A 57176-nucleotide genomic window follows, 5' to 3' on the forward strand; every position below is an offset into this window, starting at 1 on the left:
GACCCGCAGCAGGCACTGCAGCGGGTACCTGCGTTGTCCGGTGCCTTGCTGATGATGTCGCGCGCACTGTTCGACCGTATCGGTGGCTGGGACGCTGGTTACCGCCTGCATGCCGAAGACCTGGACCTGTGCCGTCGTGCCCGCGAGGCCGGCGCAGTGGTGGCGATCGCCAACGATCTGCAGGTCACCCACGTGCGCGGCGTATCCAGCCGCTCACGTCCGTTCTTCGTCGAGTGGCACAAGCACAAGGGCCTGTGGCGCTATTTCCAGAAGTTCGAGGCAAGACAGCGTTCGCTGCCGGTACGCGTGGCGGTGTGGGGCGCGATCTGGGCGCACGCGCTGATGCTGGTGCCGCGCCTGCTGCGCAGGTCGTTGTAGAGCCGAGCCCACGCTCGGCTCAGGCAACAATCCAGCCGAACGTGGGCTCGGCTCTACAGAAGGCCGGCGCGCCCACGGTTCACTCCGTCGGGCGCATAATCCGCCCCATGCCTATCATCCAGTCCCTGCTCGACACCGACCTGTACAAGTTCACCATGATGCAGGCGGTGCTCCACCAGCATCCCGGCGCCCAGGTGCAGTACCGGTTCAAGTGCCGCACGCCCGGCATCGAACTGGCCCGCTACATCGACCAGATCGACGAAGAGATCGACCACCTGTGCAGCCTGCGCTTCAGTGACGTGGAGCTGGACTACATGCGTGGCCTGCGCTTCGTGAAGCCCGACTTTGCCGACTTCCTTGGCCTGTTCCACCTCGACCGCAAGTACATCCAACTGCGCGCGTCGAAGACCGTGCCCGGCGAGATCGAGCTGGATATCACCGGCCCGTGGCTGCACACCATCCTGTTTGAAGTGCCGCTGCTGGCGATCATCAACGAGGTCTGGTTCCGCAACACCACCACCGCCGACTTCGCCGAAGGCGAGCGCCGCCTGCAGGCCAAGGCCGCGCTGCTGCGTGATACCCCCGGCTTCGAGCAGTGCCGTATCGCCGACTACGGCAGCCGCCGCCGCTACTCGCGTGACTGGCATGCCCGCCTGCTGCCATTGCTGCGCGATGCACTCGGGCCGCAGCTGGTTGGCACCAGCAACGTGCACTTCGCGCGCCTGTATGGCATGACTCCGCACGGCACCATGGCCCATGAGTACCTGCAGGCGTTCCAGGCGCTGGGCCCGCGCCTGCGTGATTCGCAGGTGGCGGCACTGGAGTCATGGGCACGCGAATATCGCGGCGACCTCGGCATCGCGCTGTCCGATGTGGTCGGCCTGGACGCGTTCCTGCGCGACTTCGACATGTACTTCTGCAAGTTGTTCGACGGCGTGCGCCACGACTCTGGCGATCCGTTCGACTGGGGTGACCGCATGCTGGCGCATTTCCAGCAGCGCCGTGTCGATCCACGCAGCAAGGTGCTGGTGTTCAGCGATGGCCTCGACATCGTCAAGGTGATGCGCCTGTACGACTACTTCCGTGGTCGCTGCCAGGTCGCCTTCGGCGTCGGCACCCACCTGACCAATGATCTGGGACCAACGCCGCTCAACATCGTCATCAAGATGGTCCGCTGCAACGGCCAGCCGGTGGCCAAGCTCAGCGATTCGCCGGGCAAGAGCATGTGCGACGACCCTGGTTACCTGGCTTACCTGCGCCAGGTCTTCGAGCTGCCGCAGCCGGAGTAATGCCGGCCTGCGGGTCTTACAGGTAGTCGACCACCACCAGGTAGGCGCCCTGCAGCGGCTGCTGCTTCGAGGCCTGCACGCTGTAGCGCTCGGAGAAGGCGATATCACCGGCGCGCATCGCGCTGGCCGACACCGACAGCTTCTGGCCCTGGCGCTTGCCATCGCGCAGCGTTGCGGCCTGGCCATCGGCCAGCGCCGTCACGGCCACCGTCGAGCCCTTGGCCGATGGCGGGCAGGCCGCCAGGCTCAACTCGCCCTGGGACAGGTTCGTCGTGCAGCCCGGCTCAGCGATGCGACCGCTGAAACGGATGCTGCCGCTGCTGGCCTGGGCCAGTGCACTGACGGACATCAGGGCCACACACAGCAGGATGGAGTTCCTCATGACACGTTCTCTGGTTCGGTGTGTCCTAGTTAGCGACAGGTTCGATCCGTCTTTAATAGGACGTTTCCGAATCTGCTAGGGCCATCACCAAGAAAGAGTGATGCGCATCAAATAAGGCGATTTCCCGCTGAAAAAGCCTGTTCTCGCGTTGGCGCCGCAGGTAGCCAAATGCGTCAGCGGGTGGCGCTCACCGCCGATCATGGCGCCCGTCAAATCCCTCATGCCCCCGATTCCGGCGTTCCGCCTACCACGTCACATTTCGAGCGTCAATAAATCGTCGTTCAGAAAAATAATGAGACTTTCATCACAGTTGTGCCTATACTTGCGTCACGGATTCAGGGGAAGGTATGTCCGAGTCCGGCCACAGGTGAGACGCAAGGATGGGTCTTGATAGCCCGGCAGTGCTCCTTGCTTCCTCCTCTACTTCTCATCTCTTCAGTAGGGTTAGGTAAAAGCGAATGCACAAGATCAATATCATCGCCGCTCTGATGCTGGCCGCCGCTCCGCTGGCCGCCAACGCCGCCGACGGCACCATCACCTTCAACGGCAAGGTGACCGACAAGACCTGCACCATCTCGACCCCGGGCGGCAAGGACTTCGCCGTCAACCTGCCGACCGTGTCCAAGAACACCCTGGCCAATGCCGGTGCCGTTGCGGGTCGTACCCCGTTCGCGATCAACCTGACCAAGTGCAGCGCCGGCAACGTCGCGACCTACTTCGAGCCGGGTTCGACCGTTGACTTCAACACCGGCCGCCTGCTGAACCAGGCTTCGGCCAACGCTGCCACCAACGTGCAGCTGCAGCTGCTGGGTTCCAACAACCAGGTCCTGCCGATCAAGGCAGCCGGCGCTGGCCTGGCCCAGACCAACTCGCAGTGGGTCACCGTCGGCACCGACGGTTCGGCCGACCTGAGCTACTACGCTGAGTACTACGCCACTGCCGCCGCCACCCCGGGCGACGTCACCAGCAGCGTCAAGTACACGATCATCTACAACTGATCGTAGCCGTACCCGCATTGGCCGGCGTACGCGCCGGCCAATGCTCCGCGGCCTCTGGCCACACACCTCGAGCGTAGTACTTCCGATGAAAGCAATCTTTCCCCGGGCGCTGCTGCTGGCAGCGTTCACGCTGCCCTTCTGCCAGAACGCACTGGCCGGCGTGGTGGTCAACGGCACGCGAGTGATCTATCCGGCGCAGGCGCGCGAAGTCACCGTGCAGGTCGACAACGTGGGCGAATCGCCGGCGCTGGTGCAGGCCTGGATCGACAGCGGCGACGCCAACCAGACCGCCGATACCAGCGATGCACCGTTCGTGCTGACGCCGCCGATCGCGCGCGTCGAGCCGGGCCGCAGCCAGGCGCTGCGCCTGATCTTCTCCGGCGCGCAGCTGCCGACCGACCGCGAGTCGGTGTTCTGGCTCAACGTGCTGGATGTGCCGCCGTCGCCGGACAACGCCGACAACAGTGGCGAACAGAATTACCTGCAGGTCGCGTTTCGTTCGCGCCTGAAGCTTTTCTACCGGCCGCAGGGCCTGAAGGGCGTCGCCAACGACGCACCGGCAGCACTGCGCTGGACCCGCAATGGCGACCGCCTGCGGGTGGAAAACCCGAGCCCCTTCCACGTCACGCTGGCTGAAGTGCATGCCGTGACCGGCAGCAGTGAAAAGGCCGTCGAGGACAAGGGCGCGATGGTCGCGCCGAAGCAGAGCCTGGAGTTCGCCGCACCGGCGGGCACCGACCAGGTCCGCTTCATCACCATCAACGACTACGGCGGCCGGGTGGAACACACCATCCGCCTCGGCAGCACCGGGGGCTGAACGCGCCGCGCCGGCCCATGGCCTGCGCATCCCGCCACCGCCGCCGTGCGGCGAATTGAAGGAATGTCAGTGTGATCGGAAACAGATTGACATTGTCGATCCATCAGGCGCTTTGCCTGTTGGTTGCTGGCGTGGCCTGCCCAGGATGGGCGCTGGCTGCCCCGGCCAATCTCGGCGAACAGGCGCTGATGGCGCAGAGTGGTGCGGCCAATGCGCGTGCACCGGAATCGGCCCAGTTCAACTCCAGCTTCCTGTCCGGCCAGGCCAAGCAGGTCGACCTGGCGGCCTTCAGCAACGGCAACCCGATGGTGGCCGGCACCTACCGCGTCGACGTCTACGTCAACGGTGCCTGGCAGGGCCGTCGCGACCTGCAGTTCAAGGCCGATGCGCAGGGTCGCGTCGACGCCTGCCTGCCGCTGCCGATGCTGGAAGAAATGGGCGTGGACAGCGAGGCCGTGCTGCTGCAGCAGGACCCGTCGGTGCCGGCCGACAAGACCAGCTGCGTGCCGGTGCAGCAGCGCATGAGCAACGCCTACGGCATCTATGACAGCGGCAACCTGCGCTACGACCTCAGCATTCCGCAGGTGTTCCTGCGCCGCGAGGCGCGCGGCTACGTCAACCCGGCGCTGTGGGACCGCGGCATCAATGCCGGCTTCGTCGGCTACAGCTTCAATGCGATCAACAGCGACAGCCGCGTCGAAGGTGGCCAGCGCAACCGCAGTGCCTACCTCGGCCTCAATGCCGGCCTGAACCTGGGCGGCTGGCAGTTCCGCCACGACTCGAACCTGACCTGGTCCGAGGGGGACGGCCGCCATTGGCAGAGCATCGCCACCTACGCACAGCGCGGCATCCCGCAGGTGCGCGGCATGCTCACCATCGGTGAGGCCTACACCACCGGTGAACTGTTCGATTCGATCGGGTACCGCGGTGCCAGCCTGGCCAGCGACGACCGCATGCTGCCCGACTCGCTGCGCGGCTACGCGCCGGTCGTGCGTGGTATTGCTGAAACCAACGCGCGCATCGAAGTGCGCCAGAATGAGCAGTTGATCTACTCCTCGACGGTGTCGCCGGGCAGCTTCGTCATCGACGATCTGTACCCGACCGGCTATGGCGGCGACCTGGACGTGAGCGTGATCGAGGCCGATGGCCGCCGCCGCGAATTCAAGGTGCCGTTCGGTTCGGTGCCGCAGATGCTGCGCGAAGGCGTGTCGCGTTACGCGCTGACCGCCGGCCAGGTGCGCAACAAGCTGCTGGCCGATGAGCCGTGGCTTGTGCAGGGCACCTATCAGCGCGGTATCGGCAACCAGCTGACCCTGTACGGCGGCACGGCGCTGAGCGATGGTTACCTGTCGCTGCTGTACGGCGTCGGCCTGTCCACGCCGGTCGGCGCGTTCGCCGCCGACGTCACCCATGCACGTACGACGTTCGACCACTACGGCAACCACACCGGTGCCAGCGTGCGCTTGAGCTACAGCAACATGATCGGCGAGACCGGGACCAACCTGACCCTGGCCGCCTACCGGTATTCGACTGAAGGCTTCTACAGCCTGCAGGACGCGCTGTATGGCCGTGATTCGGACAAGCGCGGCATCGACCCGACCACCCGCGGTCGTCAGCGCAGCCAGTTCCAGGTAACGCTGAACCAGCCGCTGGGCCGTCGCGGCGGTGCGCTGTACGTGACCGGTTCGGTGCGTGACTTCTACGATCGTCCGGGCACTTCCAAGCAGTACCAGGTGGGCTACAACAACGCCTGGCGCTCGGTGAACTACGGCTTCTCGGCACTGCGCACCGAAGAAGGCGTGCTCGGCCGTTCCGATACCCAGTACCTGCTGTCGATGAGCGTGCCGCTGGGCCGTGGCAGCCACCCGGTGTCGTTCAGCGCCGATGTCGGCGTGCGCGAGCGCGGTGGCTACGACAACAGCCGTGTCGGCATTACCGGTTCGACCGGCATCGACAACAACTTCAGCTACGGCGTGGCCCTTTCCGACTCCCGCGAAGGTGGTACCACCGCGGTCGGCAGCGCCGAATACCGCAGCCGCTACAGCGCGTTGAACGCCACCTACAGCCACTCGCGCGATTTCCGCCAGGCCTCGGTCGGCGCCAACGGCAGCGTGGTCGTGCATCCGGGCGGCTTCACCTTCACCCCGCAGCGTGGCGACACCATGGTGCTGGTCGAAGCACCGGGCGCGCGCGATGCGATCGTCAGCAATGCCCCGGGCCTGCGCGTCGATGGCCGCGGTTACGCTGTGGTCCCGTACGTGTCGCCGTACCGCCTCAACACCGTTACCCTCGATCCGCAGGGCATGGCCCACGACGTCGAGCTGGAAAGCACCAGCCAGTCGATCGCGCCGTTCGCCGGTGCCATCAGCTACCTGCGCTTCGATACCCGCAAGGGCAACGCGCTGCTGATCCAGGTGCGCAACACCGATGGCCGCACCATGCCGTTCGGTGCACAGGTCAAGGACGAGCAGGGCCAGCCAGTGGGCATGGTCAGCCAGGGTGGCCGCCTGTACGTGCGCAGCGAGAAGAACCAGGGCCAGTTGCAGGTCGAGTGGGGCGCAGGTGCCGACCAGCGCTGCACCATTGATTACCAGGTACCGGCGGGCGCCGATGCGTCCAAGACCGGCTTCATCCCGCTGGAGGCAGCATGCCGATGATTTCTTCCCGTGGCCGCAAGGCATTGGCCGCGTTGGCCCTGCTGGGGGGCGTGCTGCTGGCGCAGCAGGCCAGTGCGGCCTGCCGCATCCAGGTCAACGGTTTCGTTGCGCAGGACGTGCAGATGGACATGGGTCAGATCGTGATCCTGCCCAGTACACCGGTGGGTGGCGTGATCAAAGAGATCAGTGTGCCGATCAACCAGCAGAACAACGTTGCCCGCTGCGACTACTGGTATAGCGGCTACTCGACAGGCGAGTACGTCAACGCGCCGCAGAAGCGACCGGTGGCCGGCTTTGCCAACGTCTATGAGACCGGCGTGGCCGGCGTGGGCATCCGCCTGTTCCGCGACTCCGGCGCGATCCAGGCCTATTACCCACATACCATCAATTTCGCGGCCAACTCCACCATCTCGCTGATCGGCGGCCAGTTCCGCATCCAGCTGATCAAGACCGCCGCACAGACCGGTTCGGGCGTGATCGCACCGAACGGTCGCTTCACCACCTACTACTTCGATGGTGATGGCCCCAGCCGCCCGGTGCTGACCTCCACCTTCAGGGGCTCGGGCACCACCGTGGTCAGCCCGACCTGCGAAGTGCAGGCCGGCAGCCGCAACATCGCCGTTGATTTCGGCAGCGTGCCCAACACCACCTTCACCGGCGTTGGTTCGCGTGCGGTCGATCGTGATTTCGAGATCCGCCTGAACTGCCAGGGCAGCAATGTCGCTGCCTACCAGAGCAAGATCGGCATCCGCCTGGACGCCGACCAGGACAGCTCGAACATGCCCGGCGTGCTGAAGCTGAGCGCGGCCACCAACAGCGCCACCCGCATCGGCATCCAGATGGTCCAGCGCGATGGCAGCACAGAGCGCGAAGTGCGCTTCGGCCAGACCGTCAACGTCGGTACCACCACCACCGGTACCAGCACCATGACCTTGCCGCTGCGTGCCCGCTATGTGCAGACCCAGGCCGGTACCGTCGGTGCGGGTGTCGCAAACGGCCAGGCGACCTTCACCATCCAGTACGAGTAAGGCGCCCGCAGGCCGCCGCCACCGCTGCGTTCCACCGCAACGTCACCTGTTCCGCAGGTGGCGTTGACTGCGTCTTGATCTTCCAACGATGAAGATCGGTGCCACGACGCACGTACAACCACATGAATGTGATGTATGTCGCGAATTTGGAGTTTCCTCATGAGGTGACCGTCTCCTGCCCGCGGGTGTTGGACGGGAACGCCGAAAGGATCCAGACGTGGCTACAGCTGCCTGCATCCCCCCGCGCCAGCCTTCGGGAGCGCTGCGGTGAAGGTCCTGTCCGTGTTCGGCACACGGCCGGAAGCGATCAAGATGGGGCCGCTGGTGCGGGCCTTGGCAGAATCTGCCGATATCGAGTCGGTGGTCTGCATCACGGGCCAGCACCGGGCGATGCTCGACCAGGTGATGTCGTTGTTCGAGATCACCGCCGACCATGACCTCGATGTCATGGTGCCCAACCAGACCCTCAACGGACTGTGCGCCAGGCTGTTCGAGCGGCTTGACGCGCTCTACACCCAGGTTCGCCCGGACCGCGTGCTGGTGCATGGCGATACCACCACGGCGATGACCGCCGCGCTTGCCGCGTTCCATCACCGCATCCCGATCGGCCACGTCGAGGCCGGCTTGCGCACCGGTGACATCAACCGGCCATGGCCGGAGGAAATGAACCGGCGGGTGATCGACGTGGTCGGCCACCAGCTGTATGCGCCCACCGCCAGCTCGCGCGCCAACCTGGCCCGCGAGCATCTGGGCGGGCAGATCCTGGTCACCGGCAACACCGTCATCGATGCCCTGCAGCAGACCGTACAGCGGTTGGATGCCGACCCGGCCCTGCGCGCGCAGGCCGACGTGCCCTTCCACATGCTCGACCCGCGGCGGCGCCTGCTGCTGGTCACCGGCCACCGCCGCGAGAGCTTCGGCCAGGGCTTCGAGGATATCTGCCGCGCACTGGCCGAGCTGGCGCGGCGGCCGGACCTGCAGGTGCTGTACCCGGTGCACCTCAATCCGAACGTGCAGGGTCCGGTCAACGCCCACCTCGGCCATCTCGACAACGTGCACCTGGTGCCGCCGCAGGACTACCTGCGTTTCGTGCGCCTGATGCAGCGCGCCGACGTGATCCTCACCGATTCCGGTGGCGTGCAGGAAGAAGCGCCGGCGCTGGCCAAACCCGTTCTGGTGATGCGCGATGTCACCGAGCGTCCGGAGGCGGTCGAGGCGGGTGTGGTGACGCTGGTCGGCACCACCCCTTCGCGCATTGTCGAGGCGGTCAACGCAGCGTTGGCACAGCCACCGCAGCCGACCCACTTCGATCCCGATGCCAGTCCCTATGGCGATGGTCGCGCCAGCGCGCGCATCGTCGCCGCCCTGCGTGGCACGCCCCTTCCCGAATTCTCGCCCGGTCTCCGCAGCGGCGGGGCCATCCACCCTCATCCCCATGAAGTGATGCCATGACCCAGACCGGCCGCTCTCCTTTGTTTGCTTCCGCTGCCGCGTTCATCCTTTCGGGTGTGGTCGCCAGTGCCCATGCCGCAGACAGCGTTGCCGGCCAGTTCGCCGAATGGAGCGGCGACAGTACGGTGAACCGGCAGATGAGCCTGCGCGAACTCGGCTTCCGCCAGCCATTGGTGTTGAGCGGGCAGGAAAGCCAGCGCGAGATTTACCTGCCGGTGCCGGCCGGCGTCGCCACCCGTGATGCGCAGCTGCAGCTGGACGGGCGCTACGTGCGCGGGCATGCCGGGCGCACCTCGGGGTTGTGGTCGGTCGACGGAGACCCGATCGCCGCGCGTTCGATCACCGACGCGCAGGGCGACGCCAGCCAGCTGCTGGCCATCGATGGCGAACCCCGCCAGAACGGTTTCGTGCGGGTCGGCGTCGGCTGGTGGTCGATCGTGTCCGACTACCAGTGCGCCGATCAGAGCGCACCGGCCAACGTGCTGCGGCTGTCGCCGGATTCGCGTTTCAGCTATCGCTTCGACGGCCGCGCCGTGGACACCGTGGCCAAGGCCTGGGGCGCGCTGCCGCCACGGGTGCGCCTGCTGGTGGATGGCAAGGCTCTGCAGGCGCCTGTCTATGATGCCGCCTGGCGCATCGGTACCGCGTTGCAGGCCGGTGGCAAACAGGTGCAGGTGGTCGCACTGCCGAAGGTTGGTGACAGCGTCGACCTGACTGGCATCAGCATCCCGGCCAGCCTGCAGGGCGTGCCGGCCTATGCCGCGCTGGCGTCGGGCGAACGTGCGTATGTGCTGAAGGATCTGGCCGAAGTGGGGGCGCTGCTGTCGCTGCGTGACAGCGGGCCGTTGGCCGCCGATGTGATGATCGGCAGCAACGCGCTGCGGGCTGGAGTACGCGCGGCGCTGGACGCACTCGCTGCACAGGTCGGCGGCGCTGGCGCTGATGCCGGCACGGCGTTCGCCGCGTGGCGCCGTACCGGCATGGACGGCCTGGAAAAGCCCGCGGCCAACGCCTCGGTCAGCGTGGTCGCCATTGCCGGCCGTCCGACGCTGGTGGTCGACCCGGCGGCGGCGGGCAAGGTCGCCGGATTGTTTGCGGAACACTGGCGCAGCTATGCGCTGGGCCGCAGCCTGCAGGTCACCGCGGCCGGCACGCCGAAGCTCGATGGCGACCAGGTGCTGCTGAGCCGGCTCGGCAACATCGCCGGCACGATGGACGTGGTCACCCGCGCCGATCGCAGTGCCAGCTTCGACCTCGGCGCGCTGTCGGCCGATGGCCGTCTGCCCGAGGAAGTGGTGATCGATGTCTCGGCGGCGCCGAACGCAGCCGGACAGGGCGCGGTAGCCACGATCTACTTCAATGACTACCTGCTGGGCGGCAAGGTGCTGTCGGCCAATGGCCAGCCGCAGCGGCTGGTGGCCAAGGTGCCGGCCTATGCGCTGTCGGCGCGCAACGAGATCCGCGTCAGCTTCCTGCGCCAGCCGGCACGCCCCTATTGCCACGATCCGGCCACCGCTTATCCAGTCTCGATCCTGCCCAGCAGCCACCTGACCCTGGCCAAGCGTTCGCTCGGCAGTGATTTCGTCGGTGCCAGCAGCCAGCTGTCACGCGGCAACCAGGTGTTCGTGCCCGCCACGTGGCTGCAGGATGCACCGGCATCGCTGGCCAAGGTCATCGCTGTGGCCAGTGCAGTGGGTGCGTCGCCGGAGGCATCGGAACTGAAGGTGGTCGATGCCGGTGCGGCGGTCAGCCCGGGTGAGCCATGGCTGGCCTTCGGCGTGGCACCGGCCGGTGTCGATGTGGCCGGCCTGAAGGACGGGCGCCTGCTGATCGGCAGGAAGCCGCAGCCGCTGCTGGATGTCAGCGGCCTGGACCGCGCCGCGGTGGTGCAGGTCGGCACCTCCGGCGGCCAGCTCGGCGTGCTGTACAGCGACCTTGGCGCACAGGCACCGCCGTTCGGCGCACCGTTCCGGCTGCTGCGCGGTGATCTCGCCGTGCTCGACGGCAGTGATGCCGTGCGCGAATTCGACCGCCAGGATCCCTATGGCACGCGTGTCGCGCAGGACGGCAATCCGCAATCGAAGTGGGAACGGCACATGGTCTGGTTGCTGCTGCTGGTCGGCGTAATCGTGTTCGCGCTGCTGGCCGCCCGCGTCACCCAGGTGCGCCGCCGCAAGTCCGCCAACACAGGGCACTGATCCACCGTGGACGGTCTGTTCTGGAACATCCAGCTGGCAAACTACTACGCCGCCCTGGAAACCACGGCGGCGGCGGTGGCCGTGCTGATCCTGATCTCCAGCCTCGATGACCTGTTCATCGATGTCTGGTACTGGGTGCGCGAGAGCTGGCGCGCGCTCACCATCAAGCGTCGCGAAGCGTATAAACCGCTGACCCAGGAAGACCTGCTGCAGCGGCCGCAACAGCCGCTGGCGATCATGGTGCCGGCGTGGATGGAGTACGACGTCATCGCGCAGATGGTGGAGAACATGATCAACGTACTCGACTACCGCGAGTACGTGGTGTTCGTCGGCACCTATCCCAACGACCAGCAGACCATCGATGAAGTCGAGCGCATGCGCCGCCGCTACAAGCGCCTGCGCCGCGTGGAAGTGCCGCATGACGGGCCGACCAGCAAGGCCGACTGCCTGAACTGGCTGATCCTGGCCATCTTCGATTACGAGAAGCGCCACGACATCGAGTTCGCCGGCGTGATCCTGCACGACAGCGAAGACGTGCTGCACCCGATGGAACTACGCTTCTACAACTACCTGCTGCCGCGCAAGGACATGATCCAGCTGCCGGTGACCTCGCTGGATCGCGAATGGTATGAGCTGGTGGCGGGCGTCTACATGGACGAATTCGCCGAATGGCACGCCAAGGATCTGGTGGTGCGCGAGAGCGTGTCCGGCATGGTGCCCTCCGCGGGCGTCGGTACTTGCTTCTCGCGGCGCGCGCTGCTGGCATTGAGTGCGCAGACCGGCAACCAGCCCTTCAACACCGACAGCCTCACCGAGGACTACGACGTCGGTGCACGACTGGCGGCGATGGGCATGCAGTCGATCTTCGCGCGCTTCCCGGTGCAGTTCCGCGTTCGCCGTCCCTCGTGGTTCGGCTGGGGTCCGGTGCGCGAACGCACCCAGCAGATGGCCCTGTGCGTGCGCGAATACTTCCCCGACAACTTCCGCGCTTCCTACCGGCAGAAGGCACGCTGGGTGCTGGGCATCGGCCTGCAGAGCTGGGAGTCGCTGGGCTGGCGCGGCTCGCTGGCCACCAAGTACCTGCTGGCGCGCGACCGAAAGGGCATCATCACTTCGTTCGTCAGCATCATCGCCTACGTCATCTTCCTGCAGCTGCTGCTGTTCTGGCTGCTGAAGATGACCGGGGTATGGACGATGCAGTTTCCCAGTGTGTTCCAGGCCGGTACCTGGCAGATGAACGTGGCGCTGCTGACCACGGCTGCATTGGTGACCCGCGTCGTGCAGCGTTTCTACTTCGTCAACCGGCTGTATGGCTGGGAGCATGCGCTGATGTCGATCCCGCGCATGGTGGTCGGCAACATGATCAATTTCATGGCCACCGCCCGCGCCTGGAAGGTGTTCCTGGCCTACCTGCTGTTCGGCAAGCGCATGGTCTGGGACAAGACCATGCACGATTTCCCGGATGCGGCGCAGCTGGTGCAGACCCGCAAGCAGCTGGGTGAACTGCTGGGCACCTGGCAGGCCGTTGAACCCGAACGCCTGCAGCTGGCGCTGGACCAGCAGCATGCCGGTCGGCAGCAGCCGCTCGGCCGCATCCTGCTTACCCAGGGTTGGTTGGATGATGAGACGCTGGCCGAGGCGATCGCCTTCCAGGGTGACCTGCAGCGCGCGGTGATCGATGTGGACTACCTGCGGGCCTGTCAGTTCCCGGTCAGTGCCGATGCCTGCGTGCAGTGGCGCATGCTGCCGCTGCCTCCACGCCAGGAGCGAACCCTGCGGCTGGCAGTAGCCAGCCCATTACCCGAAGAAGCGTTGGCACTGCTGAAGCAGGAAACCCGCAGTGATCACGTCGAGCAGAGCATTGCCCGCGAAAGCGAAATCAACGCTGGCCTGCGCCTGATCGGCGGCGACCGGCAATGGCACCTGAACAACGTGCCGCTGCTGGGCGACCTGCTGGTGGAGATGCGCCTGATCGACCACGCGCGCTTTGAGATTGCACTGGACGCGTACAAGCCGCAGCGCGACGGCCGCATCGGCGACTACCTGGTGAAGCAGGGCATCACCAGCGAAGAGGCCGTGGCCCAGGCCATGCAGGAACAACGCCGGCGCGCGGCCACGCTGCAGTCGCCGCCTCCCGGAGCCTTGCCGGCATGAAGACCACGCTGCTCTCCACCGTCATTGCCGTGGCATTGGCCACGGCCACCACGCCGGTGCTGGCACAGGCCGATGCGCCGCTGCCATTGTCCGGTGCGGCCTACCGCATCGCCGAGCAGGCCTTTGCCGCCTATGAACGTGGCGATTACCCCACGGCCTACCGGCAGTCCAGTGAAGCGATCCGGCTGCGCCCGGACGTGGTGCGGCTGCGCCTGCTGCAGATCTATGCGCTGCAGAAGCTCGGTCGTGGCGCAGAAGCGCAGCAGCAAGCGCGCCGTGCGCTGGACGTGGGGTTGAAGGATCCTGCCTTGCCTGCGCTGGCGGCGGCTACCGCTGCACGTAGCGCGTCCACGGACGGCAAGGGCGTGCGCACCGCATCCCCATCGCGTCCAGTCGGCAGCGCCGCAGACCTCGCCAAGCAGCGGGCCTACTCGCTGGCCACCGAGGCCTACGCGGCCTATGACGCCAAGCAGATGGGCGTGGCGGCCAGCAAGGCCGAACAGGCGTTCCGCCAGCAGCCGGGGCAGGGGGCGTGGGCGCTGTTGTGGGTAGCCGCACTGGAGGCCCAGCAGCAACCCGAGCAGGCCGACGCCGCGATCAGCACCGCGCTGCGGCTGGGCGCGCCCAACATCGAGGAGCTGCGCGAAAGGCGTGCGGCGCTGGACCGCCAGCGCGCGCTGCTGCAGGCTCAGCAGGCCTACCGATCGCTGTCCGCACGTAACGATGCCGCCGCCATTGCACAGGCGCGCGCGGCAGTGGAACTGGCGCCGGATATGGCTTCCTACCGGCTGCTGTTGATCACCGCGCAGCTGCAGGGTGAGCAGCTGTCCGAGGCTGAACGTAGCGCGGACCTGGCACTGCAGACCGACGCCAAGGACCTCAATGCGCAGGTGATGCGGGGCTATCTGCGCCAGCGCCAGGGCAATTCGGTGCTCGCCAATGAGGACTTCGACACCGCACTCGCCATCCCCGGGCAATCAACCCAGCAGCAGCGCAACGTGCGCCTGCTGGCGGTGGATGCGGCGCTGGCTGCAGGCGATCGGGAGCGTGCGGCTGCACTGCTGGCACCGCTGCAGGCAGCAGGTCCCGCAGGTGAAGGCGATGCACGGACACAGCAGCTGCTGCAGCAGGGCATCGAGCAACGCGCCAAGGCGATCCGCACCAGCCGCGAGCCTCCCCGAATGAGTGCGCAGAGCTACCCGGCTCCGTTCCAGCACTGCCAGGTGAGTGACACCGGCAACGCGTGCGAGCTGATGCCGGCCGACCTGCAGGGTGATGGCGGTGCCGCGCAGCGTGCCTACGCGGCTTACGCACGCCGGGACTACGCTGACGCCATCGTTGAGGCGCGGCAGGCCGTGGAACTCGCGCCGGAGGACGGGAACCTGCAGGGCTTGCTGACCACTACCCTGGCAGCGGGCAACCGCGTCCAGCAGGTCGAAGCACGGCAGCGCCTGGATGCGGCGCTGGCACAGCATTCTGATGACGCGGGTTCGCTGATGCAGCGTGGCTATCTCAACCAGAAGGCGGGTGACCCGGCACAGGCGCTGGCAGACTTCCGCGCCGCAGAGGCCACCGGCAAGGCGCCAAAGACCGTGGTGCTCGACCAGGCCTACGCCAGTGCCGCCAACGGCGACCATCCACAGGCGGTGACGCTGCTGCGCAGTGCCATTGATCGCGCCGATGCCGGCGAGCTGCCGTTGGATGAGCTTCAGCGCTACAACGTGCGCAATGCCATCGCCAACTATTCGCGCGAGTGGGGCGTGATTGCCTCGGCCGGTTTCCGAGGCGCACGCCAAGCCGCAACCAATGTCGGCGGTGCGGCGATCAGCACACCGGGCGATTCGGTGTTCAGTACGCTGGAGGCGTTCTGGCGGCCCCCGGCCTTCAACGACCGGCACGGCACGCTGGAGCTCTACGCGCGGCTGCTCAACACGCTGTATGACGAAGGCGGCACCTACGAATCGATCCGCGCGGTGGATCCGTGTACCGGCGAATCAACGCCGGATGCACGCGCACGCGCCGAGCGCCTCAGTCATTCGCGTTCGACCACCGGCTGGCCGTCCACCATCGCGTCCTTCGGCATGCGCTATGCGTTCGGCCAGACTGGCCTGAGTGCCGGCATCGAGCGCCGCCAGTTCCTCGGCAGTGCCACCCGCCAGGGCGATGCCTATCCGCAATCGGCGGCCGTGCAATGCCGCCTGCAGCTGGCGCTGAACCCACCACTGGAAGCCAGCACGCTGGCGCGCTATCGGTTGGCCAGTGGTTCCGGTGGATGGATGTCTTACCTCACCTACGGCTACTACCACGGCACTGATCTGCGCACCGATGTGAACCAGTGGTGGATGGTCAGCGGCTACGCGCAGGGCGGCTATACCTGGGACGACAACGGTGCCACCTTCACCCTCGACGCGCTTGATGCCAACGGCTCGCCGGTGCGGCGCCTTGGCGAGGCCAATGGCCGCCTGCATCGCGAACAGTGGTTCGCTGCCGGTGAACTGCGCGCCGGGCGAAGCTTCCGCTTCGGTGCAGGGCAGACCCACTGGGTGGTCACGCCGTACGTGGTGGTGGGAGCGGACTGGCTGGATCAGCGCTCGCGTGTGCGCGACATCCGCTACTCGCCGTTCCCGGCGCAGTCGTTCGCGCTCAACGACACGCAGCGCAGTTGGTCACTTGGCGCGGGCCCGGGCGTGGGTGTGCGTTACTGGTTCCGCGAGGACCACTACAACGCTCCACGTTCCTACCTGGACCTGACCGTGCAGTACCGCATCGCCATCGGCGGTGGCGATACGCAACGCGCCAAGGGCCTGTTCGCCACCGCCATCCTCTACTACTGAGGCAGGCCCCAGCGTCGCCGCAACGCTGCGGCCTGCGGCGTATCCTGGGTCAGCCACGGCTCCAGCGCATAGACCAGCACGTGTTGCGCGCCGCCGTCGCGTGCCCACGCGAGCTGGCGCTGGATGCGCGCGGCGTCGGCGGTTTCGCCCTTGAACGCGCTGCCGTCGGCAGGGCCGCCGGGCAGTTCGCGGAACAACTCAACGATCGCATCGAAACCGATGCCGTGTGCATGGAAATGATCGAGCAGCGGTTGCAGCTGCTGCACGTTGCCGGCACCGGCCACCCCCACGCCGTCCTGCACCATGGGCCGCACCGCCGCTTGGGCCAGCACGGCCTGCCACAACGTGACCAGGTTGCCGTCGGTCTGCAGGCGGCTGAAGTAGCAGGACATCGCGCAGTCGCCGCCGCGTGCGCTGGCGGCCTGCACCAGCCCGTGCAGCCACTGCGCCAGCCATTGCTGGCGGGCCGGATCGGCCCAGTGGTACTGCTCCAGTTCGTAGGGCAGGTACCAGCCCCCGAAGGCCGGCTGCTGTGCCCAGGGCGCCTGTGCCAACCAGCTGCGTGCGTGCGCCAGGCTCTCGGCCAGGAAGGCCTGCAGCGTTGCGTCGTCTGCGCCGATGGCCTGCCACCAGCGTTGCTGGAAGGGCAGGCCGACGCGGATGCGGATGTCGTTCTCGCTGGCAGCGGTGAACAGCTGCTGCAGGCTGCCGTCGGGCAATGACCAGTCGCCGTCGCTGCCACCGACGATGCCGGTCCACTGCAGCACCAGCTGCCGGCAGCCCAGCGTACGTGCAAGCTTCAGGGAACGCTGCCAGTCGGCCAGGCCCCACTGCAGGTGGCTGCGCCAAGGCTGCAGGAAGGTGCCATCGATCTGCACCGGCAGCGAGCAGCCGGGCAGGGTGGTCAGCGCAGCGGCCAGCGGTGCCAGCACTGCCGTACGCAGCAGCCGGCGGCGCAACGGCGAGGACGGATCAGCAGGAAGGACGGGCGGCGGCATGCCCGCATCATCCCAAAGCACCGTGCGCGGCAGGTGAACCACCGTCCGGTAGTGCCGGCCGCTGGCCGGCATCGCCTACCGCTTATTCCAGCGCGTAGCGCAGGGTAAACAGCACCGCCACCAGCCACACCGCCGGATGCACTTCGCGCCAGCGCCCGGTACCGGCCTTCAGCGCGGCATAGGCGATGAAGCCGAACGCCAGGCCATTGGCGATCGAATAGGTGAACGGCATCGCCAGCGCACACAGCGCGGCCGGCACCGATTCGGTCAGGTCGCTCCAGTCCACTTCCACCAGCTCACGCAGCATCAGGCCAGCCACGAACAGTAGTGCTGGTGCGGTGGCATAGCTGGGCACCATCGCCGCAAGCGGCGAGAACAGCAGCGCAGCCAGGAACAGCGCCGACACCACCAGCGCGGTAAGGCCGGTGCGACCGCCCACCTGCACGCCCGAAGCGCTTTCGGCAAAGGCCGTGGTGCTGCTGGTGCCGAGCATCGAACCGGCCACGATTGCGGTGCTGTCGGCCAGCAGCGCACGCCCGAAACGCTTCTGCGCGCCCGGCAGCTTCAGCAGGCCGGCGCGACCGACCACGCCGTACAGCGTGCCGGTGGCATCGAACACTTCCACCAGCACGAACACCAGCACCACCTGCAGCAGCACAGCGATCGGTGCGCCGCCGTCATGGTGCAGCAGGCCCGGCAGGTCCAGCTGCAGGAAGGTGGGGGCCAGGCTCGGCGGCAGCGAGACCAGGCCCTGGTACTGCACATCGCCCAATGCCCAGCCAGCGCCGGTCACCGCCAGGATGCCGATCAGGATCGCACCGCGGATGCGGCGCGCTTCCAGCACCGCGATCAGCAGAAAGCCGGCCAGCGCCAGCAGCGGCGGTGCCGTGTTCAACGGGCCCAGTGCCACCAGCGTGTCTTCATTGCCGACGATCACGCCGGACTTCTGCAGCGCGATGATCGCCAGGAACAGGCCGATGCCGGCCACGATGGCTGAGCGCAGCGATGATGGAATGCCCGACACCAGCCACGCACGCACGCCGGTCAGTGACAGGACCAGGAACACCAGGCCGGAGATGAACACCGCACCCAGTGCCTGCTGCCAGGGCAGGCCGGCGGCACCGACCACGGTGAAGGCGAAGAACGCGTTCAGGCCCATGCCTGGTGCCATGCCTACCGGGAAATTGGCGGCCAGCGCCATCACCGCCGAACCCAGCGCGGCGGCCAGGCAGGTGGCGACGAACACCGCGCCGGCGTCCATGCCGGTGGTGCCGAGGATCTCGGGATTGACGAAGACGATGTAGGACATCGTCAGGAAGGTGGTGACACCGGCCAGCAGCTCGGTGCGCACGGTGGTGCCGTGTTGCTGCAGCTGGAACAGGCGTTCGAGCAGTGACATGGGGAATCTCGCGACAATAAGGTGTCACGACCAACGGTCGTGACCTACCCGAATGCAGAACGTGGGTACCGACCGTTGGTCGGTACGCCTCCAGTCACCATCAACGGTGGTGACCTACCGAAATGAGAAAGGCCGCGCGAGCGCGGCCTTTCCAGTTGCCTTACTTCAGCGCCTTGAAGCGCAGGCGCTTCGGCGCGGCGTCGTCGCCCATGCGGCGGCGCTTGTCTTCTTCGTACTCGCGGTAGTTGCCCTGGAAGAACTCCACGTGCGAGTCGCCTTCGAACGCCAGGATGTGGGTCGCGATGCGATCCAGGAACCAGCGGTCATGCGAAATGACGAAGGTGTTGCCCGGGAATTCCAGCAGCGCATCTTCCAGCGCACGCAGGGTTTCGATATCCAGGTCGTTGGACGGTTCGTCGAGCAGCAGCACGTTGCCACCCTGCAGCAGGGTCTTGGCCATGTGCAGGCGGCCACGCTCACCACCGGACAGCGAACCGACCATCTTCTGCTGGTCCTGGCCCTTGAAGTTGAAGCGGCCGATGTAGGCGCGCGACTGGATCTCGATGCCGTTGATGTTGAGGATGTCCAGGCCGCCAGCGATTTCCTGGAAGACGTTGTGGTTGCCTTCCAGCGCGTCGCGGCTCTGGTCCACGTAGGACAGCTTCACGGTCGGGCCGACCACGATCTCGCCGGTGTCCGGCTTTTCCTGGCCGGTGATCATCTTGAACAGGGTCGACTTACCGGCACCGTTGGGGCCGATGATGCCGACGATAGCGCCGGCCGGCACCAGGAAGCTCAGGTTGTCGAACAGCAGGCGGTCGCCGAACTTCTTCGAGACGTTCTTGAACTCCATCACCGCCTGGCCCAGGCGCTCGCCCGGCGGGATGAAGATTTCATTGGTCTCGTTGCGCTTTTGGTAATCGACCGACTGCAGCTCTTCCAGGCGGGCCAGACGGGCCTTGCCCTTGGTACGGCCGCCCTTGGCGTTCTGGCGCGACCACTCCAGCTCCTTCTGGATCGCCTTCTGGCGGGCCTTTTCCTGATTGTCTTCCTGCTTCAGGCGCTCATCCTTCTGGGTCAGCCAGTCGGTGTAGTTGCCCTTCCACGGAATGCCGCGGCCGCGGTCCAGTTCCAGGATCCACTCGGCGGCGTTGTCCAGGAAGTAGCGATCATGGGTAACGGCCACGACGGTGCCGGTGTAGCGCGCCAGGAACTGTTCCAGCCATTCCACCGACTCGGCGTCGAGGTGGTTGGTCGGTTCGTCCAGCAGCAGCATGTCCGGCTTCTGCAGCAGCAGGCGGCACAGCGCCACACGGCGCTTCTCACCACCGGACAGCTTGCCGACGATGGCATCCCACGGCGGCAGGCGCAGCGCATCGGCGGCCACGTCCAGCTGGTTTTCCAGGGTGTGCGCATCGCCCGCGGCGAGGATCGCCTCCAGGCGCTCCTGTTCCTTGGCCAGGGCGTCGAAGTCGGCGCCTTCTTCGGCATAGGCCGCGTACACCGCTTCCAGCGCAGCCTGCGCCTGCAGCACTTCGCCCACGCCTTCCTCGACCGCTTCACGCACGGTCTTGGTCGGGTCCAGCTCCGGTTCCTGCGCCAGGTAGCCGACCTTGATGCCAGCCTGCGGGCGGGCTTCGCCCTCGAAATCGGTGTCCACGCCGGCCATGATCTTCAGCACGGTGGACTTGCCGGCGCCGTTCAGGCCCAGCAGGCCGATCTTCGCGCCCGGGAAGAACGACAGCGAGATGTCCTTGATGATCTGCCGCTTGGGCGGGACCACCTTGGACACGCGGTTCATGGTGTAGATGTATTGCGAGGACATGAGGTCTCCGTAGGCGCGGCCCTGCGCCCGATCCGTCACGGGGAGCTTCCCGTTGCGGCAGCGGGCACAGACTGAAAAGGAATACCGCCAATTATAGCCGGAACCGGTTCCGCGCCGCGCCCGGGAAGGGCTGCCGGGCTGGCTGCGGCCTGAATACTCCGTCACAGTCCCGCGGCAGGAAGCGTTTCCAGCTGGAAACGGTTCAGATCGGGTGCGCAATATGGGCTCACCACCCAACCAAGCAGAGGTCTGACATGCGCATCAATCGAGTAATGGCCGGAGCCGTGGCCTCTGTGCTGGCGCTCGGCGCGGTGGCCCCGGCCTTCGCCGACAACGATCACCGCCGCGACCATGACCGCCGCGAGTGGCGCGAGGATCGCCGCGAATGGCGCCAGGATCGCCGTGAGTGGGAACGTGATCGCCGCGAGGCCCGGCGCGACTATCGCCAGGACCGCCGTGAATGGCACCGCGACCATGACCGTTACTACCGCCCAGCACCGCCGCGCGTGGTCTATCGCCCAGCCTATGGCCCGGGCTATGGCTGGAAGGTCGGCCACCGCTACCGCGACTATTACCGCGGCCCGATCTACGTGGTGAACGACTATCCGCGCTATCACCTGCGCCGCCCGCCGTACGGGCACCAATGGATCCGCGATGACCGCGGCAACATGTTGCTGGTGGCCATCGCAACCGGCGTGATCGCCCAGTACGTGCTCAGCAACCGCTGAAGATCGCGGCAGGGGTCGGATCCCTTTCCACCGGAAAGGCCTCTGACCCCACTGACGAAACCATACGGGGCCGGATTCCTTCGGGGATGCCGGCCCCGTCCTTTTCGGCCCCAGCAGGCCGGTGCGGGGCTACAATCAAGGGCTGAGTCGTACCCCTTTCCCTGCCTGCTGGAGTACCCGATGTTCCCGCGTGACGTCCGCATCGAATCCTACGATCCCGAACTGGCCAAGGCCATCGCCGCTGAGACCCAGCGCCAGGAAGACCACGTCGAGCTGATCGCCAGCGAGAACTACACCAGCCCGGCGGTGATGGAAGCCCAGGGCAGCCAGCTGACCAACAAGTACGCCGAAGGCTACCCGGGCAAGCGCTACTACGGTGGCTGCGAATACGTGGACATCGCCGAGCAGCTGGCGATCGACCGCCTCAAGCAGCTGTTCAATGCCGACTACGCCAACGTGCAGCCCCACAGTGGTTCGCAGGCCAACCAGGCCGTTTACTTCGCCCTGCTGCAGCCGGGTGACACCATTCTTGGCATGAGCCTGGCCCACGGCGGCCACCTCACCCACGGTGCCAAGGTGAACGCCTCGGGCAAGCTGTTCAACGCCGTGCAGTACGGCGTGAACGACCAGGGCCTGATCGATTACGACGAAGTCGAGCGCCTGGCCCTGGAGCACAAGCCGAAGATGGTCGTGGCCGGCTTCTCGGCCTACTCGCAGGTGATCGACTGGGCGCGCTTCCGTGCCATCGCCGACAAGGTCGGTGCCTACCTGTTCGTCGACATGGCCCACGTTGCAGGCCTGGTCGCCGCAGGCGTCTACCCGAGCCCGCTGGAACACGCCCATGTGGTCACCTCGACCACCCACAAGACCCTGCGCGGCCCGCGCGGCGGCATCATCGTCGCCAAGGGCGCCGACGAAGACCTGGTCAAGAAGCTGCAGTCGATCGTGTTCCCGGGCATCCAGGGCGGTCCGCTGATGCACGTCATCGCCGGCAAGGCCGTGGCCTTCAAGGAAGCGCTGGAGCCGGGCTTCAAGGCCTACCAGCAGCAGGTAGTGAAGAACGCGCAGGCGATGGCCAACACGCTCATCGCACGCGGCTACAAGATCGTCTCCGGTGGCACCCAGAACCACCTGATGCTGGTCGACATGATCGGCAAGGACGTGTCCGGCAAGGATGCGGAAGCTGCGCTGGGCAAGGCCCATATCACCGTCAACAAGAACTCGGTGCCGAACGACCCGCGTTCGCCGTTCGTCACTTCGGGTCTGCGCCTGGGCACCCCGGCGGTGACCACCCGTGGTTACGTCGAACAGGACTGCGTGGACCTGGCCAACTGGATCGCCGACGTGCTCGACGCGCCGAGTGATGACGCCGTCATCGCCCGCGTGCGCGACGCCGTCAGCGCGCAGTGCCGCAAGTACCCGGTCTACGGCTGATCGAAGCAGGGGTTAGAGCCCTTTCCTGACGGAAAGGGATCCGACCCCGAAACCCGGATCGAAGCAGGGGTCGGATCCCTTCCCGCAGGGAAGGGCTCTGACCCCAGCACTGGAGTAACCGCGCATGGATGAGCGCCACCTCAAGTACCTCTACACCGCGCTGGCGGTGCTGTTTGGCCTGCCCAGCCTGGCGATGGGCGGCGCGGCGGCGACGATGCTGCTGCTGATGGGGCTGGGCCAGTTCGGCCATGGCACGCTGGCCTCGGTGACGGTGATGCCGCTGTGGGGCCTGGCCGGCATTGCCGGCTGCCTGGCCTGGTTGTGGCTCAGCGCGGGTTTTCTGCTGCAGGGGCGTGCCGGGCTGCACGTGCACCGCCTCTGGTGGTGGATGCTGCTGGCGGGCGGTCTCGCCGCCTTGCCTCCGCTGGGGCTGGCGCTGTGGTGGGGCATCGCCGTGCACGGCGAAGGCATCGGCTTGTTGCTGTTGGGCCCGTCGATGCTGGTGCCGGCTGCGATGCTGGTGTGGATCAAACGCCGCGCATGACGCGGCCCAGGGAAGGAAATCGAACGCATGGATGAGCGTCTGCACAAACGCTGGATGGCGATCGCCGGCCTGCTGGTAGGCCTGCCCACCGTGGCGGCAGGCGGCACAGGTGCCGTGCTGGGGTTGATGGTCGTATGGGACGGCAAGTACCTGACGGGCGACGAGCACAGGCTGTTGCTGCTGTGGTCATTGGCCGGAATCCTGGGCGTGTTGTCCTGGTTGTGGCTGAGCGGTCTCTTCCTGTGGCGCGGGGTTACCGGCCTGCGTCACTCCCCGGTTGTCGCCTGGGTAGGGCTGGCGCTGGGGGCTCTGGCTGCATTGGGCGTGGTTGCCGCCACGCTGTACTTCACCTTCAAGCACGGGGAGATCTCGACCCTGGCCTTCCTTGGCTTTGGCCCACCGCTGCTGGTGATGGCGGGGCACCTGGTGTGGTTGCGCTGGGCTCGCGCCGCCTCGGTGCAGCCCGCACCCGGTTGAGTGGGTAGTCCAGACCTCGCTGGACGATTGGATTGGCTGAAATGCAGGTGCTTCCGCGCAGCCAGCATTTGCTGCTGCGGCCCTTCTCAGGTACCTTTGCGACGCTGCCATGACCGTGGCAATAGGTACTCCCTGAGCCAGGCGTTCAATGCACTGCCCCTTCTGCCAACATGCCGATACCCGGGTCATCGACTCGCGCGTCTCCGAAGACGGCGCGACGATCCGTCGTCGGCGTGAATGCGAAGCTTGCGGCGAGCGCTTCAGCACCATGGAAACGGTCGAACTGAAGCTGCCCGCCATCGTCAAGAGCGATGGCACCCGCGAGGCGTTCGACCAGCGCAAGGTGCGTGCAGGCTTCGACCGCGCGCTGCAGAAGCGTGCCGTGGCCGAAGACAAGATCGAAGCGGCGGTACGCGCCGTGGTCCATCAGCTGCGCATCAGCGGTGAGCGCGAAGTGCCCTCGATCAAGGTCGGCGAGTTCGTGATGAACGAACTGCGCAAGCTCGACCATGTCGGCTATGTGCGCTTCGCTTCGGTCTATCGCAGCTTCGAGGACGTGGCCGATTTCCGCGAGGAGATCGAGAAGCTTGAACGCGACCTGCCTTCCAGTACCGAACAGCTGCAGCTGCTGGGCGATGTGATTGCCCTGACCAAGAAGAAGAAGGGCTGACCGCCCCGGTAGATGCCAACCTTGGTTGGCGCCGTACGCTTCATCCACGCATGGCGTGGATCAACACCGGCGGCGTTACCATGGCCGCATGACCACCCTGTTCTCCGTCCTCGACCACCTGCACATGGCCAACGCACTGCGTCTGGCCGAGCGTGCCGCCTACACCACCCGCCCCAACCCGATGGTGGGCTGCGTCATTGCCCACGGCGAACGTGTGGTCGGGCAGGGCTGGCACCAGCGTGCTGGCGGCCCGCATGCCGAAGTGTTCGCATTGCGCGAAGCCGGCAGCGAAGCACGTGGAGCTACTGCCTACGTCACCCTGGAACCGTGCGCGCATTACGGCCGCACGCCGCCGTGCGCGTTGGCGCTGATCGAAGCTGGTGTGTCGCGCGTGGTCGCGGCGATGCGCGATCCATTCCCGAAGGTCGATGGCGGGGGCTTTGACCTGCTGCGCAACGCCGGCATCGACGTTGCCGAGGGCTTGATGGCGGCGCAGGCGCGCGAACTCAACAAGGGCTTCCTGTCCCGCGTGGAGCGCGGCCGTCCGTGGCTGCGGGTGAAACTGGCCGCCAGCCTCGATGGCCGTACCGCGATGGCCGACGGCAGCTCGAAGTGGATCACCGGCCCCGCCGCTCGCGAGGACGTGCAACACTGGCGCGCGCGCGCGGGCGCGATCCTGACCGGTGCCGACACCGTGATCGCCGACGACCCGATGCTGACCGTTCGCCTGGCCGACACCGAAGTGTTGCCGCCACTGCGCGTGGTCCTCGATTCACGCCTGCGCTCGCTGGAATGCAGCCGTGTGCGCGAAGGTGGAGGTCCGACGCTGTACCTGCACGATGCGATGGTCAGCCCGCCTGACGCAGCCGACGCGGCCTTCGCCAGCGTAGCCATGCGCCACGGCCGACTTGATCTGGGTGCGGTGCTGGCTCTGCTGGCCGAACGCGGTATCAACGAGGTGCATACCGAAGCCGGTGCAACCCTGGCCGGCGCGCTGGTGCGTGGTGGCTGGGTGGACGAACTGCTGCTTTACCAAGCGCCCACACTGCTGGGCGACAGCGGCCGCCCGCTGCTGGCTGACCTCGGCATCGGCGCGATGGACCAGCAGCGCCGACTGCGCGTGATCGACCAGCGCCAGGTGGGCGACGACCTGCGCCTGCTGCTGCGGGCATGAAAAGGGGCTCAACGATCCTCGCCGGGCGGGTGCTCGTTCCACTCGAAGAAGGGCAGGAACGCATCAGCCAGCTCGCCCATCAGCGGGGCCGGGTTCTGTACGCGCCAAGCACCGCTGCCATGATCGCGCTCGAATGACACGGTGATGATCCTTTCGCGGTCTGGTGCCGATGCGATCATCTGCGTATACACCGTCGCCAGTTCGCTCGCCATCTGTGGGGGATGTGGTCCGTTGAATGGCACCGGGTGCTGCCGATAGACGGGCAGCAGGCCCGTCAGGTCCGGCAGGTGGCAACGGTAGTCAACATCGGCGACGTCTGCCTGCGGATGATGCACGCTGCCGACACTGCAACGCACCGATGTCTGGCGCCTGCGCAGGGCCGCGGCGGCCTGCGGCCAATCGGCCATTTCAGGCGCTTGCTCGAGATGGCTTACGCTCGCCAGCGCCGCCGCGATCGCCGGGCCCTTGGCTGTACCCAGATAGCGGCCCAGCTCGGCCTGGGCCGCGGTATCGCCGTGCACGATCACCTGTGCGTACAGCTCGAACACGTGTCCGGACGTCGGCACAGGCGGCGCCGCCTGTGCCGCAACCGGGGCCAGCAATGCAGCCAGCCCCAGTCGCTTCAGCGCAGCGAACTCACGCGCACGCATCGGTCCACATCATCTCGGCCATCGGACGCAGCGCCTTGCACTCCTGCGTCATCTCATCGGCCGACTTCACCTGCGCCTTGGCCTTCAGTTCCTCGGCCATCGCATCCACGCCGCTGATCTGGTCCGGCGCGATCTTCGCCACGCAGGCGCGGTGCTGCTGCAGCAACAGGTCGCAGCCAGGTACGCCGGTTACCTTCGGCGCGTTGGCCGCCTGCGCGTCCTGCATCCAGTCCTCGAACGGGGCCAGCGCACCGGCGACGGTGCCCACCAGGTCATCGAAGTTGCCGCTGTACCAGTAGCCGTTGTCCTTGGCCGGGTACAGGGTGAAGGTGCCGCTGACCGGCACGCGCGCGCCACTCTGCAGTGCCTGTGTGTAGGCGTCGGTGAACTGCTTGCGCGAGGCCGGGGTGGCATCGGCGGCCAGGCTGGCGGCGAACAGCGGGCGGACCTTGCCCAGGTCGGGCACCTGGCAGCTGAAGGTGATCCGCGCCAGCTTCTGGTCGTCCACGTATTCGTTGTCTTCGATCACACTCTTGGTCGCGCGGCACTTCGAATCGCGCAGGGCCTTGGCATACAGCGCTTCGGTGGCGGCGGCGTCGGCCTTGGCGCCGGCGCTTGCGAGCACCGTCTGCCAGGGTTCGGCCAACGCCTTGGCCAGCGCACCCGGGGACGGTGTCACTGCGTCCTGGCCCTCGAACGCCGGCTTCAGTGCGTCGTTGAGCGCACGCGTGGCGGCAGCGTCGTCCTCCAGCAGGGTGCGTGCATACAGGTCGAACGCCTGTTCGGGCGACAGCGTGGCCGGGGCGGCCGTGGCGACCAGCGGGGCGCACAGCAGCACGCTGGCCAGAAGGGTACGGGTGGGGGTCTTCATGACGGTGTTTTCCTGTTCCAGAGGCGCGCAAGACTAGCGCATCTGCCCACGCTTTCGATGGCGAGAAGCAGCCAGGTGACGGTGCGCAGCGGACAAAAAAACGGGCCCCTTGCGGGGCCCGTTCGATCGCACGACGAGGAGCGATCGTTGGATCAGAAGCTGGCGCGGACGCCGGCGGAGTACTGGGTAACGTCGCGGTAGCCGGAGATCTCACCCACCAGACCCCAGGTCTTGGTGAAGTTGATCTGGCCACCGAGCGTGCCGACCCAGGTGCCCTTGTAGTTGTTGCCGCCGTCCATGTAGCCGGCCTTGGCCCAGGCTTCGGTCATGCGCGACGGCTTGCCGCGGATGCCCATGGTGGCGCGGGCCAGGTTGGTGTGGTCCTTGTAGCGGTCGCTGTAGCCGTCGTAACGATCGGTCAGTTCAGCGTTCTGACGCACCCAGGCGATGTCGGCGGTGAAGTCGACGCGGTCGGTCCACGGCATGTGGTAGCCGATGCCCAGCTCCGGCTGATTCAGTTCAACCTTCAGCGAGCCATCGCTGTAGTGGTAGGTCTTGCTGGTGCGCGACCAGCCACCGAACACGTAGACCTGCTCGGCCACGGCGACCGAGCCACGCAGGTAGCCACCGTCGACCTTCGGGTCGTCCAGTGCGTTGTCGTCAACCTTGACCTGCGTCCAGCCGCCTTCGACGTAGGTGTAGCTCAGGGCGTCGGCGGAGGCCGAGAACGGAGCGGCGGCCAGCAGAGCGGCCACGATCAGGATCTTGCGCATGGGAATTCCTGTGAATTTCAGTCCATTGGCGGGTCTGCCCAGCGGGCGGCCCGTGGCGACCTCATGTCGTCCGGTGCGCATGTTAATGAAATTTTTACAGATTGCGAGCGACGGCCGTCACAGGCTGGGGCGGGCCGGGGTTGGGGGTCGGATCTGTTTCCCATCGGGAAACGGCTCTGACCCCAGTCCTGCTGCGCCACCGGTCCCTGGGCTCAGAGCCCTTTCCTGCGGAAAGGGATCCGACCCCGTCATCCACCCCGTTCAGCAGGGGCTGGTACACTACGCCGGCCGGTTCGCCGGTACACAAACGTCTTCAGGGCGGGGTGCAATTCCCCACCGGCGGTAGGTGCGCAAGCACGAGCCCGCGAGCGCCCCGGCCTTACCGTCGGGGGTCAGCAGATCCGGTCCAATGCCGGAGCCGACGGTATAGTCCGGATGAAAGAAGACGGTGCCACAGGGCCTTTGCGGCCCTGCGCCCGCCTGTTTGCCTTGCGGCGTTTTTCGCTCACTTTTCGCGGAGAACGTTACTTGTTTACTGGAATCATCGAAGGCGTCGGCCGTCTGGCCGCACGCGAATCCATCGGCGGCGATGTCCGCTTTACTTTCAATGTCGGGAATCTGCCGTTCGACAACGTGCAGATGGGCGAGAGCATCGCCATCAACGGCGTCTGCCTCACCGTCATCGCATTCGACGCCGGCAGCTTCCAGGCCGATGCGTCCACCGAGACCCTGGGCCTGACCACGCTGGGTCAACTGGCCGAAGGTGCGGTCATCAACCTCGAACGTGCCATGCGCCCGACCGACCGCCTCGGCGGCCATCTGGTCAGCGGCCACGTCGACGGCCTCGGCCAGGTCCTGTCCATCCATGAAGATGCGCGTGCCCAGCGCTGGCGTTTCGCCGCGCCGGCCGCCCTGCGCCGCTACATCGCCAAGAAGGGCTCGATCTGCGTGGACGGCGTCAGCCTCACCGTCAACGAAGTGGACGACGAGGGATTTGAAGTGGCGCTGATCCCGCACACCGTGGCCAATACTGCGTTCTCCGCCACCGGCGTGGGCAGCGCGATCAACCTGGAAATCGATCTGGTCGCTCGTTATGTCGAGCGGTTGTTGGGTGAAGGAGCCCGCGCATGAACTTCGCCCCTATTCCCGACATCCTGGAAGACATCCGCCTCGGCCGCATGGTCGTCATCGTCGATGACGAAGACCGTGAGAACGAAGGCGACCTCATCATGGCCGCCGAGCTGGTCAAGGCCAGCGACATCAACTTCATGGTCACCCATGGCCGCGGCCTGGTGTGCCTGCCGCTCACCCGCACCCGCGCCGCCGACCTCGGCCTGGCGCCGATGGTGCAGGCCAATACCGCGCAGTTCCAGACCAACTTCACCGTCAGCATCGAAGCGGCCGAGGGCGTGACCACCGGTATCTCGGCACACGACCGCGCGCACACCATCCGCACTGCGGTGAAGCCCAATGCCAAGCCGTCGGACCTGCACCAGCCGGGCCACATCTTCCCGCTGATCGCCCAGCCCGGTGGCGTGCTGACCCGCGCCGGCCACACCGAAGCCGGCGTCGACCTGGCCATGCTGGCCGGGCTGGAACCGGCCGGCGTGCTGGTGGAGATCCTCAACCCGGACGGCAGCATGGCGCGCCGCCCGGAGCTGGAAGTGTTCGCCCGCGAGCACGGCCTGAAGATGGGCTCCATCGCCGACCTGATCGCCTACCGCTTGGCCACCGAAAAAACCGTCGAGCGCGTGGACGAGCGCGACATCGACACCGAGTTCGGCCCGTTCAAGCTGGTCACCTACCGCGACCGCATCGCCCACGACCTGCATTTCGCCCTGGTCCGCGGCACCCCGGATGCGGACACGCCCACCCTGGTGCGCGTGCAGGTGGAAAACCCGCTGGCCGACCTGCTGCACTGGCGCCGTGATGACTTCGGCGTGGCTGCCACCGATGCCCTGCGCGCGATCGCCGCGGAAGGCAGCGGCGTGATGGTGGTGCTGTCGGCCCCGCGCGACGGCGAAGCGCTATTGGCTCGCCTGCGCCAGCAGCCGGCGCCGGTGGTGCCGGGCAAGGACAAGGATGTGGGCCAGTGGCGCCGCAATGGTGCCGGTGCGCAGATCCTGTCCGACCTGGGCCTGGGCAAGCTGCGCGTGCTGGGCACGCCGCGCCGCCAGATCGGCCTGGCCGGGTACGGCCTGGAAGTGGTGGAGACGGTCACCCCTTGACCGCTTCGTCGGCCGCCCCATGACCGGTAGTGCCGATACCGTGCCACCGGTGGGTGCCGACCGTTGGTCGGCACGCGCCCGGGCCCCCGCCAGCCACGGCCGGGGCCCATCCACGGTAGAATTACCCCTTAATCGAATCCCAAGCCGCATATGAGCCACTTCGAAGGCGATCTTCGCACTCCCGAATCGGCGCGCTTCGCCATCCTGGCCAGCCGCTGGAACGCCCGCATCACCGACACGCTGGTTGCTGGCGCGCGCCAGAGCCTGGCCGGCAACGGCATTGCCGAAGCCAACATCGACGTGATTCGCGTGCCGGGTGCCTGGGAACTGCCGCTGGTGGCCGCACGCCTGGCCGCCGCACATGAACACGCCGCCATCCTCACCCTCGGCTGCGTGATCCGGGGCGACACCCGCCACTACGAACACGTGGCCGACCGCTGCGCCGAGGGCCTGATGCGCGTGCAGCTGGACTTCGGCGTGCCGGTGCTGAACGGTGTGCTGGCGGTGGAACGCGTTGAAGACGCCGAGGCCCGCGCAGGCGGCAGCCACGGCAACAAGGGCGAAGAAGTCGCAATCGCTGCATTGGAAATGGTCAACCTGCTGGAGCAACTGCCATGAACAAGAACACCCAGGGCAAGCCCTCCGGTAAACCCGTCCGCCGCGATGGCGTCGATCCGGTGCTGCGCTCGCGCGCGCGCCGTCGTGCTGTGCAGGCCATCTACGCCTGGCAGATCTCTGGCGGCAACGCACAGTCGCTGATCGCCCAGTTCGCCCACGAGCAGGCCCGCGAAATCGCCGATCTGGCGTATTTCGAAGCGCTGGTGCATGGCGTGCTGGACAATCGCAAGGACATCGACGAAGCCCTCGGCCCGTACCTGGACCGTGGCATCGACGAAGTGGACGCAATTGAACGCGCCGTGCTGCGCCTGGCTGGTTACGAACTGCGTTACCGCCTGGACGTGCCGTACCGCGTGGTGATCAACGAAGCCATCGAATCGGCCAAGCGCTTTGGTTCCGAACATGGCCACACCTACGTCAACGGCGTGCTGGATCGTGCCGCCGTGGAATGGCGCAAGGTCGAATCGGGTCACTGACCCACCTGTGGTAATGCCGGCCGCTGGCCGGCAACTGCAGGGATCCTGAGGTTGCCGGCCAGCGGCCGGCACTACCGCCCACCGCGCACGGCGCGGCACGTACAAACGCGGGAGCGCCCCATGTCCCTGGCCGAATTCGCCCTCATCGACCGCATCCGCGCCCGCACCGTTGAGCGCGACGACATCGTGCTCGGCATCGGCGATGACGCCGCGCTGCTGCAGCCGCGCCCGAACGAACAGCTGGTGGTCACCGCCGACACGCTCAACAGCGGCGTGCATTTCCCGGCCGAGACCCCGGCGTTCGACATCGGCTGGAAGACGCTGGCCGTCAACCTGTCCGACCTAGCGGCGATGGGCGCGCGCCCGGCTTGGTGCACGCTGGCGCTGTCGCTGCCCGAGGCCAGCGAAGACTGGATCGATGCCTTCGCCGATGGCTTTTTCGCCCTGGCCGACCAGCATGACATCGCCCTGATTGGCGGTGACACCACGCGTGGCCCGCTGTCGCTGTCGGTCACCGCGATGGGCCAGGTATCCCGCGGCCAGGCCCTGCGTCGTGATCGCGCACAGATTGGCGATGACATCTGGGTCAGCGGCACTCTCGGCGATGCTGCCGGTGCACTGCGCCTGTGGCAGCAGGGCGCATTGAACGTCACTGCCGCCACCTTGCTGGCCGACTACGAAACCCTGCGCCTGCGCCTGCTGCGTCCCACCCCGCGCGTTACCCTGGGCCTGCGCCTGCGTGCATTCGCGCATGCCGCCGTGGACATCTCCGATGGCCTGCTGGCCGACCTGGGCCACATCGCTGCACGCAGCGGTGTACGCGCCGAAGTCGATGCCGATGCATTGCCGATGTCGTCGGCACTGCGCGAACTGCTCGGCCGCGATGGCGCCCGTGACTGCGCGCTGCACGGCGGCGACGACTACGAACTGTGCTTCACCGCCGCCGCCGACCAGCGCGACGCGCTGCACTACGTGGCCGAATCGCTGGACGTGCCGATCACCCGCATCGGCCGCATCATGGAAGGGCAGGGCGTGCACACTGAAGGCCACGACGGCCCGAGCGGATACGAGCATTTCGCCTGACACACGAGAACGCCGGGCATGGCCCGGCGCTACCGTGTTGCTCTGGTAGGTGCCAACCTTGGTTGGCACGGATGTGTCGGGCCTTCGTGCCGACACTGCGTCGACCAAGGTCGACGCCTACCAAAACGCCGGGTTGTCCTGGTGGGTGCCAACCTTGGTTGGCACGGATGTAACCGCTCTGCGCGCCGCCTCTTTGGCGTAACCCTTAAACGTGCGGAACGGGCGTGCCACTTCTTGGCCGAATCGCTGGACGTGCCGATCACCCGCATCGGCCGCATCATGGAAGGGCAGGGCGTGCACACTGAAGGCCACGACGGCTCGAGCGGATACGAGCACTTCGCCTGAGTGCGGCAGGGATTGGTGTCCTGCCGGTACGCGGCTGCGGGCAGGGGGCCTTGGTGGCCGGCCATGCTGGCAGCACGGGCGATGAGCATTTAGGAATCCTCCGAATTCGCCGCTGCGCGCTTCGGCTTACAACTATTTTCATAGCCGGGCGTTTGACGCGACGGCACACTTCACGCTCCTGAAAACGAGCGGTCCCATGTCACGTGTCGTCCATGTCCTGCTGCTGTGTGCGCTGGCTTTTCCCAGCCACGCCAGCGCACCGCAGATCAATGTCGGCGTCCTCTTCGACTACCTGCAGCCTGGCAGCAGCAACCTGCTCAAACGCATCCGCAATACCGGCGCCGGTACCGCCTACGTCCGGGTGGAAGTGGCAGAGATCGTTTTCGATGCCGATGACAAGCCCGTCGAAGTTCCGGTGGATGCGCCATCGCTGGTGCGCAACGCGCCTGGGGCGCATGGGGTCATTGCCAGTCCCAGCCGCCTGATCATCGCAGGCAACGGCCAGCAGGCCACACGTCTGGTGTATCGGGGCCTGCGCGACGAGGAACGCTACTACCGCCTGCGCTTCGTGCCGGTGGCGCCCAGTGCCGAGGAATTCTCGCTCAGCGAGGAACAGGCACAGCAGGCCGCAGAGCTTTCCTCGGCCATCCGCGTGTTCACCGGCTTCGGCACCGTGCTGTTCATCGCGCCACAACACCCGCGCTATGACACCCGCATCGAGTCCGGCCAGATCCACAACCACGGCAACGCCACCATTGTTCTGGAAAACCTGCGCCAGTGCGAGCGGGCCAAGGTCGACGCCTGTACGCCCGGAATCATCGTGCACGTACGCCCCGGCCGCTCTCACCTGCTGGTGTCTGACGATACGCATTTCATCCGTTACGACCTGAAGGAGGGCGAACGCCAGCGCAGCATCGACAGCCGCCGCTGACCGTCCTTCCCCCACCAACGCCATTGTCCCGCCCGGGCCCGCCAGGAGTCCGATGGGACAGCTTTGCCCTTGTCCTGGCTTTTGTACCCACTCACCCTGGAGTATCTGAATGTCCTTCTTGAAACACGCGATGGCGGCTGCGGCAGTCCTGCTCATCACCCCGGCCGTCAGCTTTGCGGCTACCGAAACCAAATCGATCACCGTCAATGTGTCGGCTGACGTGCCCAACGTCGCCGGCCTGCAGGTGTCCACGCCGGACGGCTGGGAAGGCCTGCCGCAGAATCTGCCGTGGGATACCGCACGCCAGGTGCTCGGCGAACTGACCGGTCGCGTGATCAACGTGAAGTCGTCGGCTGCCATCACCGCCTATCTGTCCGCCCCGGCGCAGATGGCCTCGGCCGCGGACGTCGTGGATCTGGCGGTGAAACTGGACAACGTGGTCGTGCCGGCAACGGCCGCCGCCAAGATCACCGTTGCCAACGCAGCCCAGGCCGCATCCGGCAAGTCTCTGGCCTTCGCCATCGCGCCTACCGCACCGAGCGGCGGCTACAAGCAGGGTACTTACGGCGGTCAGTTCCACATGATCTTCGAAAGCGACATCTGACGCCTGCCGAGCTCTGTGCCTTCCTGCCCCACCGCGCGTGCGGCAGGAGGGCCAATGTCATCTATGCGCCTTTCACACCTACCTCCGCAACCGGTTCCGCTGCGGCTGGCGGTTGCCATTGCCGCCCTGCTTGCTGCTGCCTCGGCGCAGGCAAACGCAGGCGCGCCAGACGCACAGGTCAGCCTGCTGGAGCAGCGCGACCGCATGCCTGCGGAGTTCCGCGAGCATCTGTTCGGCAATCCGCTGACCGTTCGCGTGGAACTGGACGGGCAGTACCTGGGCGACGCCGAAGTACTGCTGCATGAAGACAACCGCGTACAGCTGATCGGCTTCGTCGAAAGCATCGACAGCCCGTGGCCGCAGAGCGAGCGCACGCGCTGGGCCGAGCAGCTGGCCGAACCGCTGCCGCTTGGCATATGCGCGCCGCAGTGCCGTGGCCTGGCCGCGCTGCACTACAGTCTGGCCAATTCACTGCTGAGCCTGTTGACGCCGGCAACTGCCAGTGCGGAACAACGCAACATTGCCCTGCCGGCGTCCGGCAGCCACGGCTTGATCGTACGTAACAGCCTGGCCGTGCATGGCGGCCAGGACCAGCCGGCCAGCGCACGCTACAGCGCTGAACTGAGTGGCAGCATCGGTCTGTGGAGCACGGTTGGCAGCTACCAGTATTACGCCCAACCCGGCAGCACGGAGCACTATCTCAGTGCGCTGTATGCACAACGCGAGCTCGGCGATCATTTCGTCCGCGCGGGCTATTTCCTGCCCACGTTCGAGGGCATCATCCGCCAGCCACGCGCGCCGGGTACGCAGAATGACACCGCACTGGGAGTGATGTTCGGTTCGTCGGATGTACTGCTGGCCGATACGCGCAGCGCCAGCGTCTATCCGGTCTATGTCACCGCCAACCGCGAGGGTGTGGTGGAGATTCTGCGCGACGGCAACCTGCTGGCCACACAGGCCGTGAAGCCGGGCGTGCAGGAGATCGACACGCGTCGCCTGCCAGGCGGCATCTACGATGTGGTACTGCGGGTCATTGAAGACGGCCAGGAGGCCTCGCGCGAAACCGCCTCGATCCACAAACCCAGCCGTTGGCGTGATCCCACTCGACGCTGGCGCTACAGCGCGTTCGCCGGCCAGCAGCGCAGCCTGCTCGACAGCGATCGTTCAATGCAGGAGGGCGAGATCGCCGCCGGTGCGGTGGTCAACTACCTGTTGCACCCGCGCGCCGTGGCCGGTGCCACCGTGCAGCAGATCGGCACGCGCCGCGCCACCGGCCTGTCGATGGACTGGCAGGCCAGTGATCGCTTCAGCGCCTACACCAATTTCTACACCTCCAGCGATGCCGGGCGCGGCGTGGATCTGCAGGGACTGTATCGCTACCGTGCCGGTTCGGTGGTCGCCAACCATGCGCGCAGCTGGGCAGAGCAGCGTCATCGGCTGCCCGCCAGCGAGGGTGCGCCGCCACGTTGGGAAACCCGGGGAGGCTGGCAGGACACCACGGCCGTATCGATCACCCATCGCTTCAGTCACCGCGATAATGCCAGCCTGCGTGTGGCCCGCAGTTCCGGCTTCACCCGTGGCACCGGCATCGACGTTTCCTACGGTCGCCGCGAGACCCTGTTCGGCAGGCATGACGTCAACTGGCGTGTCTCGGCCTACGACCGTCCGGGCAGCCGCTTCACCCACTATCGCCGCCAGCGCGGCATCGATCTGACCGTCAGTGTGTCACTCGGCAGCGAGCGCCGCAGCTACAGCGGCAGCCTGGGCAGCCGGACCGGCGAAGCCGGCCAGCGCGACGGCTACGTCACCGCGGTCGCCACCCAGCGTGTGGATGGGAAGATTCTGCGCAGCGTCAATGGCATGGTCACAGCTGAACGCAGCGGTATCGGCGCCGGCGCGGGCGCCTATCTGCAGAGCCCACTGCTGGAAGGCGATGTGCAGCTGTATCGCGGTGCCGGTTCCGGCCACGTTGGCGGCAGCGCCAACCTGGACAGCACCGTGGTGATCGGGGGAGGACATGCTGCCGTGCTGGGCCAGGGGCGCAGCGGCAGCGTGGACACCGGCATCATCGTCGACGTGCGCAGTGACTTCCCCGATGTCACGTTGCGTGCCGACGACAGTCGTGGCGGTGGCGTGCAACTGCGCCCGGGACGCAACTTCGTTCCGGTCACCGCCTATCGTGCGGGACAGGTGCAGTTCGACTTCCACGGCCGGCACGCACCTGCGGCGGCGCTGCAGCCGTCGACCATCAGCTACCACCTCAACAAGGGCGGCGTGGTGCACACCACGGTGGATGTACTGCGCACCTTCACCGTGATGGGTCAGGTACTGGATGCCGATGGCAACGGCATGCGCGGTGTGCAGGTGATCAACCACGCCGGCCGCAGCGTCAGCCAGGAAGAAGGCTTCTTCACCCTTGAACTCAGCGCGCGCGCGCCGGTGGTGGAGCTGCGCTACCCGAACCGGATCAGCTGTGTGCTGACCATGGAGGAGGGCCGTCACCCCCGCGAAGGCGATGTACTGATGGTGGGTGGCATCGGTTGCCCGCCGTCGGTGGTCGCGCACTAGCCCATTGTTCCGACGAACCAGGCAGGTCTAAAGCATGACTATTGGCATCCGGCTGTTCCCGTTGCTGGCCGTAATGGCGGCGTTGCCTGCCACCGCACAGGTGGTGGACGTCAATGTCACCGGTGAATTCAGGCCCAACGCCCTGGATCCGGGCGATACCGCATTCCGCAACACGACACCCCGGGGCACCTTCTGCAACTGGAGGCCGGCCGAATGCGATAGAAACGGAGCCTATATCTTCGATCTCGGCAACCGCGAGTACTGGCGCAAGGAAGGGCCGAGCGACGACACATCAAGGCGTGATACCACCTACATCCGCTTCCCGCCGCCGCGTACGATCACCCTGCAGGAGGTGTCGAGCGGACGCACCTTCGAGGCGACCATCAGCTTTGCGGCGCTGTCCATGCGCATCAACTTCGGTGGTGGCGCCGATCCCTGGTACTACGGCGTCAGTGGAGGTTGCACGACCATCCGCGGCGCCGGTGGGCGTGGATGGTCGCTGGGCGGTTGGGCGGCGCGGACGCCAGCCAGCCCCACCGAGTGCTACAGCACCAACACGCGGTATGCCCGCACCTACTCCTACACGAACGTGGGGCTCGGCATCCACGTCACCCTGCCCAATGCAATGACGCTGCAGGACGGCCGTTACGTGGCCCAGGAAACCTGGACCACCGGCGGCGCCGGGGCCGACATCGATCTGGGCGACAACATCACCGGTGTCGAGGCCGTGCGCATGAACTTCGTGTTCGATGTGATCCACGACTTCCAGGTGCGCTTCGCCACCGAGGCGCCGCGCGTACAGTTGGCGCCCGAAGGGGGCTGGTCGCCCTGGATCGATCATGGCACTGCTCCGGCGAGGCTGCGCCAGGAGCTGCCGTTTCATCTGACCACGTCGATGGACTTCAGCATGAAGCTGCGCTGCCAGCACCACGTCGGCGACCAGTGCGGCATTCATGATCCGCAGGCGGACAAGCAGGTGCCGGTGGAGGTGGACGTCACCCTTCCGGGCATGAACAACCTGCGCGATGGTCGTCCGGCGCAGAACACCGTACTGCTGGCCGATGACGGTCAGGCACCGCGCTTCACGCCCGATGGCTACCTGATGCAGCGCCGTTCGACCCTGCGCTTCACCGCCGGGCGTGACGCGGTGCTGGAGATGGTGAAGACACCGGGCTCGCGCTGGGAAGGAGACATGACCGTGCTGTTCGACGCCAATCCCTGAGCCTGGGACAGGGATTGGCGTGGTCGAGGTGCCGCGGAAGCTGGCTACGCTACCCGAAACTGCACATCCACATACTCGGCCAGCCCACGGCAGGCCAGCAGCAAGCCTTCGCGCACGTCATCGCCCACCTGCTGGTCGGCATCGCCGTCCACGCGTACGCGCTCGATGGCGTGCAGCAGTTCCAGCAGCAAGGTCAGCCCGGCATTGGCGCGGTCGATGCGTGCCATCGCGAAGCCGAAGCACTTGCGACCTTTGTCCGGCCACGGTTGGCCGTCGGCAGCGTCCACCTGGCGGATGCGCTGCAGGCAGCCGAGCAGGGTGATGCCTTCGTCGGCGTGGGCGCACATCGTGCTGCCCAACGTGGTTTCGAGTGCTTTGGCCAGATCGTCCGGCAAGCGTTCGACGGCGTCGCCCAATGTGGCGAACAGATAGGGATAGAGCGAAGAAGTCATGGCGGCGTCCTTGAGTGCGGAGCAAGGGGCCGCCCTCGCGCTGGGCGAGGGCGGCGGACGGTGCGTGGTTGCAATACCGGAGGTTGATGTAGAAACGCCGGCGGGTACGAGACCCCCACGCACCGCCCGCCATAGGGCACGGACGGATTGCCTGCCGACGCCGCCCAACAAGGAAAGAGCGACGCCGACAGGCAAGCGTAAACAACAAAGTTGCCAAACGGGATTGCAAGCCCGTGCCACCCGTTGTCGGTGGCGCGCCATGATGTGCACGCAGGTGCTGCTGTACCAATCAGAGAAGTTTCAATTTCGAAAACGTTGCAGATGCATACTGCATGCGCTGCGCGAAGCCGAGCACGCATGCACGTGCCAGTTGCGACATGTGTTGTAGCGCCGAGCGCATCCTCGGCTCATCGCGATCTGACCGAAGAGCAGCCGAGTCTGGCTCGGCGCTACAGAAAGCAGAAAGCAGAACGGCGCCGGATCTCTGCGGCGCCGTTCGTGTTTACATCACCACTTGTAAGCCACGCTCAGGTTCGCCGTCGCTTCACGGTACCCACTGTCACCGCGCATCACCCCGAACCCGCCCCAGGCACTGAAGCCGGAACGGAATTCCACGCGCGCACCCGCGCTCAGTTCATAGCGGTTGCGCGGGATTCCGGCCTTCAGCAACTCGTCGTCGAAGGCGATGCCGTTACCAGCACCATCGCGGTACCAGTTGGCCGCCAGATACGGGCTGACCGAGGCACCGGCCGCACTGCGGCCTTCACCCTGCAGGCGCAGGCCTGCACGGCCGGACAAACCACTGTCGCCCAGGGCGCGCACCACGGTGCCATTGGTTTCGGTGTGTACATCGGTGCTGGTGTCGGTGTAGACCAGCTGCACCTCCGGCTGCAGGCTCAGCGCCGTGCTACCGATCTGACCGATGTTGAAGCGATAGCCGGCTTCCAGCGACGACTGCCAGATATCCGAGTCGTAGCGTTCCTCGGTCAGGCCTTCGCCCTGTACGCGGTTGCGGAACTGGCCGCGCTGCACGCTGGTATCCACATACAGCGCCTCGGTCCTCCAGTTGCCGTACACGCCCAGCGCCCCCCCTTCCACCCTTCCGCGTGCGCTGAAGCCGGTCAGCTGCGAACGCGAGGTGGCGCTACTGCGTGCAGCGGTGCCCATCACACCCACGCGGCCACGACCGTTGTCGAACACGCCGATGTCTGCCCCCAACTGCAGGCGCGAACGGTCCACGCGCAGGTCCAGCTGGTCATCCACGGCCGCCAGCTTGCTCTGGTTGGCATCCACGCGCGTCCAGCCGCGCACCCCTTCGGTGGCGGGACTACCGCTCTGGCGGTCGTGCCAGGTATGGCGCAGCAGTTGGTCCAGCGCGAACTGGTTGGCCAGATAGGCACCGGCCTCCGGGCGCAGCACTGGCACCGGGGTGATTGGATCAATCGGATCAACCGGGTCGATTGGCGTAACGGGGGTGCAGTCCGGCAGGGTCGGGTCGATCTTGCACGGGTCCGGTTCCGTGGCTAGTTCAGAACGCAGGTACCAGTTGCCGTTGGCATCCTTCACTAGGAAGTACTCGTACTGACCGCCCACCGCGCGGCCGACCAGATCGAACTGGGCATTGGACGCACCACCGATATCGATCAGCTCGATGCCGCGGTCGGTCTTGGCACCGGCACCGCCGGCGTTGAGCACGCGCACATTGGCCTGGCCGTTGGCGTCGCCATTGATCACCAGTGTGTCGGTCAGCGAGGTGTCATCGCCCAGCTGGGTGTTGAACAGCAGGGTGCCGCCGTTGCCGGTGAACGCATCCAGGCTGAGGGTATTGAAGCTGCTGCCATCGCCCAGCGCCACGGTCCCGCCCGCGCCAAGGGTAAGATGGCCGACCGTGCTGTGGCCGGTCATCAGCCAGGAGCTGTCGCGGTCGATGCTGGCCGTGGTGACGTTGGCGAAACGGCCATCGATCTGCGCCTTGTTGCGCAGTACCACGTCCAGGCTGCCGGTAACGCGCTCGGCCTCGAAGGTGATGTCGCCCGCAAGGCGTGCGTCATCCACCGTGAAGTGAACTTGGGCTTCGGATGCGGCAACACCATCGGGACGTACCAGCAGCAGGTGGCCATCGCCGCCGGACAGCTGCGAGCCATTGGCGACGGTGATGTCGTAGCGCACCAGCCTGCGCGGCGCCACCCAGATGGCGGCACCGTTGTCCGAGGCCACCTGGGTGTTGTCCATGCGCAGGGTGATGGGCTGACCGAGCACAGACGAAATGGTTCCGCCCAACAGCAGAACGCCGGAGTTGGCGCCTTCCACCCGGGTGCCGTTCTGCAGTATGGCGGTGCCCTGCTGCAGTCGCACCGCGTGGCCGTTGCTGAGCTTTGCCGCGCCCGGCGACGCCTCAGCGCGAACGAAAGAGGAATCGACGATGACGGTGCTGTTGGCGTCCGGCCGGCTGGGCGACTTGTCGAGGTAGATGCCGACGCTGAACCTGGCATTGGCACCGACCGAATGCAGGGTGCTTCCAACAATGTGTGCGGTGGAAAGGTCGCTGACCACCACGCTGCCGTCACGCAGCCCACTGTTGGTCATATCCAGCGTTGAACTGCCCTGCAGCACGATGTCGGCCCTCCCGCCACTGGACAGCGCTTCGACGCGGCCGTTGCGCAGCGTTACCTGTGAATCGGTGCTGCGGATCGTCTCCGTACGACCCTTTTCGACAGTCAGGCTGGAGCCATTGATTAGCGTCCAGGCTTCAATTGCGGTGCTCTCGCGCACGGTCGCGGATTGGCCATCCAGGTTGCGTGCCAGCACGGATGTTGCAGGAAGGGTCGCCAGGGCCAACAGCAGGCACTGGGTGAGGGGGCGCATGGGTAGGCACTGGGGACGTGCAGAATGACGGCGCATGGATCACTCCTGATCGGACGAATGTGTCTGGTTTGGACAGCCGCGTCATCGGCCGTCCCCCATCTCATCCGGGTGGCTTGATCTGTCGGCGATGCTATGCCAAAGACGACCGGGCATGTCCACTTCGACTCAAATTGTTCCGGCTCAGGTGTCGCAGTCCCATGCAACTTGTTGCAAAGTGTCGCGATCGGCTTCCTGCGTTGCTTGAGGATTCAGCGTGCGCCGGCACCGTTGCCGGCCGGCAGATCCAACTGCTGCGTGGGCTGCAGCGACTGGATGAAGCCCTCATCGTGGGAGATGACGACCAGGGTGCCCGGGTAGGCGTGCAGGACCTGCAGCAGATGGGCACGAAGGCTCATGTCCAGGTTGTTGGTGGGTTCGTCCAGTATCAGCAGGGTGGGCGGGTGGGCCGCCATCAGGGCCATCGCCAGGCGTGCGCGTTCGCCCCCTGACAGCTGGCCGATGGTCGTCTGCGCCGGAGCCTCACCACGGAACAGGAAGTCGGCCAGATGCAGGCGGCATTCGGAGGGGGTCCATTGGGGTTGGCATGCGGCCATCGCCTGCACCGGCGTCAGCGCGCTCGGCAGTGCATCGTAGTGCTGGTCGATCAGCGCCACCTGCTCCTTTGCCGGCAGCAGCCAGTCGCCTTCACGCTGGACATCGGTGGCACCCTGCAATGCGCGGGCGAAGGTGGATTTGCCGCTGCCATTGTCGCCGGTCACCAGCAGGCAGTCGCCCACCTCCAGGCGTACCTGCAGCTGCTGCACGACCAGGGGCGCGTGGTAACCGCATGCGCCGTCGGTGACCTGCACCACCACGCCCTCCCGGCGCCAGCCCGCGGGAAGCTGGAAGCGCGGCGCGATGACCTCGGCGCGCTGCAGCTGCCGGCGGCGCTCGGCGATGTCTTCCTGCACGTCTCGGATCTGCTGGCGTTTCTGTCCCGCCGTGGTGTTACCGCGCTCCAGCTTGGTGGCCGAGCGCACCGTGCCCCATTTGCGCTGCTCCACCTTCACCGCGCCACGCTTGCGTGAGGAGGCGGCGCGTTCCTGTTCGCGCATGAGAGCGTCGTGGGCCTGCGACTGCGCGCGGTCGAGGTCGCGCACGGTACGATCCAGCGCGTCGCGTCGGCGCTGCAGCTCCAGCTGGTGGTCGTGGTAGCGGCCCTGGAAGACCTCGATACGCTGGTTGTGGATATGCCACAGCGTGCCGCACAGCGCCTCGATCAGGGCGGTGTCGTGTGAGGCAATCACCAAGGTGCCGTGGTACTGGCGTAGCCGGGCCAGCAACGAGCGCCGTGCGCTGCGGTCCAGGTGGTTGCTGGGTTCGTCCAGCAGCAGAACATCCGGAGCTGCATCCAGCGCACGCGCCAGAGCATGGCGCATCTGTTCGCCGCCGCTGCGCGCCGATCCGTCCAGCACGTGCTGCGGCACGTAGGCAACGGATGCCCCGTCGCGCCAGTGGATCTGTCCTGCGCTGGGCGCTGTCTGTCCGGCCAGCATCCGCAGCAGGCTGCTCTTGCCGGTACCGTTGTTGCCGATCAGCGCGACACGCGTGCCTGCGGGCAGTCGCAGGTCCACGCCGCTGAAAAGCGCGCGGCCGTTGAAGTGAAGCTCGATGTCTTGCAGTTGCAGCATGGTGCGTAATCTCCAGCAGGCAGGCTGTTGACGGCCTGATCATCCACCGCAGGGTGCTGTTGCAGGATGCCTGACTTCAAGAGCCTACGCGGCGGCTATTGCAGCGGCCGTCTACGCGCGGGCAGCCTGTCGTTCCTGGGCGGGGCAGTCACGACAGAAGAAGTTCACCCTGCCCTGGGGAGTCGAGCCTACGCTTGGCTCCACACGGAACCTCACGCCGGCGGCAGCACCTTGCCGGGGTTGAGGATGCCATCCGGGTCCAACGCGGCTTTGATCGCGCGCATCGTCATCAGCGTTTCCGCACTGAACGCCTTGGTCATGAAATCGCGCTTGGCCAGGCCGATGCCGTGTTCGCCCGACAGCGTGCCACCCAGCGCCAGCGTCAGCTCGAAGATCTTCGGCAGCGCGGCATGCGCGCGTGCGTTTTCGTCGGCATCGTCCGGGTGGTACAGGATGTTGACGTGCAGGTTGCCGTTGCCGGCATGGCCGAAGGTGACGATGGTCAACGTGTACTCGCGTGCCAGTGCCTGTACCCCGGCGACCAGATCCGGGATGCGCGACACCGGCACCACCACGTCTTCGTTGATCTTGCCCGGCGCCACGCTGCGCAGCGCGGGCGACAGCGCCTTGCGCGCGGCCCACAGCTGATCGCGCGCGCGACCTTCCATCGCTACATCCAGTTCGATCATGCCGTCGCCTTCGGCGGCGTTGGCCAGTGCCTGCAGCAGGTAGGGCAGGGTGTCGTGGTCACCATCGGCCTCGACCAGCAGCATCGCGCCAGCGTCGGGTACGTCGGCACCGTTGAGGCGCAACAGCTCCAGGCTGCGTGCGTCCATGAATTCCAAGCGCGTGGGAACGACCGGCTGCGACATCAGCCGCGACACGGCAGCGGCGGCCGCGTCGGCATCGCGGTACAGCACGCGCAGCCCGGCCTGGCTGACCGGCAGCGGGGTCAGCTTCAGCGTGGCTTCCACGATCAGTGCCAGCGTGCCTTCACTGCCCACCAGCAAGTGAGTCAGGTCGTAGCCGGTGGCGTCCTTGGTGTAGGCACCGCCGCAACGGATCACGTCGCCGGCACCGGTCACCGCCACCAGGCCCAGCACGTTGTCGCGGCTGGTGCCGTACTTCACCGCGCGCGGGCCACCGGCATTGCACGCCAGGTTGCCGCCGATGCTGCAGATCTCGGCGCTGGAAGGATCGGGTGCCCAGAACAGGCCGTGCGGTGCCAATGCCTGCTGCAGCGTTCCGTTGAGCACACCCGGCTGCACCACCGCGCAGCGGTCACCGGCGCGGATCTCGACGATGCGGTCCATGCGGGTGAACGACAGCACGATGCTGCCGGGCACTGGCACAGCGGCGCCGGTGGTGCCGGTGCCCGCACCGCGCGCGACCAGGGCCACGCCATGCGCGCGGCAGGCACGCACCAGCGCCTGCACCTGTTCGATGTCGGCCGGCAGTGCCACAGCCATCGGACGTTGGTGGCGCCACGAGTTGTCCTGCGCGTTCGCCTCCAGCGCGCCGTCATCCATGCGCCAGCCATCGGCACCCAGCAGGGCGGACAGTTCGACAATCAATGCGGCGGGCAGGGCAGTACTCATGACGGATCTCGTGGGGCAGCAGGGGCGGGTTGAATCAGTTTCCAGGCAACAACGGCGCCGGCCAGCGGCAGCCACACCCAGCGCAGTTCGGAGAGCAGGGTGGCCAGGCCGCGCGCGCTGAAGAACTGCGGGGCAAACGGTGAAACGCGGATCGGCCGCCACGGTGCGAAGAAGCGGTGTTCGCTCCACGGCCAGGCCAGGGCAACGCCAAGGCCGCCCGAGGTCATGGCGTCGAGCAGCGGATGGCTGGCGGCGCAGACGAAGACGAACACCGCGGCTTGTACGGTCGATGCCACCGTTGGTCGCGCTTTGGTAGGTGCCAACCTTGGTTGGCACGAAACCGCCGACCAAGGTCGGCGACTACCGGAGCTGCGGGGTGCCGACCACGGTCGGCCGCTACCAAAGAACGCCAACACCGCGGCCACCGCCGCCAGCACGAGCGCAAACAGCAACGAATGGCTGGCACCGCGATGGCCGAACGCATCGGCATAGGGAATGTGCAGTGCAAAGGCCAGTACATCGGCATCGGGCAGCATTGCCGCGACCACACCGGCCGCCAGCAGTCGCGGCGGGATGCGGCCACGATCAGCGGCGCACCACAGCGCCAGCGGCACGGCTGCGTGGGTGATGATCGAAGGCATCAGTCACGCACCGTGGTAGTGCCGGCCAGGCTGCGCTCTGGTAGGTGCCAACCTTGGTTGGCACAGAAGCGCCGACCAAGGTCGGCCTCTGCCAGAGCGGACGGTACCCATCAGCAGTCATCCAGCCGGAACGCATCACGCAGCCACCGCAGCTGCGGCGGCTCGCCCGTGGCTTCAACCACATCAAAACGGCAGGGCGCATTGGCCAGCGCCGGGTTGTCCTGCAGGTACAGCTGCGCGGCATGCGCCAGGCGCCGGCACTTGCGCGCATCCACCGAAGCGGCGCCGCCACCGAAATCCGATCGCGCGCGGTAGCGCACTTCCACGAAGACCACGGTGCCGGCGTCATCCATCACCAGATCCAGTTCACCGCCGCGGTAACGCACGTTGCGCGCACGCGGCCGCAACCCAGCCTGCTGCAGATGCTGCTCGGCGGCGGCTTCCACCGCCGAGCCACGTTGGCTGCGCTCAGCGACCACCGACGATCGGCATCGGCCGGCCGCCATTGAAGGTGGACCACGCCGGTTGGCGCAGGATGTTGCCGTTGCTGTCCAGGAACAGGGTACCGGTGGCACCGTCCAGGCCGCCTTCGTTGGACAGCTTGTCCAGGTAGGCGGTGATCTTCCAGGCATCGGCACCGAAGGCGAACAGGCGGCCAGCCGCACCGCGCGCGCTCGGCAGGGTGCTGGCCACCTGGCTGGCCGAAGGCAGGCCGGACACGCTGCGTACGTTCCAGGCTTCGTTCGGGTAGACGATGCCGTCCAGCGCCACGTCTTCTTCCACCTTGCCGCTGCCGACCGTCAACTGCGAGGTGCCGACGCGGGTGGCGCCACCGGCACCGGCCAGCGCCAGCTGCGGCGCCAGCAGGCGGGCCTGCGGCGCGCGCACGGCAAGGAACACGGCGTCGACCTGGCCGGCATTGCGCACCTGCGCGCCGACATCACCGACGGCATCGCTGACGTTGAAGGTCGCCACGACCTGGCCGCCGCGCTGGGCAAAACGCTGTGCGAAGGCAGCGGCGGAACGGCGGCCGGTATCGTCATTGCTGCTGATCACCAGCGCGCGGTTGCGTTCGCGGCCACGCAGGTACTCGGCGGCGACGATGCCGTCGTCTTCCGGTGCCAGCGAGAAACCGGCGCTGCCGGCCGGCGGCGCATCCTTGCCACGGTTCAGTGCCAGCACCGGTACCTGCAGCTGCTGGCGGCCATACACGGCGTCCACCTCGTCGCGGCCCAGCGGACCGACCACGAAGTCGACACCGGAGGCGACGGCCTTGTCATACGCGGCCAGCGCACCGGCCGCGGTACCGGCGGTGTCGATGAAATTGATCTCCGGGCGACGGCGGGTCTCGCCGTAGTAAGCGGCCAGCAGGCCATCACGTACCGGCTGCGCGGCGGTGGCCAGGCGACCACTGAGCGGCAGCAGCACCGCCAGTTTGGCCGGCGGACGGTAGCCGTCGCTCATCGCCGGCGGGCGCTTGCTGGTATCGAACTGGGCTGCACCATCGCGGTCGAACGGGCGCGGCAGCGGCAGGCCACGCGCGATCAGCGCGCGGCCGGCGAAGTTGTACAGCGGATCGTTGGCCGGCAGTGCGGCGGCACGGCTGCGCAGGGTGGCATCGTCGAGGGTGCCGAGCAGGCCGGAGATTGCAGCCTGGTTCTCGCTGCGCGCGCTGCCGGTCAGGCTGGCATGGGCGCGGGCCCGCTCGTTGGCGGCACCGAAGGCATCGCCGGTGCCCTGCAGGGCCTGGGCGCGGGCCAGCAGCCAGCGCGTGCGCAGGCCGACCGCAACGCTGTCGGCATGGTCCTTCAGCAGTGCCAGTGCCTGCGCCGGTTGCTTGTCGGCCAGCGCCAGCTCGGCGCCGGTCAGCTGGTAGCGCTGCAGGCTGGCGCCGGTCAGCTGGCGGGCGGTGAGCTGGCCCAGCAGGCTGCGCGCGCGGGCGCTGTCGCCGGCCAGGTTCCAGGCCCAGGCCGCGTCGGCCAGCGCGTTGCTGCGGGCACCGCCGCGCAGGGTTGCAGCCAGGGCTTCCAGCTGCAGTGCGGCGTCGCGCGGCTTGCCCTGTTCGATCAGCGCCAGCGCCTGGCTCTGGGCCGGCGATTCGGGTGCACTGGTCAGGCTGGTGGTGGCACAGCCGGCCAGCAGCATCAGCGACAACGACAGGGCGGAGATCCGTGCGGCGGGCTTGTTCATGATCGGGTCCATGCGATGAGGGCAGCGGCCTTGGCCGGGTACACGCTACGATTCTACCCTTGCCCCGTGAGTACCGCTGAAATGAGTGTCCCAACCCTGTACGTCGTCGCCACCCCGATCGGCAACCTGGCCGATCTGAGCCCGCGCGCGCAGGAGGTGTTGCGTTCGGTGGCGGCCATCTGTGCCGAAGACACCCGCCGCAGCGGCCAGCTGCTGTCCCATTTTGGCATCCAGCAGCCGTTGGTAGCCCTGCATGAACACAATGAGGAAGCCTTGGCCCAGCGCCTGGTCTCGCGCCTTCAGGCCGGCGAGTCGCTGGCGCTGGTCAGTGATGCGGGTACGCCGCTGGTCAGTGATCCGGGTTTCCGCCTGGTGCGTGCCGCGCGGGCGGCAGGCATCAAGGTCAGCCCGATTCCCGGTGCCTGCGCCGCCATCGCCGCGCTGAGCGTGGCCGGCCTGCCCAGCGACCGTTTCAGCTTCGAGGGCTTCCTGCCGGCCAAGGCCAGCGGACGCCGCGACCGCCTGCAGGCGCTGGCCGGTGAAGTGCGCACGATGGTGTTCTACGAATCCTCGCACCGCATCACCGAGTCGCTGGCCGACATGGCGGCGATCTTTGGCGGCGAGCGCCCGGCCGTGCTCGCGCGCGAGCTGACCAAGCTGTTCGAGACCGTGCTGGATGGCAACCTGGCGGGGCTGCTGGCGCAGGTGGAAGCCGACGAGAACCAGCGCAAGGGCGAGTTCGTGGTGATGGTGCAGGGCGCCGGCGACGATGAGGAAGCGCAGCTGGCGCATGGCCGTCGCGTGTACGCCAAGCTGAGCGAGCACCTGCCGCCGTCGACCGCGGCCAAGCTGGCGGCCGAATTGACCGGCGCACCGCGCAAGGCGTTGTACGGCAGCTGATGGATCGTGCGGACCAAGGTCCGCACCCACCAGAGCAGCGGAACCGGTAGATCTACGCCCCGCGTGGATGGATGAACCGCACGCCGCGATCAGCACGGCAGGAAGGGCGTGCGTAGGCTAGAATGTGCGCTGGCGGAGCCGGCCAGACAGTCGCGTCATCCCTTCGGGGGTGCCGAGGAAAGTCCGGGCTCCATAGGGCAAGGTGCCAGGTAACGCCTGGGCGGCGCAAGCCGACGGAAAGTGCAACAGAAAGATACCGCCTACGTCTTCTTCGGAAGGCCGGTAAGGGTGAAATGGTGCGGTAAGAGCGCACCGCGAGTCTGGCAACAGACCGGCACGGCAAACCCCACCTGGAGCAAGACCAAATAGGGATCCTTTGGCGCGGCCCGCGTTGGATCCGGGTAGGTTGCTTGAGCGTTGCGGTGACGTAACGCCTAGAGGAATGACTGTCCACGACAGAACCCGGCTTATCGGCCGGCTCCGCCTCCTTCTTCATCCACGCATGGCGTGGATCTACCGTGATTGCGGGGTCGGACCCCTTTCCGGAGGAAAGGGCTCTGACCCCACGGTGCTCAGCCCGGCGTACGGTACTGCCCGGCGGAAATGAACTGCGAGAAGCGCTCGCACCACACCACCACCGTGGTGTAGTCGTCCACGTCCACGTTGTCGGGCACGTCCACCAGGAAACGGCTGAAGGTTTTCACCTCGCCGATGCGCTGGGCCTGTGCTTTGATCTTCAGGAAGTCGGCCTTGTTGTCGACGAAGTCGCGAACCAGGTAGACCTTGTAATCCGGGCCCGGTCCCATCTTGCCGTCGAAGGCGACCTGGCGCGGGCTGACGCTGACCTTGCCTTCGGCCCAATGCACTGCATCGCTGCCCTTGAGGTCGCGACGGAAGGTGGTGTGGTAGGTGGCGTCACCCATGACCGCCTGCACCTGCGCCGCCGGCGGGTCGTCAGGGGCGATCAGGATCGGCAGGAGGTAGATGCCCAGGCCAAAGCCCAGGCCGAGGGTGAGCAGGTGGGTGACGACAAGTACGAGAACACGGCGCATCAATGACTCCCTGTGGATCGGTGAGGCGCGCGGCAGGACCGCGCCAGATCATCGTGTGGCGTGCGTGCAGACATTTATAGACACAGAAAACAGGTACAGGGTCAGAAATCGACCTGGCTCTGGCCCAGGGCGACGCCCTGCGGGCCAAAGCGACGTTCGTGGATCTGCCCATGCCCGTTGGCGTCGATCAGCAGCACGGTGCTGGCGCGGGTGCCGTAGTCGTCGCCGCGGATGAAGGCCGGGCTCAGCCAGCGCTCGCGCTCCAGGCCGATGCCGGTGTCGGGAAGGTCGCTGTCGGCGGGGCGGTGCTCGTCAGCCAGTGCATCCCAGAGCCGGGTCAGATCCCTTTCTCCCTGGGAAAGGGGTCTGACCCCGTCTTCCTGCAGCCATGCTTCAAGGGCGTCCATCAGCCGTCGGGTCTTCGGCCACGGCGCGTCCAGCGCGCCATTGGACATGCCATGCACGCCTGGGCCCAGGCGCTGCCGTTCGGCGGGGTGGTTGCCCAGGTACTCCAGGCTGTCGCCATCGGCCAGCAGGAGGTTGAACGGGGCGTAGGCGCCGGCCACGGTCGCCAGCCGGTCGATATGCACGGCGGCGGCATCACGGCCACGCAGGAAGTCGGCCACCAGTGCGCCACGCGAGGGGCCGGTCTGTGCGGCCAGCGGATCGCGGACATTGGTGACCACCGCCATCCGGCCCGAGGCGCCCACGCCGGCCCAGCCGCCGCCGGAGCGCAGGTCGCGGCCCCCGATGACGGAGGTCTCATCTTGCCAGGGGGCCAGCGCCGCCGTCGGGCGGGCGTGGAACTCATCACGGTTGCCGGTCATCACCAGCCGCCAGCGCGGGTGGTGCATCCAGCCAAGAGCGAGCAGGCACATGGCCTCATTGTGCACGGTTTGCGCAGTCTGGCGCCGCTTCCGGCCCGTGTTGGATGAATGCGCGGCCGATGTTTCACGCGCTGTCCACAGCCCTGAACTTCCGTTCAATCTCAAAAATTGAGACGGATCAGCAACTTGTGGATAAGCCTTGAACAATTCTCTAAAGGTTGTTGCAAGCCATTGATGTGGCTGGCGATTTCCCCGCTGAAAAGTTGTTGACAACCCTTCGGCCGCTGCTAAGGTGGGCATCAGAGGGAAATCCGGGTGTTTTGTGGGTTTTCGTGGTTCAATGTTTCACCGGGCGAAGGATAGGTGCACGCGTCGTGTTCCAGGGCGAGACGGCCATCACAGTTGACGATAAAGGGCGCATGGCGGTTCCCACCGCTTACCGCGACCTCGTCGCGCGCGCCAGCAACAACCGTCTCGTGCTGACCTACAACCCGTTCGAAGCCGGCTGCCTGTGGCTGTATGCAGAGTCGGAATGGGAGCGGGTCCGCGACGACGTCATGTCCAAGCCCAACACCCAGCGCGTCGTGCGCCTGTTGCAGCAGAAGCTGGTCGGCTCGGCCGCCCATCTGGAGCTGGACGGCAACGGTCGCATCAGCATCCCCGCCAGCCACCGCGGTGCGGTGGGCATTGAGAAGAAGGCGGTATTGCTCGGTATGGGCGACAAGTTCGAATTGTGGAGCGAGCAGGCGCATCGGGCCCTGATCCAGCAGACGTTGTCTGACGAGGATCTGGGTGATGGGTTGCTCGACCTGAAGTTGTGAGCCGGGGTGCCCGGATGCGCCCAGAAGCGCAGGCCGGTCACCTTCCGGTGTCGCAGTCGCCGGCGGTGCATCTGCCGGTCCTGTACACCCAGGTCCTTGAAGGCCTGAGGGTGATCGAAAACGGACGTTATCTGGATGGCACGTTCGGTCGTGGCGGTCATGCACGTGGCGTGCTCACCCAGCTCGGTCCCGAGGGGCGCCTGCTGGTCATGGACAAGGATCCGGAAGCCATCGCCGTTGCCGAGCGTGATTTCGCGCCGGACCCGCGCGTGTCCATCTTCCGTGGCAGCTTCGCCCAGCTGCTACAGTGGGATGCGACGGCCGAAGGCCTGGACGGCGTGCTGTTCGACCTTGGCGTGTCGTCGCCGCAGCTGGACGTGGCCGAACGTGGTTTCAGCTTCGGCAAGGACGGCCCGCTGGACATGCGCATGGACCCGGACAGCGGTGAAAGCGCCGCGCAGTGGATCAACCGCGTCGAAGACCGTGAGATTGCCGACGTGCTGTGGACCTACGGCGAAGAGCGCCAGAGCCGCCGTATCGCCCGTGCCATCGTGGCGCGCCGCGAGAAGCAGCCGTTCACCCGTACCGCAGAACTGGCAGAGCTGATCGCCTCGGTGATGCCGCGTGGCAAGGACAAGATCCATCCGGCCACGCGCAGCTTCCAGGCCATCCGCATCCACATCAACCGCGAGCTGGCCGATCTGGAAGCCGGCCTCGATGCGGCGGTGGAGCGGCTCAAGCCCGGTGGTCGCCTGGCGGTGATCAGCTTCCACTCGCTGGAAGACCGCATCGTCAAGCAGTACATGAACCGCCTGGCCAAGGCACCGCCGGCCAACCGCCGCTTGCCCGAGGCGGAGGTGTTCGTACCGACCCTGGATCTGATCGGCGGTGCCATCAAGGCCACCGACGAAGAACTGGCGGCCAACCCGCGTGCCCGCAGCGCCGTGCTGCGCGTGGCCCAGAAGCGGGAGGCCGATGCATGAGCCGGCTGCTGCTGATCATCCTGTTGGCCTCGACCGTGGCCTCGGCGATCGGCGTCGTGTTCGTGCGTCACCGTCACCGGCAGACGTTCATCGAGCTGTCGCGCGCCGAGCGCAAGCGCGATGACATCAATCTGGAATTCGGCCGCCTGCAGCTGGAGCAGGCAACGCTGGCCGAAGCCAACCGTGTCGATCGCATCGCCCGCGAGAAGCTCGGCATGAAGTTCCCAGAGGCCGCCGACATCGTGGTGGTGCGCCCATGAGCAAGACCGGTCGCAACCGCCCGCGCAACGCCTTCAACCTGCGCCAGCGCCTGCGCTGGGTTGCCCTGGCGCTTGGCCTGTGCTCGGTGTCGCTGGTGGGCCGTGCGGCCTACGTGCAGATCATCAACAGCGATTTCTACCAGCGCCAGGGCGAGGCCCGCTACCTGCGCGAGCTGCCGATCAAGACCTCGCGCGGCATGATCACCGACCGCAACGGCGAGCCGTTGGCGGTGTCGACCCCGGTCGCCTCGATCTGGGTCAATCCGCAGGACCTGCTGCGTTCGCCCGAGCGCATTCCCGAGCTGGCGCAGGCAGTCGGCATGTCGGTGGATGAGCTGAGCAGTCGCCTGTCTCAGAAGTCGGACAAGGAATTCATGTACCTGCGTCGCCGGATCAATCCGGACGAGGCAGAGAAGGTGGTCGCGCTGAAGATTCCGGGCGTGGCCGCGCAGCGCGAGTTCCGTCGCTTCTACCCGCAGGGTGAGGCGATGGCACACGTGCTGGGCTTCACCAACATCGACGACCGCGGCCAGGAAGGCCTGGAACTTGCGTTCGACGAATGGCTGCGTGGAAAGGCCGGCGCCAAGCGGGTGATCCGCAACCGCAAGGGCGAGACCGTCGAAAGCGATCTGCTGCGCGCCGCCGAACCGGGCAAGGACCTGACCCTCAGCATCGACCGCCGCATCCAGTACCTGGCGTTCAAGGAACTGCGCAACGCACTGGTGGCCAACAAGGCGGCCGGCGGTTCTATGGTGATCATGGACGTGACCACCGGCGAGATCCTGGCGATGGTCAACCTGCCGACCTACAACCCGAATTCGGTGGGCGGCGCGGCCCCGGATACCCGCCGCAACCGCGCGGTGACCGACCTGGTCGAGCCGGGTTCGACGATGAAGCCGCTGACCATCGCCACCGCGCTGCAGTCCGGCGCGGTGACCAAGGACACCATCATCGACACCAACCCGGGCTACATGACTCTGGGTCGCTTCACCATCCGCGACGTGCCGCGCAACAACGGCGTGCTGAACGTGACCGGCGTGATCACCCGCAGTTCGAACGTGGGCGCGGCCAAGGTGGCGGCGAAGATGCCGGACCAGGTGTTCTACGACGGCGTGCGCCGTTTCGGCTACGGCTCGGTGCCGCACAGCGGCTTCCCGGGTGAGTCCGGCGGCGTGGTGCTGCGCCCGGCGCGCTGGTCGGGCACCACCAAAACCACCATGTCCTACGGCTATGGCCTGAACGTGACGCCGCTGCAGATCGCCACTGCCTACTCTGCGCTGGCCAACGGCGGCAAGTTGATCGCGCCGACCTTCGTCAAGGGCCAGCGCAACGAAGGCCAGCAGATCATCGACGAGAACGTCGCCAAGCAGGTGGTGGCGATGATGGAAACCGTGGTCACCCAGGGCGGCGCCAAGCAGGCGGCGGTGCTGGGCTACCGCGTGGCCGGCAAGACCGGTACCGCGCGCAAGGCCGGCCCCGGCGGTTACGAGCGCGGCCACTACAACGCGCTGTTCGCCGGCGTGGTGCCGGCCACCAATCCGCGTTTTGCCACCGTCATCGTCATCAACGACCCGCAGGCCGGCAAGTTCTACGGTGGCCTGGTATCGGCGCCGGTCTACCACAACGTGATGGAAGGCACCCTGCGCCTGATGGACGTGCCGCTGGACGACCTGCAGTCGTGGCTGGCCGCACAGCAGTCCGGCAAGGTCGGCCATTCGGCCTCGATCCTGCCGGCGCCACCGGCCGAGGCCGCGTTGCCGGTCGATGCCGCCGCTGAATTCGATGCTGCGCTGCCCAGCGCGCATGCCCAGACGCCGCCCGCTACGGGAGGCACGCAATGAGTCCTTCGATGTTGCTTTCGCAGTTGCTTCCGGACGTTGCTCTTGCAGGGCACGACCCCGTTCTGACCGGCCTGGTGCTGGACAGCCGCGCCGTGCGGCCCGGCAATGCCTTCGTCGCCATCGCCGGTTTCGGCGCGCATGGCCTGGGGTTTGTCGAGCAGGCCCGTGCGGCCGGCGCCGGCGCCATCCTGTTCGAGCCGCCGGCACCTGCCGAGCTGCCCGCACCGGCCGATGCGATCGCGGTGCCTGGCCTGCGCGCGCGCATGGGCGCGATGGCCGACCAGTTCCATGGCGCACCGTCGCGGGCGATGGCGATGGTGGGCGTGACCGGCACCAACGGCAAGACCTCCACCGTGCAGCTGCTGGCTCAGGCCTGGCACCTGCTCGGAACGCCCAGTGGCAGTATCGGCACGTTGGGCGCCGGACTTTATGGTGCGGTTGAACCGACCGGTTTCACCACGCCGCTGGTGCTGCAGATGCATGCGCTGCTGGCGCAGCTGCGCGACGCCGGCGCGCGCGCGGTGGCGATGGAAGTCAGCTCGCACGCGCTGGACCAGGGCCGCGTGGATGCGGTGCACTACGACGTGGCGGTGTTCACCAACCTCACCCGCGATCACCTGGACTACCACGGCGACATGGCCAGCTACGGTGCGGCCAAGGCGCGCCTGTTCCATCGTCCGGGCCTGAAGGCCGCGGTGATCAACCTGGACGATGCGTTCGGTCGCCAGCTGTTCGCCGGCCTGCCGGCGGGCGTGCAGCCGATCGGCCTGAGCTCGCGCGGTGCCACCGACGCCAGCGTGCGCGCCGAAGCGCTGCAGCTGGACGGCCGTGGCATCGCCTTCGAACTGGTCATCGACGGCCAGCGCGCGGCGGTGCAGTCGCCGCTGCTGGGCCGCTTCAACGTGGACAACCTGCTGGCCGTGGCCGGCACCCTGCATGCGCAGGGCCAGCCGCTTGCGCGCATTGCCGAGGTGCTGTCGGCGCTGCAGCCGATCCGCGGCCGCATGAACCGTCTCGGTGGCGAAGAGGGCCTGCCGACCGTGGTTGTGGATTACGCGCACACCCCGGATGCACTGGAACAGGCGCTGGACAGCCTGCACGGCCACCTGCAGGGCACGCTGTTCTGCGTGTTCGGCTGCGGTGGCGAGCGCGATACCGGCAAGCGTCCGCAGATGGCCGCGATTGCCGAGCGCTTGGCCAACCAGGTCATCGTCACCGACGACAACCCGCGTGGCGAAGATGGCGACGTGATCGTGGCCGACATCCTGGCCGGCTTCACCGATGCCTCCGCCGTGACCGTGCAGCGCAGCCGCGCGCGCGCGATCGGCCTGGCGGTGAAGCGCGCCAATGCAGGCGACATCATCCTGATCGCCGGCAAGGGCCACGAGCCGTACCAGGAAGTGAATGGCGTGCGCCATGACTTCGATGACACCGAAGTGGCTGCCGCTGCGTTGGCCGCCAAGGTCGGCGTGCTGAGATCGCAGGCCGGGGAGGGCATCGCATGAAGCGCACCCTGCTTTCGCTGATCGCACACTGGGCCGGCGGCGAGATCCACGGCGACGACGTGGCCATCGACGCGATCAGCAACGACACCCGCAGCCTCGGCCCGGGCAGCCTGTACGTGGCGCTGCGTGGCGAGCGTTTCGACGGCCATGACTTCGCCGCCGACGCACTGGCACGCGGTGCCAGCGCGCTGCTGGTCGAGCGCCTGCTGCCGATCGAACTGCCGCAGGTGCTGGTGGCCGACAGCGAGCTGGCGCTGGCGAAGATCGCCACCGGCATGCAGCGTGACCGTGATACCGAGGTGTTCGCGATCACCGGCAGCAACGGCAAGACCAGCGTGAAGAGCCTGCTGCTGGCAATCCTGCAGCAGGTGGCCCGCCACGCGCACAAGGTGGTCTACGCCAATCCGGGCAACCGCAACAACGAAATCGGCCTGCCGCTGGCAGTGATTGATGCACCGGAAGATGCTGACTACGCGGTCTACGAGATGGGTGCCGGCAAGCCGGGTGACATCGCCTACCTGACCGACATCGCCCGTCCGCGCTATGCGCTGGTCAACAACATCGCCCCGGCGCACCTGGAGCGGATGGGCAGCCTGCTCGGCGTCGCCGTCACCAAGGGCGCGATCTACGCCGCGCTGCCGGCTGACGGCGTGGCCGTGATCAACGTCGACGATGCCTACGGTCGCTGGTTCGAACAGCACTTCGTCGGTACCCCGGCGCGCTGCAGTGTGCTGCGCTATGGGCTGGAACATACCGCCGATGTCACTGCGCGTGATATCCGCGCCGGTGCGCAGGGCAGCCAGTTCACCCTGGTGTCGCCGATGGGCGAAGCCCGCGTGGTGCTGGGTCTGCCGGGCCGCCACAACGTCAGCAACGCGCTGGCCGCGGCCAGCCTGGCACTGGCCGCCGGTATCGAGCTTGCGCTGGTTGCAGCTGGCCTGGCCGATGCGCAGCCGGTGCCGGGCCGCCAGATTGCCCATCAGCTGCGCAACGGTGCGGTGCTGGTGGACGACAGCTACAACGCCAACCCGGGTTCGCTGGCTGCGGCCATCGATGCCCTGGCTGCTGCTCCGGAAGAAGGCTGGCTGGTGCTTGGCGACATGCGCGAGCTGGGCCCGGATGCCGAAGCGCTGCATGCGCAGGCCGGCCTGCGCGCCCGCGCGGCTGGCCTGAAGCGCCTGTATGCGCTGGGTCCGCTCAGCGCCGCCGCCGCCACCGCCTTCGGCGAAGGCGGCCGTCATTTCGCCACCCATGACGCGCTTTCGCAGGCGCTGAAGGACGAGCTGCACGCTGGCGTGCGCTGCCTGGTCAAGGGTTCCCGTGGCAGCGCCATGGACACGATTGTCAAAGCGCTGCTGGCGCAAGGAGAGGAATCCCCGCATGTTGTATGAACTGGCTCGATGGTTGCAGCAGTTGGAGAGCCTGTTCGGGCTGTTCAACTACCAGACGTTCCGCGCCATCCTTGCCGCGTTGACGGCCCTGTTCCTGTCGCTGTGGCTCGGCCCGGCGATGATCCGCAAGCTTGCCCAGTTCAAGGGCGGCCAGCCGATCCGCAAGGACGGTCCGCAGACCCATTTCTCCAAGGCCGGTACGCCGACCATGGGAGGCTCGCTGATCCTGCTCACCATCACCCTGTCGGTGCTGATGTGGGCCGACCTGCGCAACCGTTACGTGTGGCTGGTGTTGGCGGTCATGCTCTGCTTCGGCGCCATCGGCTGGTACGACGACTGGATCAAGATCGTCCGCCGCGATCCGAACGGCCTGAA

Annotated in this window: 49 protein-coding genes, 1 other RNA gene and 1 riboswitch (2 of these 51 running past the window's edge); of the genes, 34 read left to right on the plus strand and 16 right to left on the minus strand. The window is 66.8% G+C overall.

The genetic code is table 11. The features are described 5' to 3' along the window. Nucleotides 1-378, plus strand: partial view of a glycosyltransferase family 2 protein gene (locus tag AC13GA_RS01230; RefSeq protein WP_046982656.1) — the final stretch only. 462 nt of this gene lie to the left of the window's left edge; the window shows 378 of its 840 coding nt (coding positions 463-840); the start codon falls outside the window, past its left edge; it ends in the stop codon at nucleotides 376-378. 107 nt (nucleotides 379-485) lie between these two features. Further along, nucleotides 486-1667 (plus strand): nicotinate phosphoribosyltransferase, encoded by a 1182-nt coding sequence (gene pncB, locus AC13GA_RS01235; RefSeq protein ID WP_046982657.1) that lies wholly within the window; start codon nucleotides 486-488, stop codon nucleotides 1665-1667. Nucleotides 1668-1683: 16 nt separating this feature from the next. On the opposite strand, the gene AC13GA_RS01240 is transcribed toward pncB, so the two are convergent. Further along, nucleotides 1684-2049, minus strand: a complete 366-nt coding sequence (locus tag AC13GA_RS01240) for a hypothetical protein (RefSeq protein WP_014645902.1) — start codon at nucleotides 2047-2049, stop codon at nucleotides 1684-1686. A gap of 458 nt (nucleotides 2050-2507) precedes the next feature. Between AC13GA_RS01240 and AC13GA_RS01245 the strand changes: the two genes are divergently transcribed. The 8 genes from AC13GA_RS01245 (at nucleotide 2508) to AC13GA_RS01280 (ending at nucleotide 16187) form a co-directional block, all read left to right on the plus strand. After that, nucleotides 2508-3047: a fimbrial protein gene (locus tag AC13GA_RS01245; protein ID WP_046982659.1), complete on the plus strand. Its 540-nt coding sequence runs from the start codon at nucleotides 2508-2510 to the stop codon at nucleotides 3045-3047. Between the two features lie 85 nt (nucleotides 3048-3132). After that, nucleotides 3133-3864 carry a fimbrial biogenesis chaperone gene (locus AC13GA_RS01250; protein WP_046982660.1) on the plus strand — a complete coding sequence of 244 codons (732 nt, stop codon included), beginning with the start codon at nucleotides 3133-3135 and terminating at the stop codon, nucleotides 3862-3864. A gap of 92 nt (nucleotides 3865-3956) precedes the next feature. Continuing rightward, complete coding sequence (locus tag AC13GA_RS01255; RefSeq protein ID WP_308518049.1) at nucleotides 3957-6521, plus strand: fimbria/pilus outer membrane usher protein; 2565 nt, start codon at nucleotides 3957-3959, stop codon at nucleotides 6519-6521. Then, nucleotides 6512-7549 (plus strand): fimbrial protein, encoded by a 1038-nt coding sequence (locus tag AC13GA_RS01260; protein WP_046982662.1) that lies wholly within the window; start codon nucleotides 6512-6514, stop codon nucleotides 7547-7549. The genes AC13GA_RS01255 and AC13GA_RS01260 overlap by 10 nt, the downstream gene beginning before the upstream one ends. 267 nt (nucleotides 7550-7816) lie before the next feature. Further along, entirely contained in the window at nucleotides 7817-9001 is a 1185-nt protein-coding gene (wecB, locus tag AC13GA_RS01265; RefSeq protein ID WP_046982663.1) for a non-hydrolyzing UDP-N-acetylglucosamine 2-epimerase, read from the plus strand. Beyond that, a complete protein-coding gene (locus AC13GA_RS01270) occupies nucleotides 8998-11199 on the plus strand; it encodes a hypothetical protein (RefSeq protein ID WP_482997390.1) in 2202 nt (733 codons plus the stop codon). Before wecB ends, AC13GA_RS01270 begins: the two co-directional genes overlap by 4 nt. A gap of 6 nt (nucleotides 11200-11205) precedes the next feature. Continuing rightward, on the plus strand, nucleotides 11206-13353 hold the full coding sequence (locus AC13GA_RS01275) for a glycosyl transferase family protein (RefSeq protein ID WP_482997391.1): 2148 nt from the start codon (nucleotides 11206-11208) through the stop codon (nucleotides 13351-13353). Next, a complete protein-coding gene (locus AC13GA_RS01280) occupies nucleotides 13350-16187 on the plus strand; it encodes an NfrA family protein (protein ID WP_482997392.1) in 2838 nt (945 codons plus the stop codon). The genes AC13GA_RS01275 and AC13GA_RS01280 overlap by 4 nt, the downstream gene beginning before the upstream one ends. Here AC13GA_RS01280 and AC13GA_RS01285 read toward each other — a convergent pair. The 3 genes from AC13GA_RS01285 to ettA all read right to left on the minus strand — a co-directional run bounded on the left by AC13GA_RS01285 (nucleotide 16181) and on the right by ettA (nucleotide 20409). Beyond that, nucleotides 16181-17185 carry a DUF4434 domain-containing protein gene (locus tag AC13GA_RS01285; protein WP_482997393.1) on the minus strand — a complete coding sequence of 335 codons (1005 nt, stop codon included), beginning with the start codon at nucleotides 17183-17185 and terminating at the stop codon, nucleotides 16181-16183. The genes AC13GA_RS01280 and AC13GA_RS01285 overlap by 7 nt on opposite strands. Before the next feature lie 82 nt (nucleotides 17186-17267). Next, nucleotides 17268-18584 (minus strand): NCS2 family permease, encoded by a 1317-nt coding sequence (locus AC13GA_RS01290; RefSeq protein ID WP_004143054.1) that lies wholly within the window; start codon nucleotides 18582-18584, stop codon nucleotides 17268-17270. A gap of 160 nt (nucleotides 18585-18744) precedes the next feature. Next, a complete protein-coding gene (ettA, locus tag AC13GA_RS01295) occupies nucleotides 18745-20409 on the minus strand; it encodes an energy-dependent translational throttle protein EttA (protein ID WP_046982668.1) in 1665 nt (554 codons plus the stop codon). Between the two features lie 254 nt (nucleotides 20410-20663). Here ettA and AC13GA_RS01300 point away from each other — a divergent pair, with 254 nt between their 5' ends. From AC13GA_RS01300 to ribD, 6 genes are all read left to right on the plus strand, one after another. Then, nucleotides 20664-21137 (plus strand): RcnB family protein, encoded by a 474-nt coding sequence (locus AC13GA_RS01300; protein ID WP_136639790.1) that lies wholly within the window; start codon nucleotides 20664-20666, stop codon nucleotides 21135-21137. Between the two features lie 180 nt (nucleotides 21138-21317). Next, nucleotides 21318-22571 carry a serine hydroxymethyltransferase gene (gene glyA, locus AC13GA_RS01305; protein ID WP_046982670.1) on the plus strand — a complete coding sequence of 418 codons (1254 nt, stop codon included), beginning with the start codon at nucleotides 21318-21320 and terminating at the stop codon, nucleotides 22569-22571. A 124-nt stretch (nucleotides 22572-22695) separates the two neighbouring features. Continuing rightward, nucleotides 22696-23115, plus strand: a complete 420-nt coding sequence (locus AC13GA_RS01310) for a hypothetical protein (protein ID WP_153856276.1) — start codon at nucleotides 22696-22698, stop codon at nucleotides 23113-23115. A gap of 27 nt (nucleotides 23116-23142) precedes the next feature. Next, nucleotides 23143-23592 carry a hypothetical protein gene (locus tag AC13GA_RS01315; RefSeq protein ID WP_482997394.1) on the plus strand — a complete coding sequence of 150 codons (450 nt, stop codon included), beginning with the start codon at nucleotides 23143-23145 and terminating at the stop codon, nucleotides 23590-23592. Nucleotides 23593-23740: 148 nt separating this feature from the next. Further along, nucleotides 23741-24262, plus strand: coding sequence for a transcriptional regulator NrdR (nrdR, locus tag AC13GA_RS01320; protein ID WP_004143350.1), 522 nt, complete (start codon nucleotides 23741-23743; stop codon nucleotides 24260-24262). A gap of 88 nt (nucleotides 24263-24350) precedes the next feature. Beyond that, on the plus strand, nucleotides 24351-25436 hold the full coding sequence (ribD, locus tag AC13GA_RS01325; protein WP_253079749.1) for a bifunctional diaminohydroxyphosphoribosylaminopyrimidine deaminase/5-amino-6-(5-phosphoribosylamino)uracil reductase RibD: 1086 nt from the start codon (nucleotides 24351-24353) through the stop codon (nucleotides 25434-25436). Nucleotides 25437-25444: 8 nt separating this feature from the next. Here ribD and AC13GA_RS01330 read toward each other — a convergent pair whose 3' ends face one another. The 3 genes from AC13GA_RS01330 to AC13GA_RS01340 form a co-directional block, all read right to left on the minus strand. Beyond that, nucleotides 25445-26086 (minus strand): hypothetical protein, encoded by a 642-nt coding sequence (locus tag AC13GA_RS01330; RefSeq protein ID WP_482997395.1) that lies wholly within the window; start codon nucleotides 26084-26086, stop codon nucleotides 25445-25447. After that, a complete protein-coding gene (locus tag AC13GA_RS01335; RefSeq protein ID WP_337302540.1) occupies nucleotides 26073-26957 on the minus strand; it encodes a hypothetical protein in 885 nt (294 codons plus the stop codon). Before AC13GA_RS01335 ends, AC13GA_RS01330 begins: the two co-directional genes overlap by 14 nt. Before the next feature lie 152 nt (nucleotides 26958-27109). Then, a complete protein-coding gene (locus tag AC13GA_RS01340; protein WP_046982679.1) occupies nucleotides 27110-27730 on the minus strand; it encodes a hypothetical protein in 621 nt (206 codons plus the stop codon). A gap of 305 nt (nucleotides 27731-28035) precedes the next feature. Beyond that, nucleotides 28036-28181: riboswitch (FMN riboswitch) on the plus strand. Nucleotides 28182-28258: 77 nt separating this feature from the next. Between AC13GA_RS01340 and AC13GA_RS01345 the strand changes: the two genes are divergently transcribed. The 9 genes from AC13GA_RS01345 (at nucleotide 28259) to AC13GA_RS01385 (ending at nucleotide 37805) form a co-directional block, all read left to right on the plus strand. Then, a complete protein-coding gene (locus AC13GA_RS01345; RefSeq protein ID WP_088480869.1) occupies nucleotides 28259-28861 on the plus strand; it encodes a riboflavin synthase in 603 nt (200 codons plus the stop codon). Next, nucleotides 28858-29958 carry a 3,4-dihydroxy-2-butanone-4-phosphate synthase gene (gene ribB / locus AC13GA_RS01350; protein WP_032978962.1) on the plus strand — a complete coding sequence of 367 codons (1101 nt, stop codon included), beginning with the start codon at nucleotides 28858-28860 and terminating at the stop codon, nucleotides 29956-29958. The genes AC13GA_RS01345 and ribB overlap by 4 nt, the downstream gene beginning before the upstream one ends. 150 nt (nucleotides 29959-30108) lie before the next feature. Further along, entirely contained in the window at nucleotides 30109-30576 is a 468-nt protein-coding gene (ribH, locus tag AC13GA_RS01355) for a 6,7-dimethyl-8-ribityllumazine synthase (RefSeq protein WP_164158874.1), read from the plus strand. Then, entirely contained in the window at nucleotides 30573-31052 is a 480-nt protein-coding gene (nusB, locus tag AC13GA_RS01360) for a transcription antitermination factor NusB (protein WP_482997396.1), read from the plus strand. Before ribH ends, nusB begins: the two co-directional genes overlap by 4 nt. A 120-nt stretch (nucleotides 31053-31172) precedes the next feature. Further along, nucleotides 31173-32135 carry a thiamine-phosphate kinase gene (gene thiL / locus AC13GA_RS01365; protein WP_051562411.1) on the plus strand — a complete coding sequence of 321 codons (963 nt, stop codon included), beginning with the start codon at nucleotides 31173-31175 and terminating at the stop codon, nucleotides 32133-32135. A gap of 541 nt (nucleotides 32136-32676) precedes the next feature. Then, entirely contained in the window at nucleotides 32677-33411 is a 735-nt protein-coding gene (locus AC13GA_RS01370) for a CS1 fimbrial subunit B flags: Precursor (protein WP_482997397.1), read from the plus strand. 109 nt (nucleotides 33412-33520) lie between these two features. Then, nucleotides 33521-34015, plus strand: a complete 495-nt coding sequence (locus tag AC13GA_RS01375) for a CS1 type fimbrial major subunit (RefSeq protein ID WP_482997398.1) — start codon at nucleotides 33521-33523, stop codon at nucleotides 34013-34015. Between the two features lie 63 nt (nucleotides 34016-34078). After that, entirely contained in the window at nucleotides 34079-36583 is a 2505-nt protein-coding gene (locus AC13GA_RS01380) for a TcfC E-set like domain-containing protein (protein ID WP_482997399.1), read from the plus strand. A gap of 34 nt (nucleotides 36584-36617) precedes the next feature. Then, nucleotides 36618-37805 (plus strand): hypothetical protein, encoded by a 1188-nt coding sequence (locus AC13GA_RS01385; RefSeq protein ID WP_426354365.1) that lies wholly within the window; start codon nucleotides 36618-36620, stop codon nucleotides 37803-37805. 44 nt (nucleotides 37806-37849) lie between these two features. Here AC13GA_RS01385 and AC13GA_RS01390 read toward each other — a convergent pair whose 3' ends face one another. The 7 genes from AC13GA_RS01390 to AC13GA_RS01420 all read right to left on the minus strand — a co-directional run bounded on the left by AC13GA_RS01390 (nucleotide 37850) and on the right by AC13GA_RS01420 (nucleotide 47221). Continuing rightward, complete coding sequence (locus AC13GA_RS01390; protein ID WP_482997400.1) at nucleotides 37850-38257, minus strand: hypothetical protein; 408 nt, start codon at nucleotides 38255-38257, stop codon at nucleotides 37850-37852. Between the two features lie 507 nt (nucleotides 38258-38764). Further along, nucleotides 38765-41122, minus strand: coding sequence for an autotransporter family protein (locus tag AC13GA_RS01395; protein ID WP_482997401.1), 2358 nt, complete (start codon nucleotides 41120-41122; stop codon nucleotides 38765-38767). Nucleotides 41123-41370: 248 nt separating this feature from the next. After that, nucleotides 41371-42792, minus strand: coding sequence for an ATP-binding cassette domain-containing protein (locus AC13GA_RS01400; RefSeq protein WP_426354361.1), 1422 nt, complete (start codon nucleotides 42790-42792; stop codon nucleotides 41371-41373). 212 nt (nucleotides 42793-43004) lie between these two features. Next, on the minus strand, nucleotides 43005-44390 hold the full coding sequence (locus tag AC13GA_RS01405) for an FAD-binding oxidoreductase (protein WP_482997402.1): 1386 nt from the start codon (nucleotides 44388-44390) through the stop codon (nucleotides 43005-43007). Then, the gene (locus AC13GA_RS01410) at nucleotides 44387-45031 is read right to left on the minus strand and encodes a metal-dependent hydrolase (protein ID WP_482997403.1); all 645 of its coding nucleotides are present in this window, start codon (nucleotides 45029-45031) and stop codon (nucleotides 44387-44389) included. The genes AC13GA_RS01405 and AC13GA_RS01410 overlap by 4 nt, the downstream gene beginning before the upstream one ends. 110 nt (nucleotides 45032-45141) lie before the next feature. Next, nucleotides 45142-45510, minus strand: a complete 369-nt coding sequence (locus AC13GA_RS01415; protein ID WP_211195200.1) for a YraN family protein — start codon at nucleotides 45508-45510, stop codon at nucleotides 45142-45144. Then, nucleotides 45500-47221: a penicillin-binding protein activator gene (locus AC13GA_RS01420; protein ID WP_046982692.1), complete on the minus strand. Its 1722-nt coding sequence runs from the start codon at nucleotides 47219-47221 to the stop codon at nucleotides 45500-45502. Before AC13GA_RS01420 ends, AC13GA_RS01415 begins: the two co-directional genes overlap by 11 nt. An 81-nt stretch (nucleotides 47222-47302) precedes the next feature. Between AC13GA_RS01420 and rsmI the strand changes: the two genes are divergently transcribed. Together rsmI and rnpB are read left to right on the plus strand one after the other, a co-directional pair. Beyond that, the gene (gene rsmI, locus AC13GA_RS01425) at nucleotides 47303-48121 is read left to right on the plus strand and encodes a 16S rRNA (cytidine(1402)-2'-O)-methyltransferase (protein WP_136638856.1); all 819 of its coding nucleotides are present in this window, start codon (nucleotides 47303-47305) and stop codon (nucleotides 48119-48121) included. Nucleotides 48122-48255: 134 nt separating this feature from the next. Continuing rightward, an RNA gene (gene rnpB / locus AC13GA_RS01430) (RNase P RNA component class A) lies at nucleotides 48256-48607 on the plus strand. Nucleotides 48608-48693: 86 nt separating this feature from the next. Here the strand turns inward: rnpB and AC13GA_RS01435 are convergent. Beyond that, nucleotides 48694-49173: a DM13 domain-containing protein gene (locus AC13GA_RS01435; RefSeq protein WP_046982694.1), complete on the minus strand. Its 480-nt coding sequence runs from the start codon at nucleotides 49171-49173 to the stop codon at nucleotides 48694-48696. 101 nt (nucleotides 49174-49274) lie between these two features. Next, nucleotides 49275-50051, minus strand: a complete 777-nt coding sequence (locus AC13GA_RS01440) for an NRDE family protein (protein WP_482997404.1) — start codon at nucleotides 50049-50051, stop codon at nucleotides 49275-49277. Nucleotides 50052-50374: 323 nt separating this feature from the next. Between AC13GA_RS01440 and mraZ the strand changes: the two genes are divergently transcribed. The 7 genes in view from mraZ to mraY are tightly spaced (at most 14 nt apart) and all read left to right on the plus strand, a layout consistent with a single transcriptional unit that may run on beyond the window. After that, the gene (gene mraZ / locus AC13GA_RS01445; protein ID WP_004143635.1) at nucleotides 50375-50821 is read left to right on the plus strand and encodes a division/cell wall cluster transcriptional repressor MraZ; all 447 of its coding nucleotides are present in this window, start codon (nucleotides 50375-50377) and stop codon (nucleotides 50819-50821) included. A gap of 14 nt (nucleotides 50822-50835) precedes the next feature. Continuing rightward, a complete protein-coding gene (gene rsmH, locus AC13GA_RS01450) occupies nucleotides 50836-51804 on the plus strand; it encodes a 16S rRNA (cytosine(1402)-N(4))-methyltransferase RsmH (protein WP_046982696.1) in 969 nt (322 codons plus the stop codon). Next, nucleotides 51801-52064 carry a cell division protein FtsL gene (gene ftsL, locus AC13GA_RS01455; protein WP_005412242.1) on the plus strand — a complete coding sequence of 88 codons (264 nt, stop codon included), beginning with the start codon at nucleotides 51801-51803 and terminating at the stop codon, nucleotides 52062-52064. Before rsmH ends, ftsL begins: the two co-directional genes overlap by 4 nt. Then, on the plus strand, nucleotides 52061-53905 hold the full coding sequence (locus AC13GA_RS01460; RefSeq protein ID WP_046982697.1) for a peptidoglycan D,D-transpeptidase FtsI family protein: 1845 nt from the start codon (nucleotides 52061-52063) through the stop codon (nucleotides 53903-53905). The genes ftsL and AC13GA_RS01460 overlap by 4 nt, the downstream gene beginning before the upstream one ends. After that, entirely contained in the window at nucleotides 53902-55410 is a 1509-nt protein-coding gene (locus tag AC13GA_RS01465) for a UDP-N-acetylmuramoyl-L-alanyl-D-glutamate--2,6-diaminopimelate ligase (protein WP_136638861.1), read from the plus strand. Before AC13GA_RS01460 ends, AC13GA_RS01465 begins: the two co-directional genes overlap by 4 nt. Continuing rightward, entirely contained in the window at nucleotides 55407-56801 is a 1395-nt protein-coding gene (locus AC13GA_RS01470) for a UDP-N-acetylmuramoyl-tripeptide--D-alanyl-D-alanine ligase (RefSeq protein ID WP_046982699.1), read from the plus strand. Before AC13GA_RS01465 ends, AC13GA_RS01470 begins: the two co-directional genes overlap by 4 nt. After that, nucleotides 56791-57176, plus strand: partial view of a phospho-N-acetylmuramoyl-pentapeptide-transferase gene (mraY, locus tag AC13GA_RS01475; RefSeq protein WP_004143659.1) — the 5' portion only. 700 nt of this gene lie beyond the right edge of the window; the window shows 386 of its 1086 coding nt (coding positions 1-386); it begins with the start codon at nucleotides 56791-56793; its stop codon lies beyond the right edge, outside the window. The genes AC13GA_RS01470 and mraY overlap by 11 nt, the downstream gene beginning before the upstream one ends.

Source organism: Stenotrophomonas sp. 22DLJC03 (assembly GCF_056861405.1).

What these genes read in the sequence shown, in the direction of transcription:
- AC13GA_RS01240 (WP_014645902.1), bottom strand. Translation starts at nt 2,049, where the DNA reads ATGAGGAACTCCATCCTGCTGTGTGTGGCCCTGATGTCCGTCAGTGCA.
- AC13GA_RS01340 (WP_046982679.1), bottom strand. Translation starts at nt 27,730, where the DNA reads ATGCGCAAGATCCTGATCGTGGCCGCTCTGCTGGCCGCCGCTCCGTTC.
- AC13GA_RS01280 (WP_482997392.1), top strand. Translation starts at nt 13,350, where the DNA reads ATGAAGACCACGCTGCTCTCCACCGTCATTGCCGTGGCATTGGCCACG.
- AC13GA_RS01380 (WP_482997399.1), top strand. Translation starts at nt 34,079, where the DNA reads ATGCGCCTTTCACACCTACCTCCGCAACCGGTTCCGCTGCGGCTGGCG.
- AC13GA_RS01390 (WP_482997400.1), bottom strand. Translation starts at nt 38,257, where the DNA reads ATGACTTCTTCGCTCTATCCCTATCTGTTCGCCACATTGGGCGACGCC.
- AC13GA_RS01385 (WP_426354365.1), top strand. Translation starts at nt 36,618, where the DNA reads ATGACTATTGGCATCCGGCTGTTCCCGTTGCTGGCCGTAATGGCGGCG.
- rsmI (WP_136638856.1), top strand. Translation starts at nt 47,303, where the DNA reads ATGAGTGTCCCAACCCTGTACGTCGTCGCCACCCCGATCGGCAACCTG.
- AC13GA_RS01465 (WP_136638861.1), top strand. Translation starts at nt 53,902, where the DNA reads ATGAGTCCTTCGATGTTGCTTTCGCAGTTGCTTCCGGACGTTGCTCTT.
- AC13GA_RS01440 (WP_482997404.1), bottom strand. Translation starts at nt 50,051, where the DNA reads ATGTGCCTGCTCGCTCTTGGCTGGATGCACCACCCGCGCTGGCGGCTG.
- AC13GA_RS01370 (WP_482997397.1), top strand. Translation starts at nt 32,677, where the DNA reads ATGTCACGTGTCGTCCATGTCCTGCTGCTGTGTGCGCTGGCTTTTCCC.
- ettA (WP_046982668.1), bottom strand. Translation starts at nt 20,409, where the DNA reads ATGTCCTCGCAATACATCTACACCATGAACCGCGTGTCCAAGGTGGTC.
- AC13GA_RS01435 (WP_046982694.1), bottom strand. Translation starts at nt 49,173, where the DNA reads ATGCGCCGTGTTCTCGTACTTGTCGTCACCCACCTGCTCACCCTCGGC.
- AC13GA_RS01250 (WP_046982660.1), top strand. Translation starts at nt 3,133, where the DNA reads ATGAAAGCAATCTTTCCCCGGGCGCTGCTGCTGGCAGCGTTCACGCTG.
- pncB (WP_046982657.1), top strand. Translation starts at nt 486, where the DNA reads ATGCCTATCATCCAGTCCCTGCTCGACACCGACCTGTACAAGTTCACC.
- nrdR (WP_004143350.1), top strand. Translation starts at nt 23,741, where the DNA reads ATGCACTGCCCCTTCTGCCAACATGCCGATACCCGGGTCATCGACTCG.
- AC13GA_RS01395 (WP_482997401.1), bottom strand. Translation starts at nt 41,122, where the DNA reads ATGCGCCCCCTCACCCAGTGCCTGCTGTTGGCCCTGGCGACCCTTCCT.
- AC13GA_RS01460 (WP_046982697.1), top strand. Translation starts at nt 52,061, where the DNA reads ATGAGCAAGACCGGTCGCAACCGCCCGCGCAACGCCTTCAACCTGCGC.
- ribH (WP_164158874.1), top strand. Translation starts at nt 30,109, where the DNA reads ATGAGCCACTTCGAAGGCGATCTTCGCACTCCCGAATCGGCGCGCTTC.
- rsmH (WP_046982696.1), top strand. Translation starts at nt 50,836, where the DNA reads ATGCGCCCAGAAGCGCAGGCCGGTCACCTTCCGGTGTCGCAGTCGCCG.
- thiL (WP_051562411.1), top strand. Translation starts at nt 31,173, where the DNA reads ATGTCCCTGGCCGAATTCGCCCTCATCGACCGCATCCGCGCCCGCACC.
- AC13GA_RS01290 (WP_004143054.1), bottom strand. Translation starts at nt 18,584, where the DNA reads ATGTCACTGCTCGAACGCCTGTTCCAGCTGCAGCAACACGGCACCACC.
- AC13GA_RS01315 (WP_482997394.1), top strand. Translation starts at nt 23,143, where the DNA reads ATGGATGAGCGTCTGCACAAACGCTGGATGGCGATCGCCGGCCTGCTG.
- AC13GA_RS01270 (WP_482997390.1), top strand. Translation starts at nt 8,998, where the DNA reads ATGACCCAGACCGGCCGCTCTCCTTTGTTTGCTTCCGCTGCCGCGTTC.
- ribD (WP_253079749.1), top strand. Translation starts at nt 24,351, where the DNA reads ATGACCACCCTGTTCTCCGTCCTCGACCACCTGCACATGGCCAACGCA.
- AC13GA_RS01375 (WP_482997398.1), top strand. Translation starts at nt 33,521, where the DNA reads ATGTCCTTCTTGAAACACGCGATGGCGGCTGCGGCAGTCCTGCTCATC.
- nusB (WP_482997396.1), top strand. Translation starts at nt 30,573, where the DNA reads ATGAACAAGAACACCCAGGGCAAGCCCTCCGGTAAACCCGTCCGCCGC.
- AC13GA_RS01330 (WP_482997395.1), bottom strand. Translation starts at nt 26,086, where the DNA reads ATGCGTGCGCGTGAGTTCGCTGCGCTGAAGCGACTGGGGCTGGCTGCA.
- glyA (WP_046982670.1), top strand. Translation starts at nt 21,318, where the DNA reads ATGTTCCCGCGTGACGTCCGCATCGAATCCTACGATCCCGAACTGGCC.
- AC13GA_RS01470 (WP_046982699.1), top strand. Translation starts at nt 55,407, where the DNA reads ATGAAGCGCACCCTGCTTTCGCTGATCGCACACTGGGCCGGCGGCGAG.
- AC13GA_RS01300 (WP_136639790.1), top strand. Translation starts at nt 20,664, where the DNA reads ATGCGCATCAATCGAGTAATGGCCGGAGCCGTGGCCTCTGTGCTGGCG.
- AC13GA_RS01335 (WP_337302540.1), bottom strand. Translation starts at nt 26,957, where the DNA reads ATGAAGACCCCCACCCGTACCCTTCTGGCCAGCGTGCTGCTGTGCGCC.
- AC13GA_RS01420 (WP_046982692.1), bottom strand. Translation starts at nt 47,221, where the DNA reads ATGAACAAGCCCGCCGCACGGATCTCCGCCCTGTCGTTGTCGCTGATG.
- AC13GA_RS01410 (WP_482997403.1), bottom strand. Translation starts at nt 45,031, where the DNA reads ATGCCTTCGATCATCACCCACGCAGCCGTGCCGCTGGCGCTGTGGTGC.
- AC13GA_RS01260 (WP_046982662.1), top strand. Translation starts at nt 6,512, where the DNA reads ATGCCGATGATTTCTTCCCGTGGCCGCAAGGCATTGGCCGCGTTGGCC.
- AC13GA_RS01245 (WP_046982659.1), top strand. Translation starts at nt 2,508, where the DNA reads ATGCACAAGATCAATATCATCGCCGCTCTGATGCTGGCCGCCGCTCCG.
- AC13GA_RS01285 (WP_482997393.1), bottom strand. Translation starts at nt 17,185, where the DNA reads ATGCCGCCGCCCGTCCTTCCTGCTGATCCGTCCTCGCCGTTGCGCCGC.
- AC13GA_RS01405 (WP_482997402.1), bottom strand. Translation starts at nt 44,390, where the DNA reads ATGAGTACTGCCCTGCCCGCCGCATTGATTGTCGAACTGTCCGCCCTG.
- AC13GA_RS01310 (WP_153856276.1), top strand. Translation starts at nt 22,696, where the DNA reads ATGGATGAGCGCCACCTCAAGTACCTCTACACCGCGCTGGCGGTGCTG.
- AC13GA_RS01400 (WP_426354361.1), bottom strand. Translation starts at nt 42,792, where the DNA reads ATGCTGCAACTGCAAGACATCGAGCTTCACTTCAACGGCCGCGCGCTT.
- ribB (WP_032978962.1), top strand. Translation starts at nt 28,858, where the DNA reads ATGAACTTCGCCCCTATTCCCGACATCCTGGAAGACATCCGCCTCGGC.
- ftsL (WP_005412242.1), top strand. Translation starts at nt 51,801, where the DNA reads ATGAGCCGGCTGCTGCTGATCATCCTGTTGGCCTCGACCGTGGCCTCG.